Origin of the sequence: Acinetobacter sp. SA01 (assembly GCF_011319235.1) — a bacterium.
Classification (GTDB): Bacteria; Pseudomonadota; Gammaproteobacteria; order Pseudomonadales; family Moraxellaceae; genus Acinetobacter.
Window position 1 is genome coordinate 401,936 of sequence record NZ_WXXM01000001.1, and the last position, 57,671, is coordinate 459,606.

A 57,671-nucleotide genomic window follows, 5' to 3' on the forward strand; every position below is an offset into this window, starting at 1 on the left:
GATCGCTCAAAGCTTTATTCCCATATCAATCTAATTTGATCATGCCCAAAAATGGGTGACCTTAATTTAAGCTGAAGATCAGCTTTGCAATATTTTAAAAATGTACAAAATGCACAATTTTTAACGTCTTGGCAAGTAAACTTTATGTAGAGGCCTTCTTACGACCTTGCCCGATTAAAAATACTTCTTTAGAACGGGCACGTGAAGCGGCAGGTTTTGCCGTCTTCAATACATCAAAGCTATCTACAACTTGTTTACGAAATTCGTCAAATCCGGTGCCTTGGAAAACCTTGACGATAAATTGGCCTTTCGGTCCTAAAACCTTGTTGGCAAAATCTAAAGCCAGTTCACACAAGTAAATTTGACGCGGTTGATCTACAGCCTTATTACCTGATGTATTGGGGGCCATATCCGAAATTACAACGTCTACAGTCCTTCCGTTTAAAATATTTAACAATTTTTCAAAAACTTCTTCCTCACGGAAGTCACCTTGCAGGAAGGTCACATCCGGCAAGGCATCCATAGGTAAAATGTCGGAGGCAATTAACAAGCCTTTGTCACCGACTAATTTACCTGCAATTTGTGACCAACTGCCGGGTGCCGCACCCAGGTCAACCACAGTCATGCCTGGTTTAATAATTTTGTATTTTTCTTGAATTTCAAGAAGCTTATAAGCAGCACGCGCACGATAACCTTCCTTTTGTGCTCTCTTTACAAAAGGATCATCCAAATGCTCGCGCATCCACTCTCGACTACTTTTTGACAACTTCTGGTTGGTAATGCGTGTCGCCATAACTCTCTAAATAATAAAAAACTTCTAATAGGTGATTGTACGTGAAAAACATAGGCCTTGCAGTATACATCTGTATCTAAATCCAATCTTTGAAAGGTTTTTTTCAATAATTGAAATCGATTATTTCAACAGAATATAAAGCGTTTAAACTTGGCATTTGTTATACTAAGCCGTTTTTAAAATTAGGTTATCTTTATGGCGGCTTTATCTATTCAGGAACGTAAACGTTTACGTCAAATCGGACATGCATTAAACCCGGTGGTTATGCTGGGTGATAAAGGTTTGACTGAAGCTGTGGTTGAAGAATTAAACCGCGCTTTAAACGATCACGAATTGATTAAAGTGAAAATTGTAGCGGAAGATCGTGAAGAACGCGCATCTTTAATCGAAGATCTTTCAGCTCAGACTGGTGCTGAAGTTGTTCAAAAAATTGGTAAAATTGCGCTGATTTATAAAAAAGCGGCAAAACAGAATGCCAAATTATCCAACTTGGTTCGTCACGCTCATTTGTCTAACTAAGCAGATTTCATGGCAAGTTACGAACTTAGCGCCTTTGATCGTCGCTTTCAATCGATCTCCCTGGTTGCTGCAATTGAACAACAAAGCCCATATAGCTTAAATGTGGGCTACTGGTTACGCGACCCCAACCAGTTCATACAATGGCCTGAACTGGTTCAAGACTACCCTCGTCAAGATTTCTTATGGGAACACACCTGTTTTGAAATTTTTATTGGTGTACAGGGTGAGGATTTCTATCGCGAAATCAATCTGTCGCCTTCCCAGGCGTGGCAGGTCTATCAGTTTGAGGAATATCGCTATCCGGAAGATATGCCGCCGCAAGCCACCGATGACATAGAACTGAACCAGCTTAAACGCACACATTATGGTTTAAATGTGAGCCTTGATTTAACCGAGTTTATGTTAAAGCACAAATTGCAATGGTCAGATTTGTTTCTGGGCTTAAGCGCTGTACTCAAAACCTCGCAAGGCGAACAATATTATGCCATGCAACACAGTAGTCCAAATGCGGACTTTCACAACAAGCGTGATTGGCTACATCAGTTCTAGAGCATAGCAGCAATATTCAAACAGTAAAAAAGTGAGGCAAAATACCTCACTTTTTTATGTCTTCAATGTGTACCTGAAGAAAACTAGCATAGGGTCCTTCCTCGCCAGTATAAGTAGACATGTCTACTTATATGTCAGCTTTTTAAAGTAGGTTCCTGATCCGACTTCACTGACACCTTTTTCCACACATCTAAAGTATGTTCTTTAGAACGTTTTAAAGTTTCAGCCAGATGATCTTTATGTTTCACTGAAATTTGGCTGACATCGTCTTTTAACTCTTTGCCAAGTTTCGATAAGTCTTCAATCACCGCATTAAATTCAGCTTTTACGAACTCTTTCAATTCTGCCAAATCTTTCTGTGAAAAATTGAGTTGCTTTTTAATGGTTTCAATACGCTGAAAAAGGTCTTGTTTTAAACTTTGAATCTGCTCTTGAACATTTGCCTGTACCTCCTTTGCTTCTGCTTTTACATTCTCAGTAGATTCTGTCACCGCTTCTGTCACTTTTTGCTGTGCTTCTTTAGATGCCTGTTCCAACTTGTCCGCACCTTCTGCAACCACTTCCTTTAAGGTAGTTTTTGCTTTTGTTGGCTTGTGTTCTAAGGTCATGATCTTTTTTCCTATAGTTATTACATGAGAGCTCTAGCGTATTCCGTTTTGATAAAATTTAAGTTTTGATTTGTTAGACAATTCTAATTTGCTTACATTTTACATACATAGATGCAGAAACAGACTTTAAGCCAAAAAGCAAGGGATTTATCTCATACTTTTGCTGTAAAGCCGTTGGACTTAAAGGCTATTTCTGCGTATAATGCCGTGTTAAGTTCAAGCGAGCAGACAAGGAGGATAGGTTTTATAATAGCCTTCCTTTTTTTTCGTCTACTCGCTTTTTTACAGCCTAAATTTCAGGAGCTTTGGTTTGAGCACCCCAGCAATTTTAGCCCTTGCCGATGGTACTATTTTTAAAGGTACTTCAATTGGCGCATCGGGTAGTACGACTGGTGAAGTCGTTTTCAACACTGCCATGACTGGCTATCAAGAAATTTTGACTGACCCTAGTTATGCACAACAACTTGTCACCCTAACTTATCCTCATATTGGTAATACAGGTTGTAATGATGAAGACGCTGAGTCAGGTCGAATTCATAAAGTTTGGGCCAACGGATTGATCATTCGTGACCTTCCTTTATTGCATAGCAACTTCCGTGCTGAGCAATCACTTGGTGATTATCTTAAACAACACAACGTTGTGGCTATCGCAGACATTGATACTCGTAAACTCACGCGTATTCTGCGATCTAAAGGTGCACAAAACGGTTGTATCCTTACTGGCGAAAACGCTACAGAGGAAGAAGCTTTAGCTAAAGCCCGTGCTTTTGGCGGTTTAAATGGTTTAGACCTTGCTAAAGAATGCTGCGACCCTGAAGGTTTTGAATGGACAGAAGGCTCTTGGACTCTAGGCAAAGGGTTCTCTCAACCTGAACTTAAATTCCATGTTGTTGCATACGATTACGGTGTCAAAACCAACATCTTACGTATGCTCGCGGATCGCGGTTGTAAATTGACTGTTGTACCTGCTGAAACTCCTGCAGAAAAAGTCCTTGCTTTGAATCCGGATGGCGTGTTCCTGTCAAATGGTCCCGGCGATCCAGCAGCATGTGACTACGCAATTGAAGCTGTAAAAACAATTGTAGAAACCACTGAAATTCCAGTATTTGGTATTTGTTTAGGTCACCAGATTCTTGCACTTGCCTCAGGTGCAAAAACTGTAAAAATGCCTCACGGTCACCACGGTGCCAACCATCCTGTACAAAATCTTGAAGATGGTACAGTGATGATTACTTCTCAAAACCACGGCTTCGCAGTAGATAGAGATACGCTACCGGCTAACTTGAAAGCAACGCACAAATCACTGTTCGACCAAACCTTGCAAGGTATGCATCGCACAGACAAACCTGCGTTCAGCTTCCAGGGTCACCCTGAAGCAAGCCCTGGTCCACATGACTGCGCACCATTGTTCGATCATTTCATCGAACTTATCGAAGCATCTAAGAAGTAATTAAGGAAGCATCATGGCTAAACGTACAGACATTAAAAGCATCTTAATTATCGGTGCAGGTCCGATTGTGATCGGTCAGGCATGTGAGTTTGACTACTCAGGTGCTCAAGCGTGTAAAGCGCTTCGTGAAGAAGGCTACCGTGTTATTTTGGTCAACTCTAACCCAGCAACCATCATGACTGACCCGGCTATGGCAGATGCAACTTACATCGAGCCAATTACCTGGCAAACTGTAGCTGCAATCATTGAGAAAGAACGCCCAGATGCAGTTCTTCCAACCATGGGCGGTCAAACTGCATTGAACTGTGCCCTTGCCCTAGACGAGCACGGCATTTTAGAAAAATACAATGTTGAATTGATCGGTGCGACCAAAGAAGCGATCGAAAAAGCTGAAGACCGTAAACTCTTCGACCAGGCAATGCGTAAAATTGGTCTTGAATGTCCAAAAGCTGATGTTGCTGAGTCAATGGAACACGCGCTTGAAATTCAAGCACGTTTCGGCTTCCCAGTGATTATCCGCCCATCATTCACCATGGGTGGTTCTGGTGGAGGTATCGCGTATAACCGTGAAGAATTCATTGAAATCTGTGAACGCGGTTTCGATCTTTCTCCAACTAAACAGTTATTGATTGATGAATCACTCATTGGCTGGAAAGAGTACGAGATGGAAGTTGTTCGTGACAAAAACGACAACTGTATCATCGTATGTACAATCGAAAACTTTGACCCAATGGGCGTGCACACAGGTGACTCAATCACTGTTGCTCCTGCTCAAACGCTTACAGACAAAGAATTCCAGTTACTGCGTAACGCTTCTTTAGCTGTACTTCGTGAAATTGGTGTAGAAACCGGCGGTTCAAACGTTCAGTTCGGTATTAACCCGAAAGACGGCCGTATGGTTGTGATCGAGATGAACCCTCGTGTTTCTCGTTCATCTGCATTGGCATCTAAAGCAACTGGTTTCCCGATTGCGAAAATTGCTGCGAAATTGGCTGTGGGTTACACCCTTGATGAGTTGAAAAACGACATCACTGGCGGTACAACACCTGCATCATTCGAACCTGCAATTGACTACGTTGTTACCAAAATTCCTCGTTTCAACTTCGAGAAATTCCCACAAGCGGACGCAACTTTAACCACGCAGATGAAATCTGTAGGTGAAGTGATGGCGATTGGTCGTAACTTCCAAGAGTCTATGCAAAAAGCGCTTCGTGGTCTTGAAGTGGGTGCTTGCGGCTTTGATGAAAAAATCGAAGTGGGTACTGAAGGCGCGAAAGAAAAGATCCTGCAAGAACTTAAAGTTCCAGGTCCTGAGCGTATCTGGTACGTAGGCGATGCATTCCGTCACGGTTTCACCCTAGACGAAGTATTTGCTGCAACAAATATTGACCGCTGGTTCTTGATCCAGATCGAAGACATCATCAAAACTGAAAACCAAATCAAAACTTTAGGTTTTGGTGACTTAAATGCCGACAATATCCGTGCATTTAAACGTAAAGGTTTGTCAGATCTTCGTATCGCTGGCTTGATGGGCATTTCACAAAAACAATTCCGTAAACACCGTTGGAACCTGGGTGTGACTCCAGTTTACAAACGTGTAGATACCTGTGCCGCTGAATTCGAATCTGATACAGCGTACATGTACTCAACTTACGATGAAGAATGTGAAGCGAATCCTTCAACTCGCGACAAGATCATGGTCATCGGTGGCGGTCCTAACCGTATTGGTCAAGGTATCGAGTTCGATTACTGCTGTGTACACGCTGCCCTTGCCATGCGTGAAGACGGTTATGAAACCATCATGGTGAACTGTAACCCTGAAACGGTTTCTACAGATTACGACACTTCTGATCGTTTGTACTTCGAACCAATTACGTTGGAAGATGTACTTGAAATCGTGCGTGTCGAGAAGCCTAAAGGCATTATCGTACAATACGGTGGTCAAACACCTTTGAAATTGGCTCGTGCTTTGGAAGAAGCTGGTGCGCCAATTATCGGTACATCACCTGATGCGATTGACCGTGCAGAAGACCGTGAACGTTTCCAACAAATGATTCAACGTCTGCAACTTCGTCAGCCGAACAACAGCATCGTAAAATCTGCTGAAGAAGGTATGGCTGAAGCGGCGAAAGTTGGCTACCCACTGGTGGTGCGTCCTTCTTACGTTCTTGGTGGTCGTGCGATGGAAATCGTCTACAACGATGACGAATTGAAACGCTACCTACGTGATGCGGTTCAGGCATCGAACGAAGCGCCTGTTCTTCTTGACCACTTCCTAGATGATGCCATCGAAGTTGACGTGGACTGCGTATCTGACGGTAAAGACGTTGTGATCGGCGGTATCATGCAGCACATTGAACAAGCCGGCATTCACTCAGGTGACTCTGCATGTTCGATTCCTCCTTACTCTTTATCTCAAGAAGTACAGGACGAAATGCGTCGTCAAACGATTGCTATGGCGAAAGAGCTTGGCGTAATCGGTTTGATGAACGTTCAGTTTGCGGTTAAAGGCACTGATGTTTACATTCTTGAAGTGAACCCACGTGCGTCTCGTACTGTACCGTTCGTTTCTAAGTGTATCGGTGAATCTTTGGCGAAAGTTGCTGCACGTTGTATGGCGGGTCAATCTCTAGAATCTCAAGGATTCACTTCAGAGATTATTCCTGAACACTTCTCTGTAAAAGAAGCGGTGTTCCCATTCAACAAATTCCCTGGTGTTGACCCAATCCTTGGCCCTGAGATGAAATCGACTGGCGAAGTGATGGGTGTAGGTAAAACATTCGGCGAAGCATTCTACAAAGCTGTACTAGGCGCGAATGAACGCTTACCTGGCCTTCCAACCGAAGGTGAAGTGAAGCATGCATTCATCTCTGTACGTGATTCTGACAAGCCTCGTGCTGTTGGTATTGCGAAGCAGCTAGCTGGTTTCGGCTTCAAAATCCTTGCGACTGGCGGCACGTATGACGTGATTAAAGCAGCAGGTATTGAATGTGAACGTGTGAATAAAGTAACTGAAGGCCGTCCAAATATTGTTGACCGCTTGAAAAATGGCGAGATTCACCTCATTATCAATACAACTGAAGGCAAACAAGCTCAGCAGGATTCATTCTCGATCCGCCGCTCTGCTCTTCAAGGTAAGGTGTATCACACAACAACTTTGAATGGCGCAGACGCTGTATGTCAAGCTTTAGCAATTAAATTGCCGATGGATGTTTACCGCTTGCAAGACCTTACCAAAGGTTAATTAAGTTACCGAGAAGTCCCGCTACCTCTCGGTGGCGGGCTTTTTTTATTTATAAACCAGCTGTATTTTTTTTAATTTAACTTAGAGGGACAACAATGCAACGTTATCCTATGACTCCTGAAGGCAAAATTGCCCTAGAGAAAGAATTACACCAACTAAAAAGTATTGACCGTCCACGTATTACTGCAGCGATTGCTGAAGCACGTGAACATGGGGACTTGAAAGAAAATGCAGAGTACCACGCAGCGCGTGAACAGCAAGGCTTTTGTGAAGGTCGTATTCAGGACATCGAAGGTAAACTCGGTGCGTGCCAAGTCATTGATGTAAAAACACTTGAGCAAAATGGCCGTGTGGTTTTTGGTGTAACGGTAACGATTGAAAATATCGACACAGAAGAACAGAAGACTTACAAAATTGTTGGCGATGACGAAGCGGACTTTAAGATCAACAAGATCTCAGTAAACTCTCCGATCGCACGTGGCCTGTTGGGTAAAAACGAAGGCGACGAAGTGAAAATCGTTACTCCGCAAGGCGAAGTTGAATACGAAATTGTTAAAGTTGAATATATCTAAGTTTTAAATAGATATTTTAGGCTGTAAGAACCCCTCTGATGAGGGGTTTTTTATATTCAGCCTTCTGCTACAGAAAGCTGAGTTCCAGCTTATTTTAAAAGTCCCGATGCAAATAACTGAAATGCATGTAATGCCTCAGGCAGGACCTTGTCAGGATGTTCACTCGAGGCGACCCACAGTGCCGCATTCATGGCAGCACTATTAAGCAATACTGCCGCTGCAATTAAATCGGAAGATTTATTCTTTGTCTCTGGACAAGTCGGTAGCCGTGAGGATGGCAGCCCCGAACCTGATTTCAAAAAGCAAGTGCAACGGGCTTTTGAAAACTTAGCTGCGACACTGGCAGCGGCAGGTTGTACTTTCGATGACATCGTGGATGTCACCACCTTTCATACCGACCCTGAGCAGCAATTTGAAACCATTATGAAAGTCAAAAACCAGGTTTTTACACAAAAGCCTTATCCGAATTGGACGGCGGTTGGCGTGACCTGGCTCGCTGGCTTTGACTTCGAAATCAAAGTGATCGCTCGTATTCCTTCACAAGCCATTAAAATTAACCTCTAAGCTTTAATCTCCTGACTTTAACACGACTACAACCCTGCCCGATTGCAGTCCAATTGGGTATAATTCCTTGTCCTTTCAACCCATGATTCTTGTATGTCTGAAAAGTTAATTAATTCTCCTGTGAATCACTGGTGCGAGTTCGAATTCATCTCGAAAACGGTGAAGAATCCAAACATTCATATCAAGGGCAATTACAGCTATTACTCAGCCTATTGGGATCAGGGATTTGAGCGTTGTGTGGTGCGTTATCTGCATGACAAGCCCGCCACATCAGAAAAGCCTATTGATCAGCTCTATATCGGCAATTTTGTCTGTTTTGGTGCAGAATGCGTGATCATGATGGGCGGCAACCAGTTGCACCGTACCGACTGGATTTCAGCCTTTCCATTCGATACACGCAGTTTTGTGCCTGCTGGTGATACCATTATTGGCGATGGTTGCTGGATTGGCTCTCGTGCCATGATTATGCAAGGCGTAAAGCTTGGTGAAGGTGCTGTAGTTGCGACTGGCGCTGTCGTGACCAAAGATGTTCCGCCTTATGCAGTAGTCGGTGGCATACCTGCAAAAATTATTAAATACCGTTTTCCTCAAGAAGATATTGAAAAACTGCTTTCCCTTAAGCTCTATGACATGGATGAAAAGCTGTTTTTAAAAATGCGTGAGCAGTTGCAAACGGATGATGTTGATAAATTAGTAGAAAATTTTAACTTAATATTAGATTAATCAAAATATTAGAGCATTGAATATATGGATAAAAGATACCAAGTATTTGTTAGTTCAACCTTTAAAGATTTAGAAGAAGAACGCCAGCACATTATTCAAACATTAATGGAAATGGACTGTATTCCTGCTGGAATGGAATTATTCCCAGCTGCTGATGAAGAACAATGGGATTTTATCAAAAAAGTCATTGATGATTGTGATTACTACCTTCTACTTATAGGGGGCAGATACGGGTCACTTAGCCCTGAAGGTATAAGCTATACAGAAATGGAATATGATTATGCTGTTTCTAAAGGCATGAAAGTTATTGCATTAGTTCATGGAGAACCAAACAATCTCCCGCAGATAAAGTGTGAAAAAGATCCAGAACTACAGGAAAAATTAGAAAAATTCCGAGAAAAAGTTTGTACTGGTCGTCTAGTCAAGTTTTGGAAAAATGCAGATCAAATTTCAGGTATGGTTGCACTAAGCTTATCTAAAACCATTAAAACCTATCCTGCTATTGGATGGGTTAGAGCAAATTTAGTTCCAAGTGAAGATACTTCATCTGAAATTCTCAAGCTTAAAACCTATATAAATGAATTAGAAAGTAAAATTGAACAACTAAAATCCAAACCAGAAGGTTTAGAAAATTTATCACAAGGAAACGATACTTTTCAGATTAGATTACGTTTTTCGGCAAAAAATACTGATGCTATATACGAACAGCATGATATTAATCTAAGTATTAGTTGGAATAAAGTATTTAAGTATCTATCCCCAATGCTTCTTGATGAGTCAACGCAACAACAAATAGAAAATGATCTACCTAATATAATTAGGGCGTGTGGAGGCAAACAATTCGATGAATACCTTTCAGATCATGGTTTAACAGCTGATAAAAGTTTTTCTCTTTATAAAAATGAATTTAATATGATTATGGTTCAACTTAGAGCTCTTAAACTTATACAGCTAAGTAATAAGAAACACGCCCCTTCTGATACAAATATTTATTGGACATTAACACCTTATGGCGATCAACTTATGCTCGAATTAAATTCAATTAAAAAATCTAATTAATTATAATTTTCTAACTATAAAAAAAACCCACTCAATCAGAGTGGGTTTTTTCAGAATATGGTGGCTATGACTAGACTTAAACTTGTGCCCCAACATTATGAATGAAGCCTCCTAACCAACTGGGCTATCCTATAAATAACTCACCTATCTATTAATTTTCCCACCTAAACCTAGATGTTTCTGATCCCAAAGATCACGTTGCCAATTTTAATTGATCTGTTTCATGCATTTTTTAATTCATTATTAATAAGTTACTACATTTATGATATGACAATTTTAAAGAACTGTTCACATCTATTTTTACAAATAGTTGCAAATAAAAAATCTGCTTACAATTTCCTCAGACTTTAGTTTTAAGCCCGCTAGTTTTTAAACAAAATCATGATAGATTAAATTATAAAATTGTTTTAGGGAATAAATTATCCCCATGAAATTACTAGGTTTTATTTTAATAGAAATACAGCTAGTATCAAATTTCAAACGTTTTTATTGAACAAGAAGTTCTAGTCTTAATACGATACATTTTAGTAAGGATTATAAGGAGAAATACACATGGCTTATCAAAATATCTTAGTACCAGTTGACGGTTCAGAAACAGCTTATGCAGCAGTGGCTAAAGCAGCTGAGTTTGCTAAAGCATTTGGCAGTAAAATTACAGTAGTTCAAGTTTTAGCACTTGATCCGTATATCGCAGCAGAATACATTTCTGCTAGCCAAACCAATGACTTGATTGAACGTGCTCGTAATGCGATTGTTGATTCGCTAGCAGCAGCAAAGGCAAAATTCAATGAACAAGGCCTTGAAGTGGAAACTAAACTTCTTGAAGGACAAGTGATTCATCGTGAAATTGTGAGAGCTGCTGAAGATAGCCATGCTGATTTGATCATCATTGGTTCACATGGTCGTACAGGTCTGAAAAAACTGTTCCTGGGTAGCGTTGCTCAAAGCGTACTCGGAGAATCTCATATTCCAGTGCTGATTGTTCGCCAATAATATTCCCTTATATTTCCCATCTTTAACTAAAGGTGGGAAAATTTTATTCTGATCATCTACAGTTTCTATCAACTATTCATCCACTGATATTGTTTTAAATTAATTTTATCTCCAATCACCATTACCCCTTCTGCCACTAATTTTAATCGTTGAATATTTTCTCCGCTTTCATTTAATTTGCTTAGGCTAATTTTTCCTTGAGAATTGATAACCCTATGCCAGGGAATTTCCGCCTCTGCATCCAGATGTTTTAATACATAACCGACTAAACGCGCATGTTTGGGCAAACCTGCCATACGGGCAATCTGTCCATAACTGGCCACTTTAGCATATGGAATTAAGGCAACCACTTGCAGAATTTGACGCGCCAACTCATCACTGGAGCGACCTGAATGTTCTGGCATATAAGCTCCTTAAATCATCCCATTTAAACTTTCAAGCTATAAAAAAAGCCCGTTATGAGCTTCTTTTATTTGTGTTTTACACTTAGAAATTATCCGGACTTTCCAAACGTTTCACGACTTGCACCTTCTCTGGATTATGCATGACTGCAACACCATCTTCGGCTTTTTTATCAATTAAGGCATCCGGGTTATATACGGTAATAGTTTCATTGCCGTTGGCATCTTCACCAACAATATACTGAAAGCCTTTGCGGTTCATTTTATGACACAAGCGTTGATACCAGCCCTTAAAACCCGTGGTTTCTTCATTAGGATTATAATAAAAGGCATTCATGACCGCAGGCAAACCCAGTCCACAGACTACGCCGGAAAGTAAAACGGCAATAAAGGTATAACCGACCAGGATACTGCTGTACTCACTGAGTTCAGGAATATTCGCCACCGCCAAAATCAATGCCAGCGAGATTCCGCCACGCACCCCACCCCATGATAAAATTGCCAGACTGCCATTATAGCTTTTGTTTCTAAAGTTCGGGAAAAATGCAAATGACAGATAGTTGGCAGCAAAGCGCGAAGCATGCAGAATAAGGAACGCGACAATACCGCCCAGAATTAAACTAATGCTTAAATCCAGAATAAACAGTTCCAAACCAATCAAGGTGAACAAGAAGGAATTGATGATTCCTTCAACCGTATGCCAGAAATGGTTGACTTCACGAATTTCACGTTCCTGTAAAATTTCTTTCCACTTATTCCCAACCACTAAACCGCCAATCACACAGGCAATTGGTGCAGAGGCATGGGCGAATAACGCCACCAAGTATGAACCACAAGCCAGTAATGCAGTGGTTAAAATCAGAGATTCCATTTCGTGTTTGCCACGAAGCAATCTTAAAATGCCCAGACCAAAGCCCCAGCCAATAATTACGGCCACCACAATCTCGTAAAGCAAAGTTTGCAACGTACCCACAATGGTAAAATGTTCACCCTGCAATACATATAATAAAGTCATGAATACGGCGATACACATGGCATCATTAAACAGTGATTCACCTTCCAGTTTAACCATCAGGTGATGCGGTGCACGTACCGAACTGAGTACACCTTTAATTCCAATCGGGTCGGTCGCACCCAGTGCAGCGCCTAACAGTAAAAGCACCAGTAAATCGACATGCTTGCCAATTAGAAATTGATAGCCATATAAGGTGACACCAAAAAACACCGCACACAGCACCAGTGCAATACTGGCCAAAATACTGATCGGCTTCCAGTGGCTTTTTAAATCGGACACTTTAAATTTTAAAGCGGAAGAGGTTAGGATAAAACAGATCACACCATTGATTAAAAAATCATAGAAATCAATATGACGAACTGCTTCTTCAATATTGTGAATATTAATGGTGATGAACTTGTTGCCACTGAGTAAACTGGCACCCCATTGTAAAATAAAGACGAAAATTGCCGAAACAATGGGTACACCTATCGCCTGTGGGAAACCTAAAATACGCTTATTAAAAATAGTCGTTGCAATTGAAAGCGCAAAAATAACTGTAAAGACCTGAAGAAAAAAGAAATTTCCCATTAAAGTTCCAATTTGAGCGATTGATTGGAATAAAGCGAACGCATCCCACCATTTCCAAATAAATATTTAATTCAATACTATTTATTCACCGAATCAGTTTAACCATTTTTTCTTTAACCCACAAAATAGTTAAGTTTTTTTACATATTTTTAGCAATGATTTAACATAGCCCAAAATCCATTTATTTAGTATCTCCTCGTTTCTTTCATTTCTCTCTACATTAAGTTGAATTTAACCATGCATCAAACAGTTAAAACCATATTTCGGCTTTTTTTTGCAGGGATCATTTTTCTTATTACCTTGACTTTATTTTTGAGTATTTTTTCAAAAAGCCGAGAAATTATAAAAGCAGATCAAGCTTTTCAGTACGCCACGCAGATTTCCTTAAAATCTACACCTGACAAACAACTGGTGCTGGTCTCGAATAATCAACGCCCGGATCAGGCCATTTATATTGTGATTGCACAGAATGGTTATATTGCCAAATTAAACTGCCAGCATTATCTGCAAGATATTTGTACAGATGAATATAACCAGTCCCATACCCGACAAATCCAGCAATTAGAGCTATTAAAAGTAGGTCAGCAGCATTATATCCAGCAGGTTAGTTATCAAGATAGTCGCACCCAAAAGCAGCAGCAATGGTCTTATTCCAAACCGCAAATTCAGCAATTTTATCAGGCTGATATTTCAGATTTAAAATATCACCTGTTTAGCATGGCACTGTTTGCATTGGCAGCACTGTATGTATCGATTCGAATCATCCGAAACTTTAAACAGTTTATTCATGGTTAACAAAAAAGAGGATTTAATATCCTCTTTTTTAATGCTTCATTTCTATTTAAATGGCTTGATTAAAAGTATCACAATCGTTGATATTCCCCGATTTCAACCCGGTTTCAAACCATTTCATGCGCTGCTGGCTGCTGCCATGGGTAAAACTATCGGGTACCACCTGCCCGGTCGCACGTTTCTGTAAATAGTCATCACCAATCTTATGCGCTGCATCCATGGCTTCTTCAATATCGCCCTGCTCCAAGAACTGGGTACGTTGCTGGTTATGATGCGCCCAGATGCCGGCAAAACAGTCTGCCTGTAATTCCTGACGTACAGAAAGCTGATTGCCTTGCACTTCACTCGATTGGGCACGGGCCTTTTGCACTTGTGCCGAAATACCTAACAGCGTTTGCAGATGATGTCCCACTTCATGAGCCACCACATAAGCCTGGGCAAAATCACCAGCCTGATCCTGGCGGGACAATTCCGTGCTGTTTTGCTCACCGGAAATACCCATTTGCTGACGCATATCCTTAAAGAAAGCCGTATCGATATACACTTTCTGATCCGAAGGACAATAGAAAGGCCCCATGGCAGATTGTGCGGTACCACAGCCCGAATCCACGATGCCATTAAACATCACCAGTTTCGGTGCGGCATACTGCGCATTAAGCTGCTGCTGGAACACTTGACTCCAGGTATCTTCGGTATCTGCCAATACGGTACCGACAAAATCCATGGCTTCCTGCTGTTCCGGGGTTGGATTCTCCAGACCTTTGGTTTCGGCCGGTTGTGATTGTGAAGTGACCTGTTTGGTGGCCTGATAAGCCTGTTGAGGATCAACTCCAAAAAACTTCCAGGCCACGAATGCGACGATCAGCCCCAAGATACTAATCCCACCTGCTTTAGCTCCGCCACCACCACGACGGTCTTCTACATTGCTACTGATTCGACGTCCTTTCCAGCGCATAGTGCTTTTCCTTAGAATTAGCTCAATCTATTTTAGCGAGCTTTTTCATCATTAAGCCTGTTTTGACTTGGACTTCATCTTCTGAATAACGCTAAGCATAATTAAAACCAACAATCCAGCAACAAAACCAATCCCCAGATTAATTAAGGTCGGAGTCACTGCACCAATAATATTGCCCATTGTAGGAAGGTGTTGTACATAATCGACCGAATCTTCAGTGAAATGATGAAACCATGGAATGGTATGAGTAATAATTCCGCCCCCAACCAGGAACATAGCAATGGTTCCGACAATGGTCAAAGTTTTCATCAGTTTTGGGGCAAACGCCAGCAAACCACGTCCCACAGTTTGCTTGAAACTCGATGCCTGCTTGTTTAAGTACAATCCCAGATCATCAATTTTGACAATCATGGCGACAAAACCATACACCCCAATAGTCATAATAATCGCAATGGCTGAAAGCACCATAACCTTAGTACCAAAAGCAGCTGTTGCCACGGTACCCAATGAAATCACCACAATTTCAGCAGACAAAATAAAATCGGTACGAATCGCCCCTTTGATTTTTTCTTTCTCGAACTTGGCCAAATCAGTTTCAATGGCATTGAATTCTGCTTCAGCTGCTTCTTCCGTTGTGGCTTTTTTGTGCTGCACACTGTGCAGCACTTTTTCTACCCCTTCATAACACAGGAACAGACCGCCAATCATCAATAACGGATTGATAAGCCATGGCGCGATCACACTAATCAGCAAGGCCAGAGGCACCAGAATCAGCTTATTAATAAAAGACCCTTTGGCTACCCCCCAAACCACAGGCAGCTCACGCTCTGCACGCACGCCACTCACCTGTTGGGCATTGAGTGCCAGATCATCACCCAATACGCCTGCGGTTTTTTTTGCCGCCATTTTACTCATGACAGCAACGTCGTCTAAAACTGTTGCAATATCATCTAATAATATTAATAAACTACTCGCCATTCCTGTTATCCCTAAAGGTTATATCGGCTATTTTAAAGAGAAAGATTCAAAAAAACTGTATCCACATCATTAAATTGTTCTTATTTTTTCAATGATCTGTTTTTATAGTGCCTGACATTCAAAAACATTATGCCGTACAATAAGGCAATACATCAGCATATAAGTATGTAGTGTTCACTACTTTGGAATAGAGAGATAATGAGTAATCAAGACAATCGTCCTGTTATTTTGACTGGCGACCGCCCAACCGGACAACTTCATTTAGGTCATTTTGTAGGTTCTTTACGTTCACGCGTAGGTTTACAGGATTCTCACCATCAACATCTCCTTCTTGCTGATGCCCAAGCTTTAACCGACAACGCCGATAACTTTGAAAAAGTACGCCGTAATATTATTGAAGTGGCAACAGATTATTTGGCTGTAGGTATTGACCCGACCAAAACCACGATCTGTGTTCAGTCCTGCTTGCCAGCACTGAATGAACTGACCATGTTGTATTTAAACTTTGTCACTGTATCTCGTTTAGAGCGTAACCCGACCATTAAATCTGAAATTCAGATGCGCGGTTTTGAGCGCGATATTCCGGCAGGTTTCCTGTGTTACCCTGTAGCACAAGCCGCTGACATTACAGCATTTAAAGCTACTGTCGTACCTGTGGGCGAAGACCAGATTCCAATGATCGAACAAACCAACGAAATCGTGCGTCGTTTAAACCGTCAGGTAGGTCGTGAGCTGCTTCCAGAATGTAAGGCACTGCTGTCTAATGTTGGCCGTCTACCAGGTTTTGATGGTAAAGCAAAAATGTCGAAGTCGTTGGGCAATACCATTGTGCTGGATGCCTCTGACAAGGACATCAAAAAAGCTGTGAATGCCATGTATACCGATCCAAATCATTTGCGTATTGAAGATCCAGGTCAGGTGGAAGGCAACGTGGTATTTACTTACCTAGATGCATTTGATACCAATAAAGAAGAGCTGGAAGAGTTAAAAGCACATTATCGTCGTGGCGGTTTGGGCGATGGTACGGTGAAAAAACGTCTGGAAGGCATTTTGAAAGAATTGATTGGCCCTATTCGTGAACGCCGTATGGAATTACAGAAAGATCCTGACTACATCATGGATATTCTAAAAACCGGGACTGACAAGTGCCGTGATATTACCCAGCAAACGCTTGATGAAGTGAAAGCAGGACTAGGCGTTTTCCACTTCTAAACACTGTATATTTTTGAAAGCCCTTCTTTTTCAGAGGGGCTTTTTTATAGCTAAAAAATGAGAAATCAATCACACTAACCCAGAGTGATTAACCTGAATTAACACAACTTAACTGAAAGCATCATGAAATGACTCCTCATTAATTTTATGATGATTCCAATGCTTAGAGCTACCCCTAGTTCTAACATTCTCCTTAACCGAACTGTGCAAACAGATTCGTTGTTCTACGCAATGATCACCCCAATCATTGCGTATTTTTTTTGCCTGATTTTCAAGCCATCATAAGCTTCAGGCAATAAAAAAAACCCGCATGAAGCGGGTTTTTAATCTTCACCACTTATGCATGTTTATGACGCATATGCGGGAACAAAATCACGTCACGGATACTTGGTGCATTGGCAAAAATCATCACTAAACGGTCAATACCAATACCCTCACCTGCTGTAGGAGGAAGACCGTATTCAAGTGCTTCAATGAAGTCTGCATCAAAGTGCATTGCTTCATCATCGCCGGCATCTTTTTCAGCAACCTGTGCCTGGAATCGCTCTGCCTGGTCAATCGGGTCATTTAATTCCGAGAAACCATTCGCCAGCTCACGACCACCGATGAAGAATTCAAAACGGTCAGTAATATGCGGATTTTCATCATTACGGCGCGCCAATGGAGAAGTTTCCGCTGGATATTCGGTAATGAATGTCGGTTGACGCAGTTTGGTTTCCACCGTTTCTTCAAATACGATAGTTTGAAGTTTACCCAGGCCAAAACCAGGTTTCACCTGTTCTTTCAATTCTTCCTGAACAAATTTAGCCAGGAATTCACGGTCATTTACATTTTCAGGCGTAAATTGCGGGTTGTGTTCCAAAATGGCATCAAACATCGAAATTTTCTTGAATGGACCCTTGAAGCTATACACTTCTTCACCGTAAGGAACGTCAGTTGTACCCAGAATGTCTAGCGCCAATTTCTCCAGCATATTTTCAGTTAAAGCCATCAAGTCTTTATAGTCTGCATACGCCTGGTAGAATTCGATCATGGTGAATTCCGGGTTATGACGGGTTGAAACCCCTTCATTACGGAAGTTACGGTTAATCTCGAACACACGCTCAAAACCACCGACCACCAAACGTTTCAGGTAAAGCTCAGGTGCAATACGCAAGAATAATGGCATGTCCAAGGCATTATGATGCGTTTCAAACGGACGCGCAGAAGCACCGCCTGGAATTACATGCATCATTGGCGTTTCCACTTCCATGAAGCGTTCATTGCTTAAATAGGCACGAATCCCAGAAACCACTTTGGCACGAATTTCAAAGGTTTTACGGGTTTCTTCGTTTACGATTAAATCCAAATAACGTTTACGGTATTTGACTTCTGTATCAGTTAAGCCATGGAATTTGTCTGGAAGTGGACGCAGTGACTTGGTTAAAAGTTCAAATTTCTCGATGTGTACATACAGGTCACCTTTACCGGAACGGCCAATATAACCTTCAACTGCAATGATATCGCCCAGGTCCAGGCTCTTGATAGTTTCCAGTACTTCAGGTGCAAGTTCTTTACGTGCAACATACAGCTGAATACGGCCAGTCATGTCCTGGATCACGATGAATGACCCGCGGTTCAACATCACGCGACCAGCCACTTTTACATGGACGTGTTCGCCAGCTTCAATTTCTTCTTTAGATTTTTCAGCAAATTGGTCTTGTAAATCTTGTGCATAGTGCTCACGCTTAAACGCGTTTGGCCATGGACTAATACCAGTTTCCTTTGCGTGGTCTTGAATCTGCTTTAACTTGGCATGACGCTGTGCAATTAAATCGTTTTCGGAAATGTGTGGTTCAGAAGTCGATTGAGCGTTATGTTGCGTCATCTCTGCCTCGAATATGTGTAAAAAACGGAAGTTGCATAGCATAGCAGATTTAGTGCAAATTTCGAATGTCTTATTACTATACAAATGCACTGATTTGCTAAAAGCCGGGTTCTTTACTTCATCTGGCTAGGCTTCGGTAAGCTGTTTAACACTCTCATAACCCTTTTAAACCCGTTTTCCATCATTTCCCGATAGTCTTTAGACCTATCTACATTCACCCTGAGTATGTTTTTTCCATCTATCTACCCCAGAACATATTTCTCTAAAGCACCCTTCCATTTTTTAACTTCTTCACCTTCCAAATCTTCAATACTCTCTCAAATCCTAGCTAAATGTTTAAAGATCACCACTTTCAACTCTTCCAAATGCTCAATCATAGCAACCATACCGTTGCCGTAGGTCCATTGGCTATAGCTAAGGAGGCCATATACCTGCCGTACTTTTAAGGTAAGGCTGCAATTAAAATTGCATAACTTAATGTTTCCATAACGTGGCCAACTCTCCAAAACATGCTGTCCATAAAAGTAGAGAAACCATGTTTTACGTCATCGCTACATTTTGTTATTGAATACTGAGTTGAACAATCAATAACACCAAGTATTTATTTTTAATAAATACTTTATTTTTAAATTAAGTTTATTAGATTGATCTGAAATACACCTTAGACCAAAAGCTAACTTCTTTGTTCAGCCAAGTCACTTACAATAGATTCAAGAAAAATAGTTGAAAAGTAATCTATTCGACTGTGTCTATCTTTGTGAATAAAGAAAGTATGAACTAAAAAAATGACGACATGCCCTTTAAAAATCCTATTTTTGCATGGACTCGATTCTTCGCGTGAATCAGCCAGATTCCATGCTATTAACGCCGATCATAAATATTGTATCGATGTAGATTATCGCAACCTGAATTTTCAAACCGTCGCTAATTTTTACCGGGAAATTATTGCTAAAATTCAACCGGAAATTCTGATTGGCCATAGCTTGGGAGCTTACTGGGCCTTGAAAATGTCAGTCCTATACAAAATTCCGGCGATTATTGCCAATCCCAGCCTAAGCCCAGACTTTCGTGCTGATTATCCACCTATTAGCGAAGATGATCTGGAACATGATATTGCACAAATTGCCTATCTGGAATTAGGCGATGAAGAACTGGATATGTATGCTGTACAACAGCAACTCGAACCCTATATGCAGGTTCAGGCCGTCGAAGGTGGGCATCATCGTTTAGCCAGTCCAGAAAATATCAATGGCCTGCTTCTGCATATGCAGACATATTTTCTGAAAAAATAAAAAAGCCTTGGAATAACCAAGGCTTTTTTCACATGCTTTAATCAAGCAACAGCTTGTTCTGGTTGCGATTTTTCATCTAATACCGACCAAATATCTAAGCCCAGGTCATTATGCAAATCTGGCAAATCCAGAAAAACACTTGCCCCTAAAACTTCATGCTCGCATTTATTCACCAACTGTTTAACTGCTTTTAGCGTACCGCCAGTGGCTAACACATCATCTACAATAATGATTTTTTGCGCTTGAACATCAGCCGACATTTCCAGACGGTCCATGCCATATTCCAGGCTATAACCGACACCAACCACTGGTGGCGGTAATTTTCCTGCTTTACGAACCAGCAATAAACCTTTGCCCAAACGTTGCGCCAATAAACTTGCAAGTACAAAACCGCGTGCTTCAACTGCGACAAAACTGTCGACTTCTGCCAATTTTTCAGCAGGAATACTGGCAACTAAAGCGTCAGTTAATAACTCAATGTTTCCCATAAATAATGGAGTCAAGTCATAAAAACAAATACCTGGTTTAGGGAAATCCTGGACCGTACGAATGTTAGACCACAAAGTTGTAGACAGATTGCTCATGGGAGAAAAGTATTTTAAAAGAGAATATATGAATTTTAACGCTTTATTAGGCCGATGACCAGTCAGCGCTTACTTTTAAACCATAATAAAAATAATCACAAAATTATAACTTACTGATTTAGTTATTTAATTTTTTAAATAAATAATAGGTATAGATTTATCTAATCATAGAATAACAAATACAGATTTTTTTTTCTGCACGACCTTAGTCTATAAAGACCCCTCATCCACTTTAACTACGCTGGGAGCCAAAATCTTGTTTGTCGCACTGTTTAAAAAGGAAAGCTAATTTATATTGCTCCACTTCTGCCTATTTTCATGCTTTAAAGACCAGTTTTGTCCTTCTCAGCAATTCTGGTTTCAATTTCTGTCCTTAAACTCCGATATTTGCTTTACATTGTAGATAGAACTGCGTAAAAATTTGCTTGAATGTGTACATTGAAAGTCATATCAATAGAGTCACACGGTATATGGAATATTACTGACCGCATATTTTTGAAAAGTCAGTGTTTTGGAGAGTCAAATGAAAAAATATCAATGCATCGTTTGTGGATGGATTTATGACGAAGCTGAAGGTTGGCCACAAGATGGGATTGTCGCAGGGACCAAATGGGAAGACATCCCGGATGACTGGACCTGCCCGGACTGTGGTGTATCAAAAGTTGATTTCGAAATGGTAGAAGTCTGATTATTGATACAAAAGACCATAGTGAATGGTCTTTTTTTATGTCTTATTAAAGAAAAACAGTCTGGAGAATAATATGCATCCTATCGTCATCATTGGTTCTGGTATGGCCGGCTATACCGCAGCACGTGAATTTCGCAAGCTTAATCCCGAGCATGAGCTGGTCATGATCTGTGCAGATGATGCGGTAAACTATGCCAAACCGACACTTTCCAATGCTTTAGCTGGGAACAAGGCACCTGAACAAATTGCCTTGGGTGATGCAGCTAAAATGGCAACGCAACTGAATATGCGTATTGAAGCACATACCTGGGTCAAAGAAATTCAAGCAGCCCAACATCAGCTGATTCTAGAAAAAGATGGTCAGCAAAGTACTCAGCCTTATGCCAAACTGGTTCTTGCAGTGGGTGCTCATCCTGTTCGCGTAGCGATTGCAGGCGATGGCAGTGATGATATTCATGTCGTCAATAATTTAGAAGACTACAAGGCATTCCGTAAAAATCTGGATCAACATCATGATAAACGTGTGGTGATTTTAGGTGCTGGTCTGATTGGCTGTGAATTTGCCAATGACTTGCAAAACACAGACCATCAAGTGACTGTGATTGATTTGGCTCCTCAACCTTTGGGCCGCCTATTACCCGCCCATGTTGCAACATCTTTCCAGGAAAAACTTGAGAATACCGGTATTCACTTTGTTCTGGGTACCACGGTTGAAAAAGTCATCAAAGTGGAACAAGGCGATTATCAAATCACGTTAGCCAATGGTCAGTCTGTGATTGCCGACATTGTACTTTCTGCAATTGGTTTACACCCGAATCTGGAGTTAGCAAAAGCTGCTGATATTCATTGCAGTCGCGGTATTTTGACCAATAGCCATCTGGAAACCAACGAGGCAGATATTTATGCTATTGGGGACTGCGCCGAAGTCAATGGTTTGCTGTTGCCGTATGTCATGCCAATTATGCAACAGGCACGTGCCTTAGCCAAAACCTTGAATGGTGAAAAAACCCATGTGCATTACCCGGCAATGCCGGTTGCGGTCAAAACACCTGCGGCACCCCTTACAGTACTTCCTGCACCTGTGGACGTTGATGTAAACTGGGAAACAGAAGAACTCGAAGATGGAATGATTGCTAAAGCGCTCGATAGTGAAAATACATTACGTGGTTTTGTCTTGTTGGGACCAAGTGCTGCCAAACAGCGTTTGATTCTCACCAAACTGGTGCCGGACTTGATTCCTGCTGCAGTTTAAAGTTTTAATACCAAGGACATTTTTTCAGCAAAATGTCCTTTTTTAGGAAAATAACAATGGATAGCGCACTCAGTTTTACGGGTTCTCCCTATACATCTTTTATGCATGAAACCAAAGTCAATTTAGGCAATGGCGTTGAACTTCATGTGGAAATGGGTGGAAATCCGGAACATCCTGCCATCATGCTGATTATGGGTTTAGGTGCGCAAATGTTGTTTTGGCCTGATTTTTTCTGCAAATCCCTGATTGACCAAGGTTATCGCGTAATTCGTTTTGACAACCGCGATATTGGCTTGTCTTCCAAAATCCGTCATTCTGGTCCACGTCTCAACACATTGAAATTGATGGGACGTTTTGCCTTAGGCTTACAAAATCAAGGTGCACCCTATAACTTATATGATATGGCAGAAGATGCAGCACTACTGATTGATCGTTTGGGTCTGCAACAAGTCTCGGTCATTGGCGCTTCCATGGGGGGCATGATTGCACAAATTCTGGCAGCAAAACATCCACAAAAAGTCAGTAATCTGGGCCTGATGTTTACCAGTAACAATCAGCCGCTGTTACCGCCGCCTTTTCCCAAACAGCTGTTTGGCCTGATTGGCAGACCAGAATCGACTGATGAAGAAGGCATTGTGAACCATAGCGTGAAGGTGTTTAACATTATTGGCTCACCTGGATATATCAATCAACTGGAAGTTATTCAGACCGCACGCAAATTATATCAACGAAGTTACTATCCAGCGGGTGTACTTCAACAGTTTTTAGCAATATTATGTACAGGTTCTTTGCTACAATTGGGTAAGCAAATTCAGCAACCTACCCTCGTGGTACATGGCTCTCGTGATCGTTTATTGCCACCGAGTCATGGCAAAGCAGTTGCAAAGGCAATTACTGATGCTAAGTTTGAATTAATTGAGGGAATGGGGCATGATATCCCACCGCATTTTATTCCATATCTGAGCGGATTATTTGCTGATCACTTTAAATCAAAACATTAGGACACTATGGCTGCATTACCCTCTTTAAGACAGCTGTCATACCTCGTTACACTGTCTGAAACGCTGCATTTTACTGAAGCTGCACGCCGTTCATTTGTGACCCAGTCAACCTTATCTGGCGGGATCATGGAGTTAGAGCGCTTGCTAGGTGGAGTACTTGTTGAACGCGATCGCCAAAATGTACGTTTAACTCCGCTTGGCGAACAGGTTGTTGCACGAGCCCGTGTTCTTTTGGCAGATGCCCAAGACCTGATGCGTTTAAGTCGTGAAATGAGCGAACCTTTAACAGGTGATCTACATTTAGGGATTATTCCCACAATTGCACCTTTTATTCTGTCGCAACTGCTAGATGAAGTGCATAAACAACTTCCTAAAATTCAGCTGCACTTGCACGAAGCACAAAGTGAAAAAATTGTCGAAAAACTCGAACATGGTAATTTGGACATGATTGTGTTGGCATTGCCTTTTGACACACGTGGCTTAAAAGTTGCAGAAATTGCAAAAGAAAATCTGTATCTAGTTTACCATAAAGCGGATCAGAATGCGCAGAATGCCCGCAGTTTGGATGATCTGGATTTATCGCGCTTAGTATTACTTGAAGAAGGTCATTGTTTACGCAACCATGTGTTAAGTGCCTGTCCAATTGGTGAACGCAAAAATGATCATCGCTTAAAAGCAAGTTCATTACCGACACTGATAGAAATGGTTTGTTCAGACTTAGGCTTTACCCTGCTGCCTGAAATTGCCATTCATACCCATATGATTAAAGCCAATTCAGACTTGGTGGTGAAACCTATAGAGGCAGCACCAAGCCGTACCCTTGCCCTGGTGACACGTAAAAGTACCCCATTGCAAAGCGAGTTTGATGTCCTGTTACAAATCTTGCAAAAAATCACCCAAACTCTTCATTAAAAGATTCAATCTATTAAAAGGAGCAACTGCTCCTTTTTTTATACTTAATGTAAAGTATGCAGGCTCATTTTTTTAATCAAATGCCTTATTTTCTTCATAAAAAAATGCTTAGCACGCGGATAAACCTTAATTAAAACAAATGGACAACTTCTCATACATAGGGATAAACAGAGAAAGTTACATTCAAGAAATTACTCACTTCTGAATTGCAAACACCATCAAAAGTGAGCAATTCCAGGCAACCATTTAACTACTTTATATGATTGATAATAGGTATTTTATGTTTCATTTAAAAATGAAAGGTAAAAAAATAGCTTATCCACCCAGATAAGCCATGGAAGGTAAAATATTTCCATTACTCTGATTGTAATAGAAATATTGTAGCCCTTGGAGTTGAAATAGGATTGTTGAATCAACCCAAACAAAAAGCACTGTTATGCTATAAGGTAAATATCACTTCTAATATCCCTATAATTGGGTATTTTTCATCATTTATAAGAATGCCTGTACTTTGCACAAGAAAATAACTCAACCACAAATAAGTCGAAATAAAATAATTTATATCTAAATATTCTTTACTATACAGAGACTTAAATTTACTTTTATTTTATAAATTCACCAGTTTCAGGAATAGCTGTTTGTTTATTTTTATCACCAAGTAACCAAATAAAATATACCACCACTGTGAGTACAAGCTTGTTAGTGAACTGCTATTAGCCGTTTCTATCATGATGATAGAAGATCAACCCTTTTTTTAATCATCCATTAGAAAAACAATATTAAAAATATCTACAGAAAAATTGCCAGCGTAGAACCTTCATTTTTTAAGTTGAGGATGATTTATTGGGAATAATTTATGAATAAATCAATCAAATCAAGGAATCCAAAGACTCCTTGATTTGATATAAGGGACACTATTGTGGATTATTTAATCATCTCTAATAATATACGCTGTGCATTATGTGCTTCTTGCCCTTCAGCAACCTGTGCACGTAACCAGGTACCATCACTTTGCAGTAACCACGCTTGCTGATTATCCTTTAAATAATTCAGTAAACCTTGCTGATAAATGCGTTTTTTCAATGCCGCATCTTCAATCGGGAAACAGGCTTCCACACGATTGAACAGGTTACGATCCATCCAGTCTGCACTTGAACAGTAAATCCGGCTATCCCCTCCGTTCAGGAAGTAATAGACACGGGTATGTTCAAGGAAACGGCCAACGATGGAACGTACCCGAATATTTTCAGACAGGTCAGGCAAACCGGGACGCAGGCAGCAGATTGAACGGATAATCAGATCAATTTGTACACCGGCTTGCGATGCTTCATATAATTTATTGATCAGTTGCATTTCCGTTAAGGCATTCACCTTGACAATAATTTGCGCAGGCTTACCGGCTTTGGCATTGGTAATTTCATCATCAATAAAATTAATTAGCTGGGCGTGCAAGGTAAAAGGTGCATGCAATAACTTTTTCAGTTTTGCCATTTTCCCCATACCGGTTAATTCCTGGAAAATGCGGTGCACATCTTCACAAAGCTCTTTGTCTGTGGTCAGCAAACCATAGTCAGTATAAATACGGGCATTACCGGCATGGTAGTTACCGGTACCTAAATGTACATAACGCACCAGCTTATTGTTTTCACGGCGCACCACCAGAATCATTTTGGCATGGGTTTTATAACCCACAATGCCATACACGACGACTGCTCCAGCTTCTTGCAGTACATTCGCTACTTCAATATTGGATTCTTCATCAAAACGGGCACGGAGTTCAATGACTGCCGTCACTTCCTTGCCATTACGTGCTGCTTCCGCCAAGACCTGAACAATTTCAGAATCCGGACCACTGCGATATAGCGTTTGCTTGATGGCTAAAACTTGTGGATCACGTGCCGCTTCACGTAACAAGTTAATGACTGGTGCAAAAGATTCAAATGGATGATGGAGTAAAATGTCCTGCTTCTGCATGGCAGAAAAAATATTTTCAGATTTTCTCAGCACTTTCGGAATAATAGGCGTGTGGGAATCATAGCGTAAATGTGGACGCTTAAAATTGGACAATAATCGCGCCAAGTTAACCGGGCCATCGACCTTATATAGTTGCTCTTCTTCCAGATCAAACTCATCCAGCAAATAGTCATAGATATGTTTCGGGCAATTATGGGTCACTTCCAGACGTACCGCACGGCCAAAACGACGCGAGTTCAATTCCCCTTTTAGAGCTTTGGCCAGGTCTTCTACATCTTCGTTTAAGGCTAAATCGGCATTTCGGGTGACACGGAACTGGTAACAACCCGTTGCCGTCATGCCCGGGAACAGGTCTGAAACATGCTCATGAATAATCGCAGACAACATCACATGATGCTCTTTGCCCCCGGTAAGCTCATCCGGCAAGCGCACGACACGGGGCAATGAACGCGGTGCAGGCACTACAGCCAGATCAATCTGACGGCCAAAGGCATCCTTACCTTCTAGCGTTACAATGAAATTGAGGCTTTTATTGACTAGCCGTGGAAAAGGATGCGCAGGATCCAGACTAATCGGGGTCAGAACGGGGGCTACCTGTTCCTGAAAATATTTTTTGATCCAAGCCGACTGTGCCGGGGTTAATTCGCCGCGACGCAAGAAACAGATATCTTCTTCACGCAGTTTAGGCAAAATTTGTTCATTTAAAATACGGTATTGGCGGTCAATTGCCTCATGCGTGGTTTTGGAAATAATATCCAGCACCTGTTTAGGAGTTAAACCGTCTGGACTACGACTTTCATTACCCAAGTCCAGTTGCTCCATCACCCCAGCAACGCGAATTTCAAAAAATTCGTCCAGATTACGCGAGAAAATCAGTAGGAAATTCATCCGGTCAAGCAAAGGATGCAAAGGATCGACCGCTTGTTCCAATACCCGCAAATGGAAGTCGAGAATAGAAAGCTCACGATTAATGTAGCGATCATTATATGTATATTCTATTTGCGCCGGAGTCGTATTAGCAGCCGTATTCATACCCTAACCTATGATTATTCGAAAGTAGTCCATATCTTCATAAGTATGCTTCAAATTTATGACAATTTCATAAAAAAAAGCCCAAATCACCAGGCTTTTTGAAAATAAATCCTAAATTAGGGAATATGGCTATAGCGCATATATTTTTGAATCATGCGTTTACGATATTGTAATTTTTTATCATGTTGATGATCTTGGTAATATTTAGGGTTAGGCAAAATGGCTGCTAAAAATGCCGCCTGTTCACGACTCAGGCTACGCGCACTTTTACCAAAATAATGCTGGGTGGCCGCTTCTATGCCATAGATATTGTCGCCAAATTCTACCGAGTTGAGATAGACTTCCAGAATACGCTGTTTTGACCACATGCGTTCCATCATCCAGGTGGCAACCGCTTCCTGTCCTTTACGCAGGAAGGAACGCTTATTGTATAAAAACAGGTTTTTGGCTAGTTGCTGGGAAATGGTTGAACCACCGGCTACCACCTTACCCTTGTCTTTGTTGCGTTCCAGGGCGAATTGCATGCCTTCCCAGTCGAAACCTTTATGCTGCAAAAACTTTCCATCTTCCGCAGCAACCACGGCATGTTTCATATAATCACTGATCTGATCATAATCACGCCACTCATGTTTAATCGGTTTCGAAGGTTCGGACCAATAATCCAGACGCATCATCATGGTGGTATCCACCGCATGGGTGCGCCACCACAGCAAACTTGAAAAAATCCACAGTTGAACCAAAAGCACCAGACTGACAAGTATTAACAAACTACGAACAATAAAAGCTTTCATGTCAGTGAGTTACTCCAAAAATCTGTTTTTTTCGTGCTAAGCTTGAAGCTGAATATAGCAAAGATTATAAAAGAATAGCATGGCCGAACTTTCTCCCCCTCCCATTCAAAGCAAACCTGAAGTTCATCTTTGGTGGCTGACGGCAGTTTTTATTGCCATCAATGTCGGTTTATTTCTCTGGCAAGTCCTGAGTGGAGTCAATATTACGACTCCAAGTCTGGTCGATGCGATTCATTGGGGTGCTGATTATGCACCTTTAACCTTTTTAGAGGAACCCACTCGCCTGTTTACAAGCATGTTTTTTCATTTTGGCTTAATTCATTTGATGCTAAACATGTGGGCACTGTATATTTTTGGCAGTGTGGCTGAGCAGCTTTTAGGCCGGTTTTATTATCTGGGACTTTATATTCTTGCCGGTCTGATGGGCAGTTTACTCAGCGGTTTCATTGATATTCAAAATACCTTTGCACTCTTGCAAAGCAATGATCCTAAGTTTCTTCCCACCGTCAGTGCCGGTGCATCAGGTGCCGTGATGGGTATTGGCAGTGCATTGACTGTTTTATCCCTACTCCCCCTATTACCGAAACAACGTTTTATTCTAGATAAAAAAAGCCTGCTGATGATTATGGGCATCAATTTGTTAATTGGCTTTACCATCGCCGGAATTAACAATGCCGCACATATTGGCGGCATGTTGATGGGTGCGGTGCTGACAGCAATCTGGTATGCGGGACAAAGAATACATAAACCCAATTTGGCTTTTGTAGTAAGCATGGCGCTAGGCATCATCAGCTGTTATCTACTGTATGCTTACTGCATGCAGCAAGTCCAGATTCTGGAACCGGTTTGGCGGCAAATATTGGCTGCCATGCGTGCACAACTGCATTTTTAATGCCCTGAATTTTGTCTACTGAAGATGAATCTGCTATTGATTCATCTCACGTAAACTTTGCAGTGGCGGAATATCACACAGATAACTCAAACGATAACGTCCAATCAGCGCGCACAGTAGCGTCATCAGTATGGGTAAAATCAGCCAGATTTGCCAGTGTGCCTGAATCAGCAAATTCATTTTATAACTGGCAATGGCACTGATGACTTCGGCAAACAGGCAAGATACGATTCCTGCCATGAATCCCATAAAACCAATTTCTAGGGTCATCATCTGCTTGAGCTTTTGTTTGGAACTGCCAAATGAACGTAGTAAAGCCACTTCACGTTTACGCTCATCCATCAACAGGTTTAAACAGGCTATTAACACCAGAATACCCGAAACACTAACCAACAGTGCCAGAATGGTAACAATTTGTACCAGCACATTCACCAGACGTTTGACCTCATCCAGAATCAGGCTGACATCAATAAAAACGGTGTTAGAGAATTGCTGAATCAGCGCAACCATCTGGTTTTTATCCTGTTCCGGTACATAAAAACTGCCTAAATAGCTGCCTGCATTTTCATCCATGGTTTTGGGGGCGAAAATAAAGAAAAAATTCGGACTAAAACTTTCCCATTCCACACTGCGCAAGTTCACCACTTTGGCCTGAATCTGACCTTCAGGCAGGCTGAAAGTCAACTGATCACCGATTTTGATGCTCAACTCCTCTGCAATTTTGGCTTCAACTGACACCTCACCGGGATGTTTCAAGGCTGCCGCGCCCTGCACGATGATATTGTCAGCCGGATATTCGGTGGTTTGGGTTAAATTCAGTTCACGGCGTAAAGAATTGTTGCTTTTGACCAGATCTGCTGCAAAGGGCTGATCATTCTTCGCCACCAATCGGCCACGAATATTGGGATATAAAGGCGTACTTGGCCATCCATGTTGCTTAATCTGCGCTTTGAAGGCTGGCATATCAAAGGGTGGCAGACCATACACAAACTGATTCGGTGTGCCTTCCGGCAATTGCTGTTGCCAACGTTCCAGCAAATCTGTCCGCAACACGGTCAACACTGTCATCAGACTCAGGCCAAGTGCCAAGGCTGTAATTTGAAAAGCTGTTTGATACGGCACCCGCACATAGGCTGAAATTGCCCCTTTCAGTTTTTTGATGAACTTTAAACAGCCCCAGATCAATACATAGAGCAGTGTACACAGCAATACAATCGCCCCCATCACCCAGGCAGTGAGCACGATATTTTCTGTCAATACGATACTGAACAGTGCCAAGCTGGCTGTGCCCATAATTAACATCCAGAGCATGGATTGTACTGACTTTTCTTGCTGGCGAATGACCCGAATCGGCGGGGTATTGAGCAATTGCCATAAGCTGGGCACAATAAATCCCAATAGCACCACGGCACTGGTCAGCATGGCAATCGGTAATGGTCCCAGCAGCATCTCTCCTGCTGAAAATGCAATCTGTAAATTTGGAATCAGTTGCAGCATCAATTGCAGCAAACCGTAACCCAAAGCAACACCCACCAGACTGCCAATCAGCATGGCGACCAGCAAAACCACGGCTAGCAAAGTAAGATAGGCATTGAGAATCTGTCCCCGTGTCGCACCGATACAACGCATCAATGCAATATTGTCCTGATTTTGTTGTACATAACGCTGGCTGGTCAGGGCAATCGCAATCCCGCACAGCAAAATGGTCAAGATATTGCTCAGCTGCAGGAAAGTATCCAGATTGGCAATCGGTTTCATTAAACGGGTATTACCTTCGCTGGCATTTCTTAACCTGAGGCTATTTTGCTCATCCTGCGTTGGTGCATCATGTGCTGCTTTCGGCAAGGTCGCGTGCTGCTGTTGCTTAAAATCTTGTTCAAACTGCTTGGTTTGCTCTGGATCACCCGCCATTAACAAACGATACTCGGCACGGCTACCCACCTGGATGGCATTGGTTTTGGCGACGTCGCTACCGGAAATCATCACCGTCGGTGAAAAACCAGAAAAGCCCAGTTCCTGATTGGAATCATGCACAATTTTTGCCGTGATCTTAAACTGACCATCTGCAATATTGATTTGGTCACCCAATTTAACATGCAATAAATCCATGGCACGTGGGCTCATCCAGACCTCACCGGGCTGGATGGTTTGGGCCTGGGGCAGCACCCGAAGCTCGCCGCGTAAGGGAAATGCCTGATCGATGGCTTTGACATTAACCATGACAAATTGATCATCGGTACGCGCCATTGAACTGAAAGCGGTGACTTGGGATAGTTGCAGTTTTAATTGTCTGGCCTGATTCTGCCACTTTTGTTCCAGTGGCTGATTGTCGCTCAGCACCAGGTCAGCTGCCAGCATTTCTGCGGCCTGTAAGGCTACGGCATTCTGAATCTGTTCATTGCTAAATTTCAGTGCAGTGGTGGCACTAATCGCCAGGGTCAAGGCAATAATCAGCAGATAAACACCACTACTTTTAAAGCTTTGCGTCAACAAGGGCCGAAATAATCGATTCATTTCAGTTCTCTCCCAAGCCATGTTCGATCAAATGACCATCGCGCAACTCAAAATGACGCTGGCATTGCTGGGCCAATGTTGAATCATGAGTGACCAGCACCAGCGTGGTACCAAACTCACGATTCAGCTGAAACAACAGTTGTTCAATTTCCTTGGCGGTTTGCGCATCCAGATTACCGGTCGGTTCATCGGCAAAAATAATTTGTGGATCGCTGATTAAGGCACGGGCAATCGCTACCCTTTGCTGCTCACCACCGGATAGTACTTTGGGAGTTTGCATGGCCTGACGTTCCAGGCCGACTTTTTTCAGCAAGGCCAAAGCCTTTTTTTCCGCTGCAGCAAAGTTAAAATTTTGCTGTAAGCGTAGCGGCAACATAACATTTTCAACCGCCGTTAAGTGCGGTAGCAGCTGAAAGGACTGAAACACAAAACCGATATTTTTTAAGCGCACCAATGCACGCTGTTCTTCATTCAATTCACCAATCGATTGCCCGCATACCTGCAATGTTCCTGAACTGGCCTGATCCAGCGTGGCCAGAATACCCAGCAAGGTCGATTTACCCGAGCCGGATCTTCCGGTAATCGCTACCTGTTCACCACAATAAATATCAAAGCTTAGATTTTCAAAAATGCTGAGCTCTTTTTGGGCAAATTTGATCTTTTGGCTAAGCTGCTGTGCAGAGATAATCACTTGTGGCATGATGGAATGGTCGCTATTAACGTAGGTCATAAAATTCCTATATGCAAAATCGCAATCTGAAAACTCTTGTATGGGCTTGCCTGGCCATGCTCAGTCTGGGTCTTAGCCCGGTCATGGCATCTGCGAAAACCATTATGATTGTGGGTGACAGTATTAGTGCAGGTTATGGCCTACAGGCAGGGCAAGGCTGGGTAGCATTATTACAGAAACGTCTAGACCAACAGTATCCGAAACAGCATAAAGTGGTCAATGCCAGTGTCAGCGGTGAAACCACCAGTGGTGCTGTGGCGCGTTTACCGAAATTGCTGCAAACACATAAGCCACATATTGTGGTGATTGAACTGGGCGGAAATGATGGTTTGCGCGGTCAACCACCGCTGTTGATTCAAAAAAATCTGGCAACTTTAGTGCAGCAAAGTCAAAAGGCAAAAGCAAAAGTGATTGTTTTTGGAATGAAGATTCCGCCCAATTATGGCACAGCTTATAGCAAAGCCTTTGAAAAAAATTATAAGATTGTCAGTCAACAACATAAGGTAAAATTGTTGCCGTTCTTTTTAGAAGGGGTTGCAGGCAAAAAAAACCTGATGCAGGCCGATCTGGTTCATCCTAATGCATCTGCCCAAAGCATCTTGTTGAACAATGCTTATCCCTATATAAAAGGCGCTTTATAAAGCGCCTTTTATGAATCCTGATTTTTACTTAAAAATCAAAGAAAACCACTTCACCCGTTTCAAGTGAATATTCTGCACCTACCACTTTTAATTTGCCTTGGGCAATTAGATTTTCCAATACCGCAGACCCGTGACGCAACTGATTCACCGATGCAAAAACGTTGGAACGTACCGCATGTTTAGACAGTTTATCCAGATCATCTTTAAGTTCAGTCTGCATTAAAATTTCAACTGAAGGACGTACTCGGTTGACAATCGACATCAAGTTTGCTGATGGTGGAGCTGCTGGATTGGTCAAAGCATCAATGGTGGAATGAATGGCACCACAATGCGTATGACCCAATACGATCACTACAGGGCAATGAAAGCTTTCTGCTGCAAATTCGACACTTCCCACTTGAGATGGCGCAACAATATTACCCGCTACACGAATAACAAATAAATCACCCAGCCCCTGATCAAATACCATTTCAGCCGGTACGCGGGAATCTGAACAACCTAAAACAATCGCAAATGGGTCTTGGCTTTCGGCCATTTCTGCGCGCTGTTGGTGAGTCAAAAGCTTCAAATGGGTTGTTTCACCGTTTACAAAACGCTGGTTCCCTTTTTTTAAACGATCCAAAGCTTCTTCTGCTGTTAGCATGCTGGTCTTCCAATGTTTTAAGTTGCAATATTTTAATGCCATCAAAACCGAAAGTCACTTGCAAAAAACATAGCTCTACAGTTTATAATGACCTGAGAAAATATTTTTATTTAGCTTCAAAAAATGACACGGTTCACATTTTTAAAGCTTTCAGGTTACCGAGTTCAAAAAACAATTCAGTGACATTTCTTTAATAATACTTACAATAAACTACAGACATTTTAAAAAAATTAAATGCTGTCTGAAATTAAATATTTTTATTCCTGATTTATAAATATTATCGTCATGAGTCTTCAAGGATGATCGTCAATGACACAGCCTGGTTCAAATTTTGCTCGATTTGTACGCAACCTCTGTTTGGTGAGTGCCTGCTGTTTTACAGGCATGACTATGGCTCAAAACAATAAAGTGAATATAGAAAAAATAAATTTACAAAACTATCTGATCCAGGAGCGCAGTGAAGCGGGTTTAAAAGCTAAAACCATTAAAGTCGGTGAGATTACCTGGGCCTATAATGAAGGGGGTTCACGGCAAAAACCGACCATTCTGCTCATTCATGGTTTAGCCGGAAATCGCGACAACTGGAATCGGGTGGCTCATTTTTTAACGCCTTACTATCATGTGGTGATTCCCGACTTACCCAATAATGGTGAAACCAGAACACCTGAAAATTTTGATGCTTCTGTACCCAATGTAACAGAAAACTTGCGTCGTTTTGTCGAAGCCATTGATGTCGAAGATAAGTTGAATGTGGCCGGACATTCCCTGGGTGGATCGATTGCCACTGTGTATGCATCACAATATCCGTTTGATACGCAAAGCCTGTTTCTGCTCAATAGCGCCGGTATTTATACCCAGGCCAATACCCGTTATTCTAAAGATCCGCTGACCCTGAAACAGCTGATTGTGTCCAAACCTGGCGATCTTGAACAGGTGATGCATCGGGTCATGCAAAATCCACCCAGCTTACCTAAGGCCGTAAAATCTGCCCAAGAGAACTACCTGATTACTCAGGCAGCAAAGAATGGCAAACTGATTGATCAGCTGGTGGCACTAAACCGCATTTATACGCCAGAATCCTTTGCCCGTCTGACTCGAACGGTGGAAGCACCTACCCTGATTCTTTGGGGTAAACAGGACAAGATTATTAATGTCGAAGTGGCAAATGAATTAAAATCGTTATTGAAACGCGCCGAGGCTCCTGTCATTCTTAACAATGTGGGACATATGCCAATTTTGGAAGCAGAGCAGGAAGTGGCAGCACATTATTTACCTTTTCTTGCCAAAACCCAGAAGATGAAAAACCCGCTTGCGGATAAACTTATTCCATTAAATTAATTTTTTCGAGACAGTATGCAAAAACATCCGATGATTGAGCAGTTAATTGAAGCTCATCTTGACTTTTTAGAACAAGAGTTTTCACATACTGCCACGATTGAAACCGAATTCCTGAATTTTTATCAATGGTTTAGAAAACAGCCACTGCAACAGATCTGGTCCTTTGAGCAAATTAATACACTTTTGCAAAAGCAGATTTTAGCCACGCCAGCGAGTAGCTTTTTGATTGAACAAATCGCTGAGCATCTGCATTTTGCCTTGGTTCATTCGCTTAATGAAGATACTAAAATCGCGGATGTCATTCCGGTTTTAACCATCGACAAAATTGCCCAATATGTCGCGGGCAAAAGTGATCACCGTCAACGCTTGATTAAAAAGGTGGTCAATAATCCTGCTTTTTCCGCCATGATTACCCAGCTCATTCAGCACTCCATTCAAGACTATATGGATAATTCAGTCATGGCCAAACGGGTGCCTGGCGTGTCGCGTTTTATGAAAATGGGCAAATCGGTGTTAGAAACAGTGACCGATTCAAATCTGGATGAAACCATTGCACATTATTTGCAAAAGAATATTTTAAAACTGAGCCAAATGAGTGAGCATGTTCTGAATCAGCACTTTGATAACGAAAAGCTCTATCATTTCCAGGCCAACCTTTGGCATAAAGTCAAGGATATGCCTTTAACGGTACTGAAAAATTATATTGAAGTTCAGGATCTCGGTAACACGGTGAATTTAGGCCATGAAATCTGGGATCACATCCGTCAAACGGATTACCTGAAACAGCAGGTTCATGATGGTGTCTATGCCTGGTATATCCGCAATCAGGAACGCCCTTTTGATTTATTACTGCGTGATCTGAATATTGATGAAGCCCTGATTCAACATGAATTGCAGCAGTTGCTGGCACCTGTCGTGCAAAAACTGGTTTCATCTGCCTATCTACGTGAACGTGCCAGAGCCTATTTAGAGAAATTTTATTATGCCGAAACTGCACAGAAAATTTTAAATCTTGATGCTTAATAAGAACTATATAAATAAAAAAGTCGCATGATGTAGCTTTCTTATCCCCCATATAAAAAATAACCTCCATTCTGGAGGTTATTTTTTGAAATTATTCGGTCTTATTTAAAATAAGCACCTTCGGTGTTGCTGTGGTCGGTTTGGTCAACCACACGCATCAATTCAGGAACATGCTGTTTCAAGGTGGTTTCTACACCCTGTTTTAACGTTAAATCAATTGATGAACAACCCTGGCAGCCACCACCAAATTTCAGTACTGCAGTTAAACCGTGTTCTTCATCTTCAACCACTTCAACCAGTGCACAGTTACCACCATGTCCTGCAAGTCCCGGGTTAATTTCGGACTGAAGCACATAAGTGATACGTTCTTCTACCGATGCATCCGGACCGACACGTGGTACTTTTGAATTAGGTGCACGGAAGGTTAATTGACCGCCAAAACGGTCTTTATTGTAATCAATTACAGCATCCAGCAAATACGGAATTGACGGAGTATCAATAAATGCCGGGAAATCCGGGTAATCCTGTTTATAGTCGGTTGGCACAACTTCGTCAGGTGCACTATATGCCATGCAACATTCAGCACGTGGCGTACCAGGATTTTCCACAAAAACACGCACCCCAATACCGGGTGTGTTTTGCTTTTCTAACAAATCCTTTAAATACTCTTGAGCAGTCGGAGTAATCAATAAGTTTGGAATCTCTTCTACAACTGCAGTGCTGGTGTTCTCAGTCGACATAACAATTTTTCCTCAAGCTGAAGTGTCCATTTTAACTGAAGATGCGGGGTAATTTCATAAATTCAACTAAAATTGTCGGATTTATTGTGAAAGTTCCACTTAAGCTGCCATTTAATGGCATTATGAACGATAAATTTTGAAATGTAGAACTTGCTTTTATGTTGGATTTACCTTTTAACCATACCGTTACACTAATTCTTATTACCGTTATTATCTCGCTGATTGCATTTTCAAACCAGAAAGTCATGAGCCGACTCATTTTCTGGCCACCCGCGATGCAGCGTGGACAATATGATCGTTTTATTACCCATGGTTTTGTGCATGCAGATGGGACTCACCTGTTATTCAACATGATTACCCTGTTCTTTTTTGGCAGCGTGATTGAAAGTTTTTATCGGCAATATATGTACGATCTAGGCTTTGTGCTATTTTATTTGGGCGGGCTGATTGCAGCAATTATTCCAAGTTATTTAGAACATAAAAATGATCATCGCTGGGCCAGCTTGGGTGCCTCTGGTGCAGTGTCTGCGGTCCTTTTTGCCTATATTCTGTTTGAACCGTGGAAATTGATCTTTGTGTTTTTTATTCCCGTACCGGCGATTATTTTTGCCGTGCTGTATGTCGCTTATAGCGTCTGGTCAGGTAAACGCGGCAATTCCAATATCAACCATAGTGCACATTTATGGGGCGCAGCTTATGGCGTAATCATGACCATTATTATTGAACCACGGCTGATTGGCCACTTTTTAAATAAATTGATGCAATTTCCTTTTTAAGGATACTGAGAAGGATAGAATCACCCTGCATATATGCTTAAAAAATTGCAGGTTTGCTCAATAAGGCATATTGCTAACATTTAACTATTTAGGAGCGCAATGCTCCTTTTTTATTATTTATTTCCAAAAGAATATTTACATAATTTTGTCATTAAATGCTACCCCTCAAATCAATTTGGCATAGATAATGTAGACATCTGTATATTAATGCGCAAAAAAAAGAGATCTTTTGCATGTCCACTTCATTAAATGGTCTTCAATTCCCGATTAATCCCACCAGCAAAAAGGCCAGTACCTCACAAACAGGCAAAGAAATTATTGCTGAAGCCCTGTCTATAGTCGACAACAAGTCATCGATGTATGCACTTGCCGAAAAAAATTGGCGCAAGAACTATCCGATTTACTTCAAGGCTTTGGTGGAACAAGGCATTCACACCATCAACAACTCTATTACTATTGCCAAACAAGGCTTGCATAAAGCCCATCATAGCTTTGACTTTTATCGTGATGGTCAACGCTATTTATTGAAAGACATCATGAAAGATGTTGATACCGCCACCTTGTATACCATTCAGCTCAAAGGTGAAAGTGATGCTGCACCAGAATGGTATGTCCCTTATAAAGGGCAAAAATTACAAGGCCAGGCTTTACTGAATCAAATCCAGATCTGGCAAGATGCAGGCATTATCGAAGGCAGCCACGCCGATGCCCTGCGTACGGCACAGGCACATCCGGAATGGTTTGATCTTTCTGACCGTACCATGGTGCTATTTGGTGCAGGGTCTGAAGCCGGTCCGCTGACCTGGCTGGCACGCTGGAAAGCCAATATTGTCGCAGTAGATTTACCCAATACCCAGGTGTGGGACAGAATCCTCAACACCATTCAGCAAGGAAATGCCACACTTTATGCGCCTTGCACGGAAAAACTGGCAGAAGATACCTCAAGCACAGTGCTGAAAGAAAAATTAGGCGCAGATTTACTCACCCAAACCCCTGAAATTGCCCATTGGTTAAGCCAAAGTGAACGTCAGCTTGACCTGGCTGCCATTGCCTATCTCGATGGTGAAAAGCATGTCCGTGTTGCCATGGCCATGGACAGCATCATGGAATATGTCAGTGAGCAAAAATCGGATACCAGTTTGATGTTCATGTGTACACCAACCGATGTCTATGCCATTCCGAAGGAAGTCGTTGAAGCATCTTACGACAAGTTCCAATGTCGTTCCAAAGTCCGGCAGCTTATGAGTAAAGGCATTTCAGCCGTTACCGCCAAGCGTTTTTTCCAGCAGAATCTACATATGCTCATTCCTTCCGACAATGGTCAGGAATATGGCATTGCGGACTGTCTGGTGGTCGAGCAAGGCCCAAACTATGCTTTGGCCAAACGGATCCAGCAGTGGCGTGCAACACTGGCGCGTCATTATGGACAACGGGTCAGTATCAATATTGCGCCGTCTACCACGACCCATTCAGTGACCAAAAATCCGTTATTGAAAGCGGCCTTCAATGGTGCAAGCCTGTTCGATGTGGAATCTTTTAGCCCTGAAACCACCAATGCCTTAATGGCTGCCTTATGGATTTATGACCTGCGTCATCCAGAGTCGGTTGCAAACCCGGAAACCCATCTGGATCATCCGCTGGAACTGATGATGAAAGGCGCCAACCATGGCGGATTGTGGCGTGTGCCTTATTTGGCACGCACTGCTCTGCCTTTTGCCGCACTGTATGGCTTTGCCAACGAAAAATTACCGATTAAGCGAGTGTTAGGCAAATTTAAGAAATAAGGGTGGATTTTTCTCTCTTGATGAATATTTTTATTGTCCTCTCATTTTAGTCCCTCTCCTTCTAAGGGATGAGTATCCTCAGAATATATTTTGAGTACGCAAGGGAGAAGTCATTTTTTACTGTACTAAAAGGTACATATATTAATAAAACCCTCCACCTAACCTCCGCCCAAAGGGAGGAAGAACTTTTCTCTTTTTAAAAGATGATTAGTTCTGCTCATCCAGAAAGAGTTTATTTTTTTAAAAACCAAGTATTCATTAGAAACAAAAAACGCTGCAATTGCAGCGTTTTTTGTTTCTAACAGACGTCCTAAACGAACTGTAAGAATAGCCAGTACAAACCACCAGATAAACAGATGGTCGCTGGTAAAGTGAAGACCCATGCCGATAAAATCGTACGTACCATTTGCAAATTCAAACCTGATTTATTGGCTACCATGGTACCTGCAACTGCACTGTTCAAAACATGTGTGGTTGATACAGGCATACCAAAACCATCTGCTGCAGCAATAGTAGTCATCGCAACAAGTTCGGCTGACATGCCTTGACCATAAGTCATATGGTTTTTACCAATACGTTCACCTACAGTGACTACAATACGTTTCCAGCCCACCATCGTACCCAGACCTAATGCCAGGGCAACAGCCACTTTCACCCAGGTTGGAATGTATTGAAGGAATGAATCCAAATTTTTACGATATTCTTTAACTAACTTGCTTTGATCTTTTGACATTTCAGGAAGCTGCTCAGCTTTATCTAAACGCTTAAATGCAGTCGTGCTGAGATACATATCATTGCGGATCGCAGAAACTTCAGCCTCTGGAATAGTGTGAATATCATCATATTTGGCAACACGTTCGCCTAAATGATCTGTCAAGCTCGCTAAAGCAGGAACCACTTCAGGGTTCACTTCTTTGGTTTGAATATATTTGGTAATGACAGCACGTGCCTGAGCATCCGTAATATTTTCATGCTGCGGATAAATAGCAGTAGCCGTTTGCTGAGACAATTGCTCAAAAGACTGAATATGTGCACTGTCTAAATTCTTATTTAAAGAATAAGCCAAGGGCACACAACCAATCAAAATCAGCATAATCAAGCCCATGCCCTTTTGACCGTCATTTGAACCATGCGCGAAACTCACACCAGTACAGGTGAAAATCAAAATCGCACGAATTAAAGGTGGCGGCGGCTTGTTACCTTCAGGCGGATGAAAGAGCTCTAACTGTTTACGGAAGATTTTTTTCACCAGTAAAAACAGGACAGCAGCAAAAGCAAAACCGATCAGCGGAGAAAACAGCAGTGCTTTGCCTACTTTCATCACCTGTTCCATATCTATACCGCTTGCGCCAGCGCCTGAATGAAGCAGGTAGTTCATAATACCCACACCTAAAATCGAACCGATCAGGGTATGTGAGCTTGATGCCGGAATACCCATGAACCAGGTACCCAAATTCCAGAGAATCGCAGCAATCAGCATGGCAAAAACCATGGCAAAGCCTGCGCCTGAACCGACATTCATAATCAGCTCTACAGGTAATAAAGCAATAATGCCGTAAGCAACAGCACCACTTGCCACCATTACCCCTAGGAAGTTACAGAAGCCTGCCCACATGACAGCTACAGGTGCAGATAAGGCATTGGTATAAATAACAGTTGCGACTGCGTTGGCCGTGTCATGAAAACCATTAACAAATTCAAAGCCTAAAGCAATTAATAAAGCAGTCGCCAAAAGAATAACGGAATATAAACTTAATGCTGGCACATGCGCCAAATCGGTCGAAAGCTGAAAACCGATATACACTAAAGTTGAAATAATAACCGTGAGAAACACCGGCATAAAAAATTTCGGTGTAGCAACATGCACATTCGTCGATTTCGCTGGTGCTGATGGCACCTGATCTTGGACGGGAGGAATATTAGAATTCATGCAGACGGTTCAAAGGGATAATAAAATCCCCTTATTGTTCAATTTAATTGTGACAATTATATGACAAAGAGCTGTCATATAAAGCAGTTTTTCATACTTTATTTACTGTTATGCACTCACCAAAACCCATCAAATTATTTCACTTTAATAAAATAAATCAATTAGTTAGAATATATAATTCACTGTTATTTATTTTGAAAATCAATGTTTCAGCTTATCTGATATAAATTCATATTTATTGTCATATTTGCTCCTGCCTATTGCCTATTTTCCATCATGCCTGATTAATATGACAAATTCGTGAAGCATTCCAAGCATTTATATTTAGGGTCTGTTGACAATTCGTCTATGTTTGCGACTACGAGTATTTTTTAGAGGATACGAGGCGTGAAATACGAAATTTAGTCATTCTAAATGCGTAGTTCACAACGACGTAGCATCAAAAAATACTCTAGTCCCCAGCTGCGCCTTGCGCTGCAAACAAAGCAGTGCTTTGTTCTGGCTCAGGTTGTGGCTAAAATTATCTCAGACTTCGTCATGAAATTTAAAAATGGAACCACCATTCTTTGCATTTCATTCCTTGTCTGCTCAATTTTAGCCTACAACGCAAGCCATTTATGAAATGTCAACAGCCCCTCATTATACTTGGCAACAAATATGTCTAATTATTCAACAACCTAATATATAGTGCGTGCCCCTGGCCTGCGAATATCAATAAAACTGGATTGAATTCTGTTAATATATTTGCCGATTTTATATTCCACCGGATTGGGGTTATTTATGTCCACGCTTGCCACCCTAAAAGAGCTGCTCGCTCAACGGATTCTGATCATTGATGGTGCGATGGGCACCATGATTCAGCGTCACAAACTCGAAGAAGCTGACTACCGTGGTGAGCGTTTTGCTGACTGGGCATCTGACCTGAAAGGCAACAATGACCTTTTGGTGTTGACGCAGCCGCACATTATCCAGAGTATTCACGAAGCGTATCTTGAAGCGGGTGCCGACATTATTGAAACCAACAGTTTCAACGGTACACGTGTTTCTATGTCGGATTACCACATGGAAGAGCTGGTTCCGGAAATTAACCGTGAAGCGGCACGTATTGCCAAAGAAGCCTGCCAAAAGTATTCAACCCCAGACAAACCGCGTTTTGTTGCCGGTGTACTTGGACCAACATCGCGTACCTGTTCGATTTCACCGAATGTAAATGACCCTGCTTTCCGTAACATCACCTTTGATGAATTAAAAGAAAACTATATCGAAGCGGCGCATGCGCTGATTGAAGGCGGTGCAGATATTCTGCTGATTGAAACCGTATTTGATACCTTGAACTGTAAAGCGGCGATCTTTGCAGTAAAAGAAGTCTTTAACCAGATTGGCTATGAATTGCCATTGATGATTTCAGGCACCATTACCGATGCTTCAGGCCGTACATTAACAGGCCAAACCGCAGAAGCATTCTGGAACTCAGTTCGTCACGGTGATTTGTTATCAATTGGCTTTAACTGTGCTCTTGGTGCAGATGCCATGCGTCCACACGTAAAAACGGTGTCTGACGTTGCCGATGTATTCGTATCTGCCCATCCAAACGCAGGCTTGCCAAATGCCTTCGGTGGTTATGATGAGACTCCAGAACAAACTGCTGCCTTCCTGAAAGAATTTGCCGAGAGCGGTTTAATCAACATTACTGGCGGTTGCTGCGGTACCACGCCGGATCATATCCGTGCCATTGCCAATGCGGTAAAAGACATCAAGCCACGTCAGGTTCCTGAAACCAAACCAGCTTGCCGTTTAAGCGGTTTAGAACCATTTAACATCACAGAAGAATCTTTATTCGTCAACGTCGGTGAACGGACCAACGTCACCGGTTCGAAAAAATTCCTGCGTTTGATTCGTGAAGAAAACTTTGCCGAAGCTTTAGAAGTTGCACAGCAGCAGGTTGAAGCCGGTGCGCAAATTATCGACATCAACATGGATGAAGGCATGCTCGATTCACAGAGTGCCATGGTGCACTTCCTGAATCTGGTCGCGTCGGAACCTGAAATTTCACGTGTGCCCATCATGATTGACTCATCTAAATGGGAAATCATTGAAGCGGGCTTGAAATGCGTACAAGGCAAACCGGTCGTCAACTCGATTTCACTGAAAGAAGGTTATGACGAGTTTGTCCATAAAGCACGCCTTTGCCGTCAGTACGGCGCAGCCGTGATCGTGATGGCCTTTGACGAAGATGGTCAGGCCGATACTGCCGCACGTAAACGTGAAATCTGTAAGCGTTCCTACGATGTTTTGGTCAATGAAGTCGGCTTCCCGGCTGAAGACATCATCTTTGACCCGAACGTCTTCGCAGTAGCCACCGGTATTGAAGAGCACAATAACTATGCGGTGGACTTCATTGAAGCGACTGGCTGGATTAAACAGAACCTTCCGCATGCCATGATTTCCGGCGGCGTGTCCAACGTATCGTTCTCATTCCGTGGTAACGAGCCTGTTCGTGAAGCGATTCACTCGGTATTCCTTTACCATGCCATCAAGCAAGGCATGACCATGGGGATCGTAAACGCTGGTCAAATGGCGATTTACGATGACATCCCTGCCGAATTGAAAGCTGCGGTTGAAGATGTGATCCTGAACCAGAACCAGGGCAAAAGCGGTCAGGAAGCTACGGAAAAATTGCTTGAAGTGGCTGAACAATATCGCGGTCAGGCCGGTGCACAAAAAGCCGTTGAAAACCTTGAATGGCGTAACGAGTCAGTTGAAAAACGCCTTGAATATGCACTGGTCAAAGGCATCACCACCTTTATTGATGAAGACACCGAAGAAGCGCGTTTAAAATCAAAACGTCCGCTGGATGTGATTGAAGGTCCACTGATGGATGGCATGAACGTGGTCGGTGACCTGTTCGGTTCAGGCAAAATGTTCCTGCCTCAGGTAGTAAAATCTGCGCGTGTGATGAAACAAGCCGTAGCTTGGTTGAACCCGTACATCGAAGCAGAAAAATCGGGTGGTGAGTCTAAAGGTAAAGTGTTGATGGCGACCGTAAAAGGCGACGTACATGATATCGGCAAGAACATTGTTGGCGTAGTATTGGGCTGTAACGGTTATGACATCATCGACCTTGGTGTGATGGTACCGTGCGAGAAGATTCTGCAAACGGCCATTGACGAGAAGGTTGATATTATTGGTCTTTCTGGCTTGATTACCCCGTCTTTGGATGAAATGGTCTTCGTTGCCAAAGAAATGCAGCGTAAAGGCTTCAATGTGCCGCTGATGATTGGTGGTGCAACTACATCGAAAGCGCATACTGCGGTGAAAATTGATCCGCAATATTCAAATGATGCCGTCATTTACGTAGCTGATGCTTCACGTGCGGTGGGTGTAGCAACTACCCTGCTGTCTAAAGAGATGAAGCCGAAATTTGTTGAGGAAACTCGCGCTGAATATGAAAAAGTGCGTGAGCGTATTGCCAACAAACAGCCGAAAGCTGCAAAACTGTCTTATGCTGAATCGGTTGAAAATGGCTTGAAAATTGACTTTTCAGCCAACGCACCTGTGAAGCCAAACTTCATTGGTACGCAAATGCTGACCCATTATCCTCTGGAAACTTTGGTTGAATATTTTGACTGGACACCGTTCTTTATTTCGTGGAGTCTGGCAGGTAAGTTCCCTGCCATTCTTAAAGATGAAGTGGTCGGTGAAGCTGCAACTGACTTGTATGAACAAGCGCAGAAAATGCTGAAAGATATTATCGACAATAAACGCTTTGATGCGCGTGCGGTATTTGGCATCTACCCTGCTAACCGTTCAGGTGCAGACAGTGTTGAAGTGTATGACGAAACTGGCGCAACTGTTACGCATACTTTCCAGCATATCCGTCAGCAGTCTGACAAAGTGACAGGCAAACCAAACTTGTCATTGGCGGACTTTGTTGCGCCTAAAGGCGTTGCAGAGGATTACTTGGGCGGTTTCACCGTTTCGATCTTCGGTGCAGAAGAATTGGCAAATGAGTACAAAGCCAAAGGCGATGACTACTCTGCCATTCTAGTGCAATCTTTGGGTGACCGTTTTGCCGAAGCTTTTGCAGAGCACTTGCATGAACGTATCCGTAAAGAGTTCTGGGGCAACCAGGCATCTGAACAGTTGTCGAATGAAGAGTTGATTAAAGAGAAATATGTCGGTATCCGTCCTGCACCGGGCTATCCGGCTTGTCCTGAACACTCTGAAAAAGCGCCGTTGTTTGACTGGTTAGGTTCTACAGACAAGATTGGTACGCAATTGACTTCTAGCTTTGCAATGTGGCCACCTTCATCTGTCAGTGGTTTCTACTATGCCAACCAAGAATCACAGTACTTTAACGTGGGTAAAATTGCAGGCGACCAGCTTGAGGATTATGCAAAGCGTAAAGGCTGGACACTGGATGAAGCGAAACGCTGGTTAGCGCCTAATTTGGATGATTCGGTGGTTTAATCCCCCCTAACCCCCTTTAATAAAGGGGGGAAAATCCATTTTTATCGAATTAAAAAATCCCCTCAAGTGAGGGGATTTTTCTTTTAACTCTCCCCTAATCCTGAGCCATATATGGCGCAAGGTCAAAGAGGGGGACTTCACGTATCCTTTTAATTACGTGATAGCTCCTCCCTTTCTTAAAGGGAGGCTGGGAGGGATTCAAAATTGAATAAGTATGCGATATATTTAACTAAAACAACCAAAATAGAAGCAATATGTTAGTTTACAAATATCGTGGTGGGGCTTTCAAAAGAGATTTAGAATCTTTACAAAAAGATCAATTTTGGGCATCTAATACGCAACAATTAAATGACCCTTGTGAAGGACTTGTATCTATCAATAACTATGAAAAACAGATAGAAACCTTAAAATTAATTTTTCCACAACAAGCAAAGCATACAGTTATGCTAAATCAATGTTTTCAAAATATCATTGATATGAAAGATCAAAAATTGGGAATCTTTTCGTTAAGTAAAAATTATAATGATGAACTACTTTGGGCTCATTATGCTGATAGCCATAAAGGTTTTTGTATTGAATATGAGTTAAATAAGTTACTTAAAGGACAAAATCCGAAACACAGGTATTTTGATGTCACTTATACTGACAATCTTCCCAATATAAGCCTATCGGATATATTATCGAAAGGAGATGACAATTCACTAATAAGAATGATGTTAGGTTATAAAGCCAAAAAATGGGAATATGAAAATGAACTCAGAATTATTACAGAAAATTATGGACTAAATAGTTACGATTATAGAGCTGTTAAATCCATATATTTCGGACTCAGAATGTCTGATTCTGAAATAACAAAAATTATGGACACCATGAAAGGTAGAAATATTCGATACTTTAAAATGAAGTTAAAACCTAATTCCTTTCAACTTGATGCTATCCAAATTGAAGATAAATTTCCTACTAAAAAAAGATATAAATACTCGATAGCACCTATAGCTGAACGGGCTGTTGATCCTTCCACACTAAAATCAGAATACAAAGAGTTTAGCCCATATTTAGATAAATTAGCCGAAATCATTCGTCGAGAAACTGATTGTATTGAAGTTAGTTATGTTGATCTAAGTCATTCAAAAAGCACGCTAAATCATCCTATATTTTTTGCTCAATATAAGACCCAAAAAAATGACTGGTTAACACATACAGTACATTACTCGAAACAGCAAATTGACGAAGAATACGACAAAATTGATGACTTGTCGTTATTATCTAATCTCCTTTAAAAAAAAGAGAGAAATATCACGAATCTATTACCGAAATCAAATTCGTGCAAAGTCCTCCTTTAAAAAGGGGGGATTCTTTCACACAAGCTCGATAAACCTGCTCCACCACATTATCCAACTGCTTCACGATCTGCCCATTATCAAACCTAAGCACCTTTAATCCCAACTCAGCCAAAGCTTCATCACGAATACGATCCGCCTCTAGTCCTTCCTCAGTAAAATGCTGACTACCATCACACTCAATCACTAAATTGGCAGCAGGACAATAAAAATCCACGATGTAATTAAAAATTGGTTTCTGCCGATAAAACTGCAATCCTAAAATCTGTTTGCCACGAAGTTTTGACCACAATAGCTTTTCTGCTTCAGTCATGTTGTTTCGTAAGTCACGCGAGGCTTGTTTTAAATTCTTATTGTAGACTTTCATTTTTATTCTCTCTTTATAATCCCCCTAAATCCCCCTTTTTCAAAGGGGGACTTTCGTTTATCAATTAAATTACGTGACTACTACTCCCTTTTTAAAGGGAGGTCGGGAGGGATTTAATCTAGTAAAAGTGTTCCTAATAATTGCCCTTTTCTACCCAATCAATCCAAAATCAATGACTATTGGTACTCCAATGAAGAAACTCATGAACGGTACTGAAAACATCGTTGTTGAAATGTGCATAAGACTATTATCAATACACCATTAAAGAATAAGCACCTTAAACAGCAGGCTTTAAGTTTAACTCTAAATAATTCCGCACCTGATTACGTCCCTTTTGTTTAGCTAAATATAAAGCCCGGTCTGCCATACGAATGATGTGTTCTTTTTTGGCATTGGCCTGAGAAAGGGCTACCCCAAAACTGGCACTGGTTTTTAAAATTTTCCCTGTTTCCAGCTCAAATTCTTCCTGTTCAATAATTTTGCGACAACGTTCTGCAATCTCGATCGCCTGCTGCAGATTTTGATCTTTTAAAATCAGGATAAACTCTTCACCACCAAAACGCCCCACCACATCCTGTATTCGCGTTGTGGTACATAAAATGGTGGCTACACGCTGCAAAACAGCATCTCCGGTTTCATGACCATAATCATCATTAATTTTTTTAAAATAGTCCAAATCCAGCAACACCACGGCATAGGTCGCTTTTTTCCTGCTTTCCAAGGTACTGAGCTGTTCCCCAATATAACGACGATTAAATACATTGGTCAGCGCATCGGTCTGACTCATTTTTTTAATCTTCATTTCACGACGGCGCCACTGCGAGAGCAAAATTTCAAAAAATAAAATTGAAGTGAGCAAGATAGGGAGATAGACCTCAGCCATACTTTTGATCCAGAACGGATTATGATAAAACTCGCTATGCGTCAGGTTATCACTGAACACAGGTGCATAGCGAATGACCCCATTAAAAGTTAAATAACTGATAACAATAGTAAAAATAGAAGCAAAAAGGGCGATGCCATAGATCATTTTACGTGAATAATAAACCAGGCCAATCAGCACAATATTGACAAAACCGGCAATGGTTGCAGGACTAAACATACCCACGGTATAGCCTGCATAAATCATCACGGCACCAAAAAACACCGGTGAAAAATAGGCAATAAATTGACGGAATTTTGCATTGTGTTTATATCTGTGGCTAAGCACAATCATGCCGATAAAAACAATTAAGGTGGCGACTACCGTACTAATACGGACGAAAAAAAAGTCATGATTAATCCAGACCCGATTTTCTTCTGAATAGCAACTAAACAGATACCATTTAATCGCGCTGACTTGGCAAAATGCTCCAAAAAAGCAGAGCAATATGCCCTTGTCAAAATTGGACCAGTTAATAATTAAATTATCGGATTCAAATAAATGAAACTTGACTCTGCCCCAGGAATGAAAAGTCAGCCTGAATATTTTTCTAAAAAATTTCATGTTCGTTATTGTATCTTTATAATTTATAGATTTTTTATTAGCTCAAAATTATACCAAAAGTACAAAAAACAAACAATATATGCTTATATCCTGTCGATAAACAGCACTCCATCCAAATGGTCTACTTCATGTTGCACAATTCGGGCAGGAAAACCACTCAAGGTCGTTTCTACCGCTGTACCCTCTAAAGTGCAATAACGCAGCTTAATGCTTTCAGCACGAGCGACTTGCCCACGTTCATCCGGTACACTTAAACAGCCCTCTTCGCCCCAAACCGTCAACTCAGATTTTTCTAGAATTTCAAGGTTTACCATCACCAGCACATCCATTTCAGGTGCATCGGGATAACGCGGGTTCGGACGTGAAGCCACAATAATGACCCGTTTTGACACATAGACCTGAGGGGCTGCAATCCCTACCCCGTTGCGTGCCAACATGGTGGCATGCATGGCTTCTGCAAGTTCTTTTAGCCAAGGACTATTCAACTCAGTCTTTGCCACTTCTGCCGCTGTTAACGTCAAAATGCTTTCACCACGCTCTGCTACAGGTAAAATGGTGCTCATCTATTTTTTCCTTACCCAGCGAGAACGCCAGAATCACTATCTTTTTCAATTCAAAATTCTATAGAAATATTACCCCCAAAATGTGCTGGATGATATTCAGTTTTAAACTTTCTATTGCACATTTATGAATGATTTATGCTGTGCGAAATGCTCAAACTTTTAAGCCCCTTTTAATTTTTCCTGCTTATTATTTGCCAAATTTCTTTATCAATAAAAAATATGACAACTGCCCAACTCCTGCTCGGTGTACTTTTTAGTTCTATAGGCTTAGGCTATTTTTTGTATGGGAAAAAGCAAAAAGCGGTCATGCCCTGGATCTGTGGCTTGGTTCTGATGATTTTCCCCTATTTTATAGAAAGTACTGGCCTATTGACCACAATTGGTGTTGTTCTGTCTATTGCTCCTTACTTTATCCGGCTTTAATTAAGTGACAGATCAGGTTGATTTATTCATAAAATGAAAATATCTGGGGTTTTGACCGGGACTATTCTATTACTACCAGCCTATTGGCAAACTACATAAGAATGAAAAAAGTGATGTTATAGCGTTATTTGGCTATAGATTAACTATAAAAAAGCCCTTCAGTTGAAGGGCTTTTTATGGATTAAGCGACTAAACTTTTCTTTAACTCATCTTCAACGATCTGGATTTCCAGCTGGCTAAATTTACGAATTTCTGTTTCGGCATGTTTTTCCAGCATAGCTGAAATCAAAGGGACTTTTACTTTGACATGCCAATTCAGACTAATGTGAATTTGCTGCTCATCTCCTGTCACCAGACGTTCGCAATTCGCTTCTAAAGGCATATTTGCGCCCAAGGTAATATTTGAAGTTAATGCGGCTAAATCGGTAACATCGGTACGTTTGACTCGAAATGCATCTTTAAGGAATTTTTTCGCTATGTCTGGAATGTTGACATCCAGGTTATAGGCACGGCGTAAAGTGTAAATATCACCGCTTGTTTTCGATTCAATAATTTCCAGTTTTTCCCCGGGAATACGTCGGCATACTGCCTCGTGTAAGGCTGTATTTGCTACAAGTCGCTTGAACTGATCAATTGAAACACCCTGAATTGTAGAATTCACAGTAAAACGATGTGCCATATTTTATAATCCTTTGTTTTTCTAGTGGTTGTTTTAAATTTTTCTAAACCATTCGATCATCACTGATCTAGCCTATTTTTATAGCTCTTTATTTAATTAAATCTTAAAGCTGTTGTCATTGACCCTCTATACAACACTATTCTGCATAGATGCCACTGTGAATAGCGGTTTTTTCACCACAAGAAATACGAAGAAAATGACCGCGATACTCAATGATGACATCAAACTGTTCGGCACCATCATCCAGACCTGTAGCAGTCCAGGTTGTGCCTTGAGGAAAATCCTGCAACCAGGCCGCTTTATAAAAGTCAGAAACAGAATCAAAGTTGAGATATTTTTCCGGCTCGGCTTGAATTCGGGCTGCCAGTTCGTCAAACCTGCACAACTGATATTGAGTAAAGTCGATCAGCATGCATCACTCCTCAGGGTTTAAACACCTTTGAACTGAGTCAAAGCCTGTTTCTTTTTCACCTGCTCCCACTGCCACCAGCCAAAAGCTGCCAGACCAACAAAAGCCGCATACAAAGCAGCGGTTAAGAACAAGTCTTTATAAATAAACATGCCGACGTAAATAATATCGACAAAAACCCATAACACCCAGGTGGCAATATGTTTACGGCTGGTCCAATAGGTGGCCAGCAGACTAAATGCAGCCAGTTGTGAATCCAGCATAGGCACAGCAGCGTCGGTAAAATGCTTTAGCGTTAAACCGAAAATTAAACCGCCAATCGCGGCCAGTAACATTTGGAAAATCACTGTTTTTGTGGCGATCGGCTCAATCCGAATTTCATGATCTTGCTGCTTTCCTTTCAGCCAATGATAGAATCCATAAAAGTTCACCACGATGAAAAAGAGCTGCAAGATGGTTTCGCCATAGAGCTTGAATTGATAAAAGAGATAGGCATACAGCACAAAGGCTGCAAAGTTAAACCACCAGCACCACATATTGCGTTTAATGGTGAGTGTCACCCCAATCAGACTAATAATAACCGCAACAATTTCTAGAGGTGACATGGCAATAATCAACCAGCGAACAGGTGTTGCTATTATGAAAAAAAAAGCCCTGAACGCAAGATAAATTATGTCTATTTTGTCCCATTGCTCGCCCATTACCACAGTTTTTTTATCTTCAGATTGTGCAATTTCAACAGCATTCAAAAATTGGAGTGCACAGGTTTGACAGTTTTCTAACCATCGTTTAAAAACTTAGAAAACAGTCTATCTGGAAGAAGAACAATGTCACAACAACAAGGAAAAGTCAGCCGGGAAATCCGTGGGTCTCTGTTGCTGATTGGCCTCGACCGTACTGCCAAAAGAAATGCCTTTGATAGCCATATGATTCATGATCTGTCACTGGCCTTAACTGAATATGAAGATGACCCGGAATTGCGTTGTGCAGTCATTTTTGCCCATGGTGATCATTTCACTGCCGGGCTGGATTTGATCGAGTTACAACCCAAACTAGAAACAGGTGTATTTGATTTTGATCCTGAACAAATTAATCCCTGGGGCACGACCTCAAGAGCACGCAAGAAACCGGTGATTGTGGCGGTACAAGGTATTTGCTATACAGCAGGCATCGAGTTGATGCTGAATGCCGATATCGTCATTGCGCAGGACAATTGCCAGTTCGCACAAATGGAAGTACAGCGTGGCATTTTACCCTTTGGCGGTGCAACCGTGCGTTTTGTACAGGCTGCGGGCTGGTCCAAAGCCATGCGCTATTTACTGACCGGCGATCACTTTGATGCAGCAACAGCACTGGATTTAAACCTGATTAGTGAAATTATCCCTGAACCGCCATTACAACGTGCCATTGAACTGGCGGAACATATTGCTCAGGCTGCTCCACTGGCCGTTCAGGCAACCTTAGCTTCTGCCAAAGAAGCAGCTGAACAGGGTGCTGCAACTGCATTTGCCCATTTACAGCAACATCTGGCTCCATTGCTTAAAACTCAGGATGTACAAGAAGGTGTCATGGCCATGCTGCAACGCCGCGCCCCTGAATTTAAAGGCCGATAATTAAATAGCCAAGTGTCGTCTGACTCCAGTCATAACACGAGTTTGCCATGCCAAATCACAAGCAGCAGTGATAAAGCAGTCCTTTTAATCTCACAGTCCAGCTGCCTGTTCAGCGATATCAACAGCAGTATAAAAAGCATATAATTTTGGGGATTTTTATTTTTGTGTATTCAAGTCAAGAGGAATAGTTTCAGTCAGGCATGGCTATGCTGTTCCTTGAATTCACATTTATGCTCACAACCGAAACGGTCAATATGAGTATAAAATACCCCATAACGTCCGACATAATATTCTAAAGACTGGTCATAGAAAGTCCAGTAAACCGACCATTCGCCCAAGTCCAGCTGACGAATCCGGGTTTGGGCTTTGGCAGGCAATTTTCTTAACACACCTTCTTGAACCCCGATGGCCTGACTTAAGTTGCGTTCGGTCAGATGGCGTTCAAAAAATATCTGGCAGACATCATCAAACAGCTGTTGTTCATATTCTTCCACCTCATCTACCCGCGCTTGTGCTGTGGATAAGGGCTGTGCCGAGGTCGCATCGGGTTTGATTAAATCGGCGAGCTGCTTAATTCTAAATTGCTGTAAATGTTGATTGATCTGAATTTTTAAAAATATTTTCCAAAGGACAATCAGTCCAATGCAAACACATAGCCCCAAGAGTATTTTCACCATAGCGTCACTCTCATGAATAAATAATTATTATTTTTATATTATATAAACAATTTGAATAAAAATTATACGATTTTTAAAATTTTATGTTATAAAAAAGAATGCCAAGGAATTTTACTCATGTTCCCTATTTCTTCATCTGCTCAATATACGCTTGTCACTTGTCTCACTTGGGATCTTCAGGTCAACCAGGCCGGTTCACGACGTGTGGAGTTTTTACATGAGGTGCCTTGGAAACTGTACCCTGATGATGATTTAGAATAAATCACTAAGTAAAAAATACCCCAAGGTCGCCTCAATAGCGGCCTTTTTTATTGCCTAAAAACAAGGAAAAAGCTGATGAATCATCCAATTAATAAAAATGGATTCCCCACACCACTGTCCAAACCGGTTGTAGCCCCTTTTAGCCAAAACTCACGCTTTGCTACAGCCGGTCAATTTATTACTGTTGTGCTGATTTGGTCACTCACTCCGCTTTCAGCAGTCTGGACAGTGCATGAAATTCATTGGGCGTGGGGTTTATTTATCCGGTTTAGCTTGGCCATACCGATTGCACTAGCCTGTCAGGCCTACTTCAAGGTCAAAGTACCGGTGCACCCGCAAGCTTTGCTCAGCTATGCCGCGGGTGCTCTCGGCCTGTTTGCCTCCATGGCCTTCTGCTATATGGGCGCCTCCAGGGTACCTTCCACGGTGATTTCAATCATTTATGGTAGTGCTCCCTTTGTCTCGGGTTTAGTGGCCATTTATATTTTTCGCAGTGAAAAGTTTAGTGCCTATCAATGGTTGGGCTTGCTATTGGGTATGTTGGGCTTATATTTTGCACTGGGCTTAAACGAGCAAAACCTGTTATTGGATAGATTTGGCATTGGTTTGGAAATCGTGGCCATGCTTTTGTATGTATTTTCTGCATTTGCTGTGCATGCGGTTGCTGCAAATATCCATCCGATCAGTCAGATGACCGGTGCTACCCTCATGTCATGGCTGGGTTATTGTAGCTTGCTGCCCTTTTTCTCCTCCGACATGCCAGATGAGCTGCCATCGTTAGATACCGCTATCGCAATTGTCTATAGCGCAGTATTTTCATCTGTACTGGCAATGATTTTTTATTATCAGCTGCTGAACAAAGTCAAGCCCACTACACTGATGCTGATGAACATCATTTGCCCCGTACTGGCTACACTGTGGGGCAAATGGCTTAATCACGAACTGCTCAGCTCACATTTCATCCTAGGGCTGCTGTTACTGTGTATGGGTTTAGCCTGCTATGCGTTGCGCGTACCGGGCAAATAGCAGATAAAATAAAATAGAAAAATCCCGGGCTGGATGCCGACCCGGGATTTTCTTGGTTTTGGGTACAGATAAAAATCTGTTATTCAATATGAATGATTTTGCCGTGTTCATCATGATGAACCACGCTGACCTTTTGCTGGCGTCCCTGTTCGATTTCTTCAACAGCCAAACCAAAATGCTGTCCATAATCGGCAATATTTTTGGCAGAGCTTGTCTTTACTGTTTTTGCAGGAACAAAATTCGACCATAGCAGCAAGCCCACAGCACAGGCCAATAATGCACTCACGCCATGTTCAATGCCCAAACCAAAGGCAGAAAAAAGCTGATGCAACACATGCTGTTTTTGCAGGCTCACAATCCCCAGCACAATCAACAACGGTCGCCATAACAACAGCCATATCGCCCACATCATAGCGGTAGAGGTATGTGATGCATAACGTTTATGCCATGGCAAGCAATGACGTAAATCAATAATTAAAGGATTATTTTTCATGGATGACTTCTTCATTATTGAGTTTGGAATTACGCATCCCACGGTCTGGACTGACCCAGCGTGCGCGCTGGCCATTGCCGCGTAACAATACTTTAGGAAATGCCACGATACTGGCCGTCAGGGTGATCAGCCAGAATACAAAGGGATACCAGATCATCCAGAAGTAATTTTTGCCTAGCGAAGGTTCATAACGGCTGTCCATCCATTTGCTGATCGCAAACTGCAACAGGCAGGTCACGCCCAAAAGCATGCCGGTGCCATAGGGTAAAAATGGTGAACTAATGCCCGATATGCCCAATGGAACCACAAAATGGATTAACCAGAGGACGGCCATAAACAACATCAAATAAGACCATACCAAAGTCAGCACCAGCTCACACAGCAGCGGCCATAAAAAATTCAGTTTCGGTTGAAACAGCACATCTATATTTTTAATCAGCACCTGTGCCCCGCCCATGGCCCAGCGTAGCCGCTGTTTCCACAAACCCTTGAATGTTTCCGGCATTAAAATCCAGACCAAGGCATTCGGTTCGAATTGAATATTCCAGCCTGCACGTTGCAGCTTCCAGGTAATGTCGATATCTTCGGTCAGCATGTCGGGTGACCAGTAGCCGACTTCATGCACGGCACTTTTACGAAAGGCAGTAATCACGCCAGAAACGGTAAACAGCCGACCAAAACTGCGTTGTGCCCGTTTAATCATGCCCACTATGGAGGAAAATTCTCCCACCTGAATACGTCCAATCAAAGTCGAACGGGTACGAATTCGCGGATTACCGGTGACCGCAGCCACGGTTTCATCCTGCAGAAAATGCCGTAACATCCAGGTCGCCGCATGCGGATCAAGCAAAGCATCACCATCAATGCCGAGCAAATATTCTGCATCGGTGAGCAAGCTGCCGGCCTGCAAGGCCATGGCTTTGCCCTGATTATGCGCCAAATGTACCACACGCAATTTTTCATACCGGTCTGCCAGACGGTTTAACACGGCTGCGGTGTTATCGGAACTGCCATCATTGATCGCAATGACCTCAAAATTTGGATAATCCAGCGCCAGTGCATGACCCAATGTTTCTTCGGCATTATCACCTTCGTTAAAACAAGGTACCAGTACAGCCACCTTAGGATAATCAGGTAATGCCTCAGGCTGCTGATACGGCGGATCCTGTCGTTCTTTCCAGTAGAAAATCAGTGCACCGATCATCCATAAATACGACATAAATAATGGATAATAAAAAACAAAGTGCAATGCAGAATGCCAAAAATGCTGCAGCGTTGACATATGGAATTCCTTTAAGGAATAAGTTTGCTGGATTTCATATCAAAGGCTTTGCGTAACACGCCTGTATCTGGATAGTCCTGAATCGGATCATCCGGATAATACGCTTCATGCATCACACCTTGGGTATATAAAGACTCAATGGTTCTGGCTATTTCATCGGAAGGAACGCGTTGATTGGTTCGCCAGTTCACTGACTGCAATTCAAAGACAGTTTTCTTCATGCCATTCGGATATTGCTTCACGCGATTGACAATGTCCCGGTAAAAAGCATCCTGATCTGCAGCTTGCTCCATATAGGGCATTGCCATGATCGCAGTGAAATCATAACGGTTGATCGACTGTTCCAGAGACTGTGAATACCAGTTTTCCGCATAAGGACGCAGGGCAACCTGGGCATATAAATTGCGTGCAGTCAGCAAGAATGGATGATACTGACGGACTTCTTGCGCCAGTTGCATGGCAAAGTCATCAATATATCTGGTTTTAAATCCGGTCCATTTTTCCAGCTCGGCATCGTTATTACGGATTTTGGCCAGATCGGTGGGTAAGCCTATCGCAGCATAGGCTTTTAAAGCATCAGGACTGGCATCTTCATAGTCCGATAAAGTGGTGTCATCGTGAAATAAAATGCCGTTAAATGGCACTGATTTGGCCAGATCCTGATAAATACCGGCAATGGTTTTACGCGCATCGGCAGAAAAAGGACTTAAACGATGATAGCCCATATTCAGATGGTTAGAATCATCGGCTTGCTGGGTCACCACCACATCTTTAGACACCGGGTTATCTTTTGGTAATTCCCAGGCCAGTAATGGCATCCAGGCATAGACCCGGCTGACTTGTGTACGGGTTTGAATTTGCCAGGCAGCGCGGTTAAACAGGTCGGCACGCATGGGCAAATAATGGTTCGGGAAATACACCATATCCGCAGAACCATTGGCATCCGGATCGGAAAAGGCTTGCAGATATACGGTATTGACTTTCATCGCCACAATCCGGTCAAGCAAGTGATCTAAATTACGTTCCTGCTGAATAGGATCTTTGTCGTAAATGTAATCCAGATCGATATGCATGATTTTTTGCGGACGGTTATTGTCGCTTAAATGTTGCTGGCGATTTTGAATTTCCTGAGCCAAATCTGCCGTGGTCATATTGCCTTCAATCAGAATACGGTTGAGCTG

The 57,671-nt window shown here is 42.0% G+C and carries 53 protein-coding genes and 1 pseudogene (2 of these 54 running past the window's edge); 27 read left to right on the forward strand and 27 right to left on the reverse strand.

The window, feature by feature from the left end:
* Both ftsH and rlmE read right to left on the reverse strand, forming a co-directional pair.
* On the reverse strand, positions 1-10 hold the beginning of the coding sequence (gene ftsH / locus GTU69_RS02025) for an ATP-dependent zinc metalloprotease FtsH (protein ID WP_166167460.1). 1,880 nt of this gene lie to the left of the window's left edge; 10 of the gene's 1,890 nt are visible here — the first part of the coding sequence; it begins with the start codon at positions 8-10; its stop codon lies off the left edge, out of view.
* A 132-nt stretch (positions 11-142) separates the two neighbouring features.
* Complete coding sequence (gene rlmE, locus GTU69_RS02030; RefSeq protein WP_086196272.1) at positions 143-793, reverse strand: 23S rRNA (uridine(2552)-2'-O)-methyltransferase RlmE; 651 nt, start codon at positions 791-793, stop codon at positions 143-145.
* Between the two features lie 195 nt (positions 794-988).
* Here rlmE and yhbY point away from each other — a divergent pair, with 195 nt between their 5' ends.
* Positions 989-1,312 (forward strand): ribosome assembly RNA-binding protein YhbY, encoded by a 324-nt coding sequence (gene yhbY, locus GTU69_RS02035; protein WP_086199214.1) that lies wholly within the window; start codon positions 989-991, stop codon positions 1,310-1,312.
* Positions 1,313-1,321: 9 nt separating this feature from the next.
* Entirely contained in the window at positions 1,322-1,861 is a 540-nt protein-coding gene (locus tag GTU69_RS02040) for a DOMON-like domain-containing protein (RefSeq protein ID WP_166167463.1), read from the forward strand.
* Positions 1,862-1,995: 134 nt separating this feature from the next.
* Here GTU69_RS02040 and GTU69_RS02045 read toward each other — a convergent pair whose 3' ends face one another.
* Positions 1,996-2,469: a hypothetical protein gene (locus tag GTU69_RS02045; protein ID WP_166167466.1), complete on the reverse strand. Its 474-nt coding sequence runs from the start codon at positions 2,467-2,469 to the stop codon at positions 1,996-1,998.
* A gap of 310 nt (positions 2,470-2,779) precedes the next feature.
* Here GTU69_RS02045 and carA point away from each other — a divergent pair, with 310 nt between their 5' ends.
* The 3 genes from carA to greA all read left to right on the forward strand — a co-directional run bounded on the left by carA (position 2,780) and on the right by greA (position 7,735).
* Positions 2,780-3,919 carry a glutamine-hydrolyzing carbamoyl-phosphate synthase small subunit gene (gene carA / locus GTU69_RS02050; RefSeq protein ID WP_166167469.1) on the forward strand — a complete coding sequence of 380 codons (1,140 nt, stop codon included), beginning with the start codon at positions 2,780-2,782 and terminating at the stop codon, positions 3,917-3,919.
* A gap of 13 nt (positions 3,920-3,932) precedes the next feature.
* Entirely contained in the window at positions 3,933-7,163 is a 3,231-nt protein-coding gene (carB, locus tag GTU69_RS02055) for a carbamoyl-phosphate synthase large subunit (RefSeq protein WP_166167472.1), read from the forward strand.
* Positions 7,164-7,258: 95 nt separating this feature from the next.
* Positions 7,259-7,735, forward strand: a complete 477-nt coding sequence (greA, locus tag GTU69_RS02060; protein ID WP_086196278.1) for a transcription elongation factor GreA — start codon at positions 7,259-7,261, stop codon at positions 7,733-7,735.
* 89 nt (positions 7,736-7,824) lie between these two features.
* Here greA and GTU69_RS02065 read toward each other — a convergent pair.
* Positions 7,825-7,956, reverse strand: a pseudogene (locus tag GTU69_RS02065) (TetR/AcrR family transcriptional regulator); the annotation flags it as partial.
* Here GTU69_RS02065 and GTU69_RS02070 point away from each other — a divergent pair.
* The 4 genes from GTU69_RS02070 to GTU69_RS02085 all read left to right on the forward strand — a co-directional run bounded on the left by GTU69_RS02070 (position 7,925) and on the right by GTU69_RS02085 (position 11,074).
* Positions 7,925-8,299: a RidA family protein gene (locus GTU69_RS02070; protein WP_166167475.1), complete on the forward strand. Its 375-nt coding sequence runs from the start codon at positions 7,925-7,927 to the stop codon at positions 8,297-8,299. The pseudogene GTU69_RS02065 and the gene GTU69_RS02070 overlap by 32 nt on opposite strands.
* A 93-nt stretch (positions 8,300-8,392) precedes the next feature.
* Entirely contained in the window at positions 8,393-9,022 is a 630-nt protein-coding gene (locus GTU69_RS02075; RefSeq protein ID WP_166167478.1) for a CatB-related O-acetyltransferase, read from the forward strand.
* Positions 9,023-9,046: 24 nt separating this feature from the next.
* On the forward strand, positions 9,047-10,081 hold the full coding sequence (locus GTU69_RS02080; protein WP_166167481.1) for a DUF4062 domain-containing protein: 1,035 nt from the start codon (positions 9,047-9,049) through the stop codon (positions 10,079-10,081).
* Positions 10,082-10,633: 552 nt separating this feature from the next.
* Complete coding sequence (locus GTU69_RS02085; RefSeq protein ID WP_166167484.1) at positions 10,634-11,074, forward strand: universal stress protein; 441 nt, start codon at positions 10,634-10,636, stop codon at positions 11,072-11,074.
* A 68-nt stretch (positions 11,075-11,142) separates the two neighbouring features.
* Here GTU69_RS02085 and GTU69_RS02090 read toward each other — a convergent pair whose 3' ends face one another.
* Both GTU69_RS02090 and GTU69_RS02095 read right to left on the reverse strand, forming a co-directional pair.
* Positions 11,143-11,478, reverse strand: coding sequence for an MGMT family protein (locus GTU69_RS02090; RefSeq protein WP_166167487.1), 336 nt, complete (start codon positions 11,476-11,478; stop codon positions 11,143-11,145).
* An 82-nt stretch (positions 11,479-11,560) separates the two neighbouring features.
* On the reverse strand, positions 11,561-13,060 hold the full coding sequence (locus GTU69_RS02095; RefSeq protein WP_166167490.1) for a cation:proton antiporter: 1,500 nt from the start codon (positions 13,058-13,060) through the stop codon (positions 11,561-11,563).
* Between the two features lie 237 nt (positions 13,061-13,297).
* On the opposite strand from GTU69_RS02095, the gene GTU69_RS02100 reads away from it, so the two are divergent.
* Positions 13,298-13,855, forward strand: a complete 558-nt coding sequence (locus GTU69_RS02100; RefSeq protein WP_166167494.1) for a hypothetical protein — start codon at positions 13,298-13,300, stop codon at positions 13,853-13,855.
* A gap of 46 nt (positions 13,856-13,901) precedes the next feature.
* On the opposite strand, the gene GTU69_RS02105 is transcribed toward GTU69_RS02100, so the two are convergent.
* Both GTU69_RS02105 and GTU69_RS02110 read right to left on the reverse strand, forming a co-directional pair.
* The gene (locus tag GTU69_RS02105) at positions 13,902-14,807 is read right to left on the reverse strand and encodes a neutral zinc metallopeptidase (RefSeq protein ID WP_166167497.1); all 906 of its coding nucleotides are present in this window, start codon (positions 14,805-14,807) and stop codon (positions 13,902-13,904) included.
* Between the two features lie 51 nt (positions 14,808-14,858).
* Complete coding sequence (locus tag GTU69_RS02110) at positions 14,859-15,785, reverse strand: DUF808 domain-containing protein (protein ID WP_166167500.1); 927 nt, start codon at positions 15,783-15,785, stop codon at positions 14,859-14,861.
* A 198-nt stretch (positions 15,786-15,983) separates the two neighbouring features.
* On the opposite strand from GTU69_RS02110, the gene trpS reads away from it, so the two are divergent.
* Complete coding sequence (trpS, locus tag GTU69_RS02115) at positions 15,984-16,997, forward strand: tryptophan--tRNA ligase (RefSeq protein ID WP_166167503.1); 1,014 nt, start codon at positions 15,984-15,986, stop codon at positions 16,995-16,997.
* A gap of 337 nt (positions 16,998-17,334) precedes the next feature.
* Here trpS and lysS read toward each other — a convergent pair whose 3' ends face one another.
* Entirely contained in the window at positions 17,335-18,864 is a 1,530-nt protein-coding gene (gene lysS / locus GTU69_RS02120) for a lysine--tRNA ligase (RefSeq protein ID WP_086195928.1), read from the reverse strand.
* Positions 18,865-19,649: 785 nt separating this feature from the next.
* Here lysS and GTU69_RS02125 point away from each other — a divergent pair.
* On the forward strand, positions 19,650-20,156 hold the full coding sequence (locus GTU69_RS02125) for a YqiA/YcfP family alpha/beta fold hydrolase (protein ID WP_086195930.1): 507 nt from the start codon (positions 19,650-19,652) through the stop codon (positions 20,154-20,156).
* Between the two features lie 41 nt (positions 20,157-20,197).
* On the opposite strand, the gene GTU69_RS02130 is transcribed toward GTU69_RS02125, so the two are convergent.
* Complete coding sequence (locus tag GTU69_RS02130; RefSeq protein WP_166167506.1) at positions 20,198-20,740, reverse strand: adenine phosphoribosyltransferase; 543 nt, start codon at positions 20,738-20,740, stop codon at positions 20,198-20,200.
* Between the two features lie 523 nt (positions 20,741-21,263).
* Between GTU69_RS02130 and rubA the strand changes: the two genes are divergently transcribed.
* The 4 genes from rubA (at position 21,264) to oxyR (ending at position 24,593) form a co-directional block, all read left to right on the forward strand.
* Positions 21,264-21,428 (forward strand): rubredoxin RubA, encoded by a 165-nt coding sequence (gene rubA / locus GTU69_RS02135; RefSeq protein ID WP_086195931.1) that lies wholly within the window; start codon positions 21,264-21,266, stop codon positions 21,426-21,428.
* Between the two features lie 73 nt (positions 21,429-21,501).
* Positions 21,502-22,680 (forward strand): FAD-dependent oxidoreductase, encoded by a 1,179-nt coding sequence (locus tag GTU69_RS02140; RefSeq protein WP_166167509.1) that lies wholly within the window; start codon positions 21,502-21,504, stop codon positions 22,678-22,680.
* A 56-nt stretch (positions 22,681-22,736) separates the two neighbouring features.
* Positions 22,737-23,681 carry an esterase EstB gene (gene estB, locus GTU69_RS02145; RefSeq protein ID WP_166167512.1) on the forward strand — a complete coding sequence of 315 codons (945 nt, stop codon included), beginning with the start codon at positions 22,737-22,739 and terminating at the stop codon, positions 23,679-23,681.
* Positions 23,682-23,687: 6 nt separating this feature from the next.
* Positions 23,688-24,593 (forward strand): LysR family transcriptional regulator OxyR, encoded by a 906-nt coding sequence (oxyR, locus tag GTU69_RS02150; RefSeq protein ID WP_086195934.1) that lies wholly within the window; start codon positions 23,688-23,690, stop codon positions 24,591-24,593.
* A gap of 924 nt (positions 24,594-25,517) precedes the next feature.
* Here the strand turns inward: oxyR and ppk1 are convergent.
* Positions 25,518-27,599: a polyphosphate kinase 1 gene (gene ppk1, locus GTU69_RS02155; RefSeq protein WP_166167515.1), complete on the reverse strand. Its 2,082-nt coding sequence runs from the start codon at positions 27,597-27,599 to the stop codon at positions 25,518-25,520.
* 116 nt (positions 27,600-27,715) lie between these two features.
* Complete coding sequence (gene mtgA / locus GTU69_RS02160; RefSeq protein ID WP_166167518.1) at positions 27,716-28,390, reverse strand: monofunctional biosynthetic peptidoglycan transglycosylase; 675 nt, start codon at positions 28,388-28,390, stop codon at positions 27,716-27,718.
* A gap of 79 nt (positions 28,391-28,469) precedes the next feature.
* Here mtgA and GTU69_RS02165 point away from each other — a divergent pair, with 79 nt between their 5' ends.
* Entirely contained in the window at positions 28,470-29,282 is an 813-nt protein-coding gene (locus GTU69_RS02165; protein WP_166167521.1) for a rhomboid family intramembrane serine protease, read from the forward strand.
* A 33-nt stretch (positions 29,283-29,315) separates the two neighbouring features.
* Here GTU69_RS02165 and GTU69_RS02170 read toward each other — a convergent pair whose 3' ends face one another.
* Together GTU69_RS02170 and GTU69_RS02175 are read right to left on the reverse strand one after the other, a co-directional pair.
* Positions 29,316-31,796, reverse strand: a complete 2,481-nt coding sequence (locus GTU69_RS02170) for an FtsX-like permease family protein (RefSeq protein WP_166167524.1) — start codon at positions 31,794-31,796, stop codon at positions 29,316-29,318.
* Position 31,797: 1 nt separating this feature from the next.
* Positions 31,798-32,526 (reverse strand): ABC transporter ATP-binding protein, encoded by a 729-nt coding sequence (locus tag GTU69_RS02175; RefSeq protein WP_166167527.1) that lies wholly within the window; start codon positions 32,524-32,526, stop codon positions 31,798-31,800.
* Positions 32,527-32,537: 11 nt separating this feature from the next.
* Between GTU69_RS02175 and GTU69_RS02180 the strand changes: the two genes are divergently transcribed.
* On the forward strand, positions 32,538-33,167 hold the full coding sequence (locus GTU69_RS02180) for an arylesterase (protein ID WP_166167530.1): 630 nt from the start codon (positions 32,538-32,540) through the stop codon (positions 33,165-33,167).
* Between the two features lie 28 nt (positions 33,168-33,195).
* Here GTU69_RS02180 and GTU69_RS02185 read toward each other — a convergent pair whose 3' ends face one another.
* The gene (locus GTU69_RS02185; RefSeq protein ID WP_166167533.1) at positions 33,196-33,810 is read right to left on the reverse strand and encodes a carbonic anhydrase; all 615 of its coding nucleotides are present in this window, start codon (positions 33,808-33,810) and stop codon (positions 33,196-33,198) included.
* 384 nt (positions 33,811-34,194) lie between these two features.
* Here GTU69_RS02185 and GTU69_RS02190 point away from each other — a divergent pair, with 384 nt between their 5' ends.
* Together GTU69_RS02190 and GTU69_RS02195 are read left to right on the forward strand one after the other, a co-directional pair.
* Complete coding sequence (locus GTU69_RS02190) at positions 34,195-35,148, forward strand: alpha/beta hydrolase (protein ID WP_240921576.1); 954 nt, start codon at positions 34,195-34,197, stop codon at positions 35,146-35,148.
* Positions 35,149-35,163: 15 nt separating this feature from the next.
* Positions 35,164-36,171 (forward strand): hypothetical protein, encoded by a 1,008-nt coding sequence (locus tag GTU69_RS02195; RefSeq protein WP_166167539.1) that lies wholly within the window; start codon positions 35,164-35,166, stop codon positions 36,169-36,171.
* Positions 36,172-36,272: 101 nt separating this feature from the next.
* On the opposite strand, the gene nfuA is transcribed toward GTU69_RS02195, so the two are convergent.
* On the reverse strand, positions 36,273-36,911 hold the full coding sequence (nfuA, locus tag GTU69_RS02200) for a Fe-S biogenesis protein NfuA (RefSeq protein WP_086195944.1): 639 nt from the start codon (positions 36,909-36,911) through the stop codon (positions 36,273-36,275).
* A gap of 158 nt (positions 36,912-37,069) precedes the next feature.
* Between nfuA and GTU69_RS02205 the strand changes: the two genes are divergently transcribed.
* Positions 37,070-37,687 (forward strand): rhomboid family intramembrane serine protease, encoded by a 618-nt coding sequence (locus GTU69_RS02205; RefSeq protein WP_166167542.1) that lies wholly within the window; start codon positions 37,070-37,072, stop codon positions 37,685-37,687.
* 233 nt (positions 37,688-37,920) lie between these two features.
* The gene (locus GTU69_RS02210) at positions 37,921-39,471 is read left to right on the forward strand and encodes a hypothetical protein (protein WP_166167545.1); all 1,551 of its coding nucleotides are present in this window, start codon (positions 37,921-37,923) and stop codon (positions 39,469-39,471) included.
* 310 nt (positions 39,472-39,781) lie between these two features.
* Here GTU69_RS02210 and GTU69_RS02215 read toward each other — a convergent pair whose 3' ends face one another.
* The gene (locus tag GTU69_RS02215) at positions 39,782-41,401 is read right to left on the reverse strand and encodes an inorganic phosphate transporter (protein ID WP_205683423.1); all 1,620 of its coding nucleotides are present in this window, start codon (positions 41,399-41,401) and stop codon (positions 39,782-39,784) included.
* A gap of 780 nt (positions 41,402-42,181) precedes the next feature.
* Between GTU69_RS02215 and metH the strand changes: the two genes are divergently transcribed.
* Together metH and GTU69_RS02225 are read left to right on the forward strand one after the other, a co-directional pair.
* Positions 42,182-45,871, forward strand: a complete 3,690-nt coding sequence (gene metH, locus GTU69_RS02220; protein ID WP_166167548.1) for a methionine synthase — start codon at positions 42,182-42,184, stop codon at positions 45,869-45,871.
* Positions 45,872-46,125: 254 nt separating this feature from the next.
* A complete protein-coding gene (locus GTU69_RS02225) occupies positions 46,126-47,151 on the forward strand; it encodes a DUF2971 domain-containing protein (protein WP_166167551.1) in 1,026 nt (341 codons plus the stop codon).
* A gap of 16 nt (positions 47,152-47,167) precedes the next feature.
* Here the strand turns inward: GTU69_RS02225 and GTU69_RS02230 are convergent, their stop codons facing one another.
* The 3 genes from GTU69_RS02230 to def all read right to left on the reverse strand — a co-directional run bounded on the left by GTU69_RS02230 (position 47,168) and on the right by def (position 49,627).
* Complete coding sequence (locus tag GTU69_RS02230; protein WP_166167554.1) at positions 47,168-47,578, reverse strand: DUF559 domain-containing protein; 411 nt, start codon at positions 47,576-47,578, stop codon at positions 47,168-47,170.
* A 277-nt stretch (positions 47,579-47,855) separates the two neighbouring features.
* On the reverse strand, positions 47,856-49,064 hold the full coding sequence (locus GTU69_RS02235; protein ID WP_166167557.1) for a GGDEF domain-containing protein: 1,209 nt from the start codon (positions 49,062-49,064) through the stop codon (positions 47,856-47,858).
* Positions 49,065-49,147: 83 nt separating this feature from the next.
* A complete protein-coding gene (gene def, locus GTU69_RS02240) occupies positions 49,148-49,627 on the reverse strand; it encodes a peptide deformylase (RefSeq protein WP_166167560.1) in 480 nt (159 codons plus the stop codon).
* Positions 49,628-49,846: 219 nt separating this feature from the next.
* On the opposite strand from def, the gene GTU69_RS17080 reads away from it, so the two are divergent.
* Entirely contained in the window at positions 49,847-50,050 is a 204-nt protein-coding gene (locus tag GTU69_RS17080) for an amino acid transport protein (RefSeq protein WP_166167563.1), read from the forward strand.
* 181 nt (positions 50,051-50,231) lie between these two features.
* On the opposite strand, the gene GTU69_RS02250 is transcribed toward GTU69_RS17080, so the two are convergent.
* From GTU69_RS02250 to pnuC, 3 genes are all read right to left on the reverse strand, one after another.
* The gene (locus GTU69_RS02250; protein WP_166167566.1) at positions 50,232-50,729 is read right to left on the reverse strand and encodes a DUF2505 family protein; all 498 of its coding nucleotides are present in this window, start codon (positions 50,727-50,729) and stop codon (positions 50,232-50,234) included.
* Between the two features lie 136 nt (positions 50,730-50,865).
* Positions 50,866-51,141, reverse strand: coding sequence for a hypothetical protein (locus tag GTU69_RS02255; protein WP_166167569.1), 276 nt, complete (start codon positions 51,139-51,141; stop codon positions 50,866-50,868).
* Positions 51,142-51,158: 17 nt separating this feature from the next.
* Positions 51,159-51,743: a nicotinamide riboside transporter PnuC gene (gene pnuC / locus GTU69_RS02260; protein WP_166167574.1), complete on the reverse strand. Its 585-nt coding sequence runs from the start codon at positions 51,741-51,743 to the stop codon at positions 51,159-51,161.
* Positions 51,744-51,965: 222 nt separating this feature from the next.
* Between pnuC and GTU69_RS02265 the strand changes: the two genes are divergently transcribed.
* Entirely contained in the window at positions 51,966-52,751 is a 786-nt protein-coding gene (locus GTU69_RS02265) for a crotonase/enoyl-CoA hydratase family protein (protein ID WP_166167576.1), read from the forward strand.
* Between the two features lie 194 nt (positions 52,752-52,945).
* On the opposite strand, the gene GTU69_RS02270 is transcribed toward GTU69_RS02265, so the two are convergent.
* Entirely contained in the window at positions 52,946-53,428 is a 483-nt protein-coding gene (locus tag GTU69_RS02270; protein WP_166167579.1) for a hypothetical protein, read from the reverse strand.
* Between the two features lie 336 nt (positions 53,429-53,764).
* Here GTU69_RS02270 and GTU69_RS02275 point away from each other — a divergent pair, with 336 nt between their 5' ends.
* The gene (locus GTU69_RS02275; protein WP_166167582.1) at positions 53,765-54,715 is read left to right on the forward strand and encodes a DMT family transporter; all 951 of its coding nucleotides are present in this window, start codon (positions 53,765-53,767) and stop codon (positions 54,713-54,715) included.
* 79 nt (positions 54,716-54,794) lie between these two features.
* Here GTU69_RS02275 and pgaD read toward each other — a convergent pair whose 3' ends face one another.
* The 3 genes in view from pgaD to pgaB are tightly spaced (at most 11 nt apart) and all read right to left on the reverse strand, a layout consistent with a single transcriptional unit that may run on beyond the window.
* Positions 54,795-55,208 (reverse strand): poly-beta-1,6-N-acetyl-D-glucosamine biosynthesis protein PgaD, encoded by a 414-nt coding sequence (pgaD, locus tag GTU69_RS02280; RefSeq protein WP_166167585.1) that lies wholly within the window; start codon positions 55,206-55,208, stop codon positions 54,795-54,797.
* Positions 55,198-56,490, reverse strand: a complete 1,293-nt coding sequence (gene pgaC, locus GTU69_RS02285) for a poly-beta-1,6-N-acetyl-D-glucosamine synthase (protein ID WP_166167588.1) — start codon at positions 56,488-56,490, stop codon at positions 55,198-55,200. Before pgaC ends, pgaD begins: the two co-directional genes overlap by 11 nt.
* A gap of 11 nt (positions 56,491-56,501) precedes the next feature.
* Positions 56,502-57,671 carry the 3' portion of a poly-beta-1,6-N-acetyl-D-glucosamine N-deacetylase PgaB gene (pgaB, locus tag GTU69_RS02290; protein ID WP_166167591.1) on the reverse strand. It continues 825 nt past the right edge of the window, so the window shows 1,170 of its 1,995 coding nt (coding positions 826-1,995); its start codon lies off the right edge, out of view; it ends in the stop codon at positions 56,502-56,504.

Bases quoted from the DNA above. Each gene is read 5' to 3' on its own strand.
- GTU69_RS02045 (WP_166167466.1), bottom strand. From the start codon at position 2,469: ATGACCTTAGAACACAAGCCAACAAAAGCAAAAACTACCTTAAAGGAA.
- GTU69_RS02075 (WP_166167478.1), top strand. From the start codon at position 8,393: ATGTCTGAAAAGTTAATTAATTCTCCTGTGAATCACTGGTGCGAGTTC.
- GTU69_RS17080 (WP_166167563.1), top strand. From the start codon at position 49,847: ATGACAACTGCCCAACTCCTGCTCGGTGTACTTTTTAGTTCTATAGGC.
- GTU69_RS02125 (WP_086195930.1), top strand. From the start codon at position 19,650: ATGACGACATGCCCTTTAAAAATCCTATTTTTGCATGGACTCGATTCT.
- GTU69_RS02090 (WP_166167487.1), bottom strand. From the start codon at position 11,478: ATGCCAGAACATTCAGGTCGCTCCAGTGATGAGTTGGCGCGTCAAATT.
- GTU69_RS02110 (WP_166167500.1), bottom strand. From the start codon at position 15,785: ATGGCGAGTAGTTTATTAATATTATTAGATGATATTGCAACAGTTTTA.
- GTU69_RS02100 (WP_166167494.1), top strand. From the start codon at position 13,298: ATGCATCAAACAGTTAAAACCATATTTCGGCTTTTTTTTGCAGGGATC.
- GTU69_RS02195 (WP_166167539.1), top strand. From the start codon at position 35,164: ATGCAAAAACATCCGATGATTGAGCAGTTAATTGAAGCTCATCTTGAC.
- GTU69_RS02095 (WP_166167490.1), bottom strand. From the start codon at position 13,060: ATGGGAAATTTCTTTTTTCTTCAGGTCTTTACAGTTATTTTTGCGCTT.
- pgaC (WP_166167588.1), bottom strand. From the start codon at position 56,490: ATGTCAACGCTGCAGCATTTTTGGCATTCTGCATTGCACTTTGTTTTT.
- GTU69_RS02270 (WP_166167579.1), bottom strand. From the start codon at position 53,428: ATGGTGAAAATACTCTTGGGGCTATGTGTTTGCATTGGACTGATTGTC.
- trpS (WP_166167503.1), top strand. From the start codon at position 15,984: ATGAGTAATCAAGACAATCGTCCTGTTATTTTGACTGGCGACCGCCCA.
- GTU69_RS02190 (WP_240921576.1), top strand. From the start codon at position 34,195: ATGACTATGGCTCAAAACAATAAAGTGAATATAGAAAAAATAAATTTA.
- nfuA (WP_086195944.1), bottom strand. From the start codon at position 36,911: ATGTCGACTGAGAACACCAGCACTGCAGTTGTAGAAGAGATTCCAAAC.
- GTU69_RS02230 (WP_166167554.1), bottom strand. From the start codon at position 47,578: ATGAAAGTCTACAATAAGAATTTAAAACAAGCCTCGCGTGACTTACGA.
- GTU69_RS02080 (WP_166167481.1), top strand. From the start codon at position 9,047: ATGGATAAAAGATACCAAGTATTTGTTAGTTCAACCTTTAAAGATTTA.
- GTU69_RS02085 (WP_166167484.1), top strand. From the start codon at position 10,634: ATGGCTTATCAAAATATCTTAGTACCAGTTGACGGTTCAGAAACAGCT.
- GTU69_RS02210 (WP_166167545.1), top strand. From the start codon at position 37,921: ATGTCCACTTCATTAAATGGTCTTCAATTCCCGATTAATCCCACCAGC.
- GTU69_RS02255 (WP_166167569.1), bottom strand. From the start codon at position 51,141: ATGCTGATCGACTTTACTCAATATCAGTTGTGCAGGTTTGACGAACTG.
- mtgA (WP_166167518.1), bottom strand. From the start codon at position 28,390: ATGAAAGCTTTTATTGTTCGTAGTTTGTTAATACTTGTCAGTCTGGTG.
- GTU69_RS02180 (WP_166167530.1), top strand. From the start codon at position 32,538: ATGCAAAATCGCAATCTGAAAACTCTTGTATGGGCTTGCCTGGCCATG.
- pgaD (WP_166167585.1), bottom strand. From the start codon at position 55,208: ATGAAAAATAATCCTTTAATTATTGATTTACGTCATTGCTTGCCATGG.
- lysS (WP_086195928.1), bottom strand. From the start codon at position 18,864: ATGACGCAACATAACGCTCAATCGACTTCTGAACCACACATTTCCGAA.
- GTU69_RS02140 (WP_166167509.1), top strand. From the start codon at position 21,502: ATGCATCCTATCGTCATCATTGGTTCTGGTATGGCCGGCTATACCGCA.
- GTU69_RS02175 (WP_166167527.1), bottom strand. From the start codon at position 32,526: ATGACCTACGTTAATAGCGACCATTCCATCATGCCACAAGTGATTATC.
- GTU69_RS02130 (WP_166167506.1), bottom strand. From the start codon at position 20,740: ATGAGCAATCTGTCTACAACTTTGTGGTCTAACATTCGTACGGTCCAG.
- GTU69_RS02265 (WP_166167576.1), top strand. From the start codon at position 51,966: ATGTCACAACAACAAGGAAAAGTCAGCCGGGAAATCCGTGGGTCTCTG.
- GTU69_RS02070 (WP_166167475.1), top strand. From the start codon at position 7,925: ATGGCAGCACTATTAAGCAATACTGCCGCTGCAATTAAATCGGAAGAT.
- def (WP_166167560.1), bottom strand. From the start codon at position 49,627: ATGAGCACCATTTTACCTGTAGCAGAGCGTGGTGAAAGCATTTTGACG.
- GTU69_RS02275 (WP_166167582.1), top strand. From the start codon at position 53,765: ATGAATCATCCAATTAATAAAAATGGATTCCCCACACCACTGTCCAAA.
- estB (WP_166167512.1), top strand. From the start codon at position 22,737: ATGGATAGCGCACTCAGTTTTACGGGTTCTCCCTATACATCTTTTATG.
- metH (WP_166167548.1), top strand. From the start codon at position 42,182: ATGTCCACGCTTGCCACCCTAAAAGAGCTGCTCGCTCAACGGATTCTG.
- oxyR (WP_086195934.1), top strand. From the start codon at position 23,688: ATGGCTGCATTACCCTCTTTAAGACAGCTGTCATACCTCGTTACACTG.
- yhbY (WP_086199214.1), top strand. From the start codon at position 989: ATGGCGGCTTTATCTATTCAGGAACGTAAACGTTTACGTCAAATCGGA.
- GTU69_RS02165 (WP_166167521.1), top strand. From the start codon at position 28,470: ATGGCCGAACTTTCTCCCCCTCCCATTCAAAGCAAACCTGAAGTTCAT.
- pnuC (WP_166167574.1), bottom strand. From the start codon at position 51,743: ATGTCACCTCTAGAAATTGTTGCGGTTATTATTAGTCTGATTGGGGTG.
- GTU69_RS02170 (WP_166167524.1), bottom strand. From the start codon at position 31,796: ATGAATCGATTATTTCGGCCCTTGTTGACGCAAAGCTTTAAAAGTAGT.
- greA (WP_086196278.1), top strand. From the start codon at position 7,259: ATGCAACGTTATCCTATGACTCCTGAAGGCAAAATTGCCCTAGAGAAA.
- GTU69_RS02215 (WP_205683423.1), bottom strand. From the start codon at position 41,401: ATGAATTCTAATATTCCTCCCGTCCAAGATCAGGTGCCATCAGCACCA.
- GTU69_RS02040 (WP_166167463.1), top strand. From the start codon at position 1,322: ATGGCAAGTTACGAACTTAGCGCCTTTGATCGTCGCTTTCAATCGATC.
- GTU69_RS02105 (WP_166167497.1), bottom strand. From the start codon at position 14,807: ATGCGCTGGAAAGGACGTCGAATCAGTAGCAATGTAGAAGACCGTCGT.
- GTU69_RS02205 (WP_166167542.1), top strand. From the start codon at position 37,070: ATGTTGGATTTACCTTTTAACCATACCGTTACACTAATTCTTATTACC.
- GTU69_RS02185 (WP_166167533.1), bottom strand. From the start codon at position 33,810: ATGCTAACAGCAGAAGAAGCTTTGGATCGTTTAAAAAAAGGGAACCAG.
- rubA (WP_086195931.1), top strand. From the start codon at position 21,264: ATGAAAAAATATCAATGCATCGTTTGTGGATGGATTTATGACGAAGCT.
- GTU69_RS02250 (WP_166167566.1), bottom strand. From the start codon at position 50,729: ATGGCACATCGTTTTACTGTGAATTCTACAATTCAGGGTGTTTCAATT.
- ppk1 (WP_166167515.1), bottom strand. From the start codon at position 27,599: ATGAATACGGCTGCTAATACGACTCCGGCGCAAATAGAATATACATAT.
- carB (WP_166167472.1), top strand. From the start codon at position 3,933: ATGGCTAAACGTACAGACATTAAAAGCATCTTAATTATCGGTGCAGGT.
- GTU69_RS02225 (WP_166167551.1), top strand. From the start codon at position 46,126: ATGTTAGTTTACAAATATCGTGGTGGGGCTTTCAAAAGAGATTTAGAA.
- GTU69_RS02235 (WP_166167557.1), bottom strand. From the start codon at position 49,064: ATGAAATTTTTTAGAAAAATATTCAGGCTGACTTTTCATTCCTGGGGC.
- rlmE (WP_086196272.1), bottom strand. From the start codon at position 793: ATGGCGACACGCATTACCAACCAGAAGTTGTCAAAAAGTAGTCGAGAG.